This window comes from Deltaproteobacteria bacterium, from assembly GCA_022340465.1.
Classification (GTDB): Bacteria; Desulfobacterota; Desulfobacteria; order Desulfobacterales; family B30-G6; genus JAJDNW01.
In genome coordinates, this window is record JAJDNW010000024.1 from 1 (window position 1) to 57,671 (window position 57,671).

Sequence of the window (57,671 nt, forward strand, 5' to 3'; positions counted from 1 at the left end):
GGAATAACCGCCCAGCTCATACAAAACAGCGTTATTTTCAAAGGCGTTTTAAAGGATTTTTCAACGGATTCTTTTCACGTGAAAATTTCGCTTGAACCACCGCAGACATCCCAGTGGATCAATCCTGAGACAAATGTCGAAGTTATTTTATCGAACGAAAATGAGATTATGTATACGGGGAAATGTTCTATAAGGGAAAAGGCTGTTTTGGCGAAGGATATAATACTTTTACTAATGCCGGAAAGTAAGGCCGTCCAAAGATTTAGACAAAAGAAGTTTAGAAGTAAAAGAATTCACACCTTACCATCACCCAACATTATTTTTTACCATCCATTAACGGGGAAATTGTTTGACATTAAAGCAGCCGATGTTTCCGGGTTGGGGTTTGCAATAGAAGTTGAATCAAGCAAGGCTTCGTTTCTGCCAGGAATGATTTTTCCTGAAATGGAAATGAATTTTGCAAATAGCTTTCGTTTTCAATTTAAGGCTCAAGTTTTATATAAAACAGAAGGAGATGCTGAAAATATAAAGTCAAATGAAAAAGTTAGGTATGGATTAGCATTTCTTGATATTAGTAGTAAAGATCATCTAAAATTATTGGCACATCTCTACCAGTCGAATGAAAATAATGTATATATTAGTAATAAAGTAGATTTGAAATTACTTTGGAAATTTTTTTTCGACTCCAACTTTATTTATCCAGAGAAGTATAAATTTTTGCAATCTAATAAAAATGAAATCAAACAGACCTATGAAAAACTTTATTCTCAGGAATCTGAAATTGCGAGACACTTTACGTATCAGGAAAATGAAAATATTGCTAGCCATCTTGCAATGGTAAGATTTTATGAAAACACTTGGCTAATTCACCACCATGCGTCTAATAGAACAGTTCCATTTCGTGCAGGATTGTCGGTATTAAATCAAATAGGCCTTTATTCCAACGATTCGTACAATTTATATTCAAATCATATGAATTATTTGCTTTGTTACTTCAGGCCGGAAAATAAATTTCCAAATAGAGTTTTTGGAGGAGCTGCAAGATCGATTAACGATAATAAAAAATGTTGTTTAGAGCTTTTTGCATATTTTCATTTCAACAACTCTGATTATAAAAGCATGAATACACATTGGTCCTGGGGATTAACGGAAACAGATGGTGATGATCTTGAGGAATTAAATGCATTTTACACAAAAAAATCAACAGGGATGATGTTGAAAGCGTTTGATCTTGAAGATGCAACGAATGGAAAAGATATTTATAAGGCGTTTGAAAAATCTGGATTGAAGCGAAATAGGTTTCTATTTTCAGTGAAGATTGATCAGAAGCTAAAAGCGATATTAATGGTAAATGTTGCAAATGTTGGGCTAAATTTATCAGATCTTACAAATGCTACAACCATAATTGTTGTGGATGAAGAGGGTTTGTCTATCGATATAATAAAAACAGCATTATCATTGTTAACTGCAAAATTAAATTTAGTAAATATTCCAGTATTGATCTACCCCTCTATTTTTGCAGAAAATAGTTCAATTGACAAGGAAAGAGAATATTGTCTTTGGATATTGGATACTCAATATGGAGATAGCTATTTTAAGTATGTGAACCGATTAACTCGCTTAATATAGAAATATTTTTTTCAATGTATTGTCTATGCATAATCCATCAATAGATAACAACACGCCAATATATAACAGCAGGATAGTTAGTACTTATATAAGGCTTATTAGAAAGGATTATCCTTTTGTAGATATTCAGGAATTATTAGATTATGCTAATATGACAACCTATGAGGTTGCTGACGAGGGACATTGGTTTTCACAAAACCATGTCAACCGGTTTCATGATAAACTTTCTCAGCTAACAAACAATGAGAATATTGCTAGAGAGGCGGGGCGTTTTGCGGCATCGCCAGAATCAATTGGTTCAATGCGGCAATACATACTGGGAATGATCAGTCCTGCAAAAGCCTATGAGATAGCGGGGAAAGCTGCTGAAAGATTTACAAAGTCTACTAACTACGAGGCCAAAAAGCTATCCTCAAATAAAGTCGAGATCAATGTAACTCCCCGTAAAGGGGTACAAGAGCAACCATTTCAATGTGAAAATCGTATCGGCTTTTTTGATGCGATATCAGTAGGCTTTACAAACAAATTGCCAACAATAGAGCATCCCGAATGCGTCTTCAGGGGAGGATCGTCCTGTCGCTATATTATATCCTGGGAAAAAAATTTTTCAGATGTGTGGAAAAGAGCACGAAACTATGCCTTGCTGTTTTTCGTTTTGGTGTGCCTGGTTGCCATTTTTATTCATCCGACCTTCATGCTCTCAGTCATTCTACCGATATCGGTTTTAATTTTATTTTTATTGAGTTCCACCAGCGAACGTATAGAAAAAAATGAGTTGAAATCCAGCTTGAGCCACCTCAGGAACTCAAGCGACCAGCTGTTGGAAAAAATAGAAACAAACTATAACAATGCGTTGATGACCAACGAAATCGGTCTGGCCATCAGCAGACATACACGCATCGAAGATGTTTTGGACAACGTCATCAATGTGTCTGAAAAGAGGTTGGATTACGACCGGGGAGTGATTCTTCTGGCAAATGAGGACAGAACCAGACTGATTTTCAGGGCTGGTTTCGGATATACAGACAAGCAGTACGATATTATTAAAAACACAGCCTTCCATCTAGACAGACCTGAGTCGACAGGTGTCTTTATTTTGTCCTTTCATGAACAGAAACCCTTTTTGGTTAACGACATTAACGATATCGAGGGTACGCTCTCACCCCGGAGCGTCGAATTTGCCAACGTACTGGAAACCAAGTCTTTTGTTTGTTGTCCCATCGTTTGCGACAACGAGTCGCTCGGCATTCTGGCCGTCGACAATCTAACGTCCAAACGCCAATTGATTCAAAGCGACATCAGTTTACTTCTTGGCATCGCATCGGTTTTGGGGATAAGCATTCGAAATGCGGAGCTTTTAGAGGCAAGAGAACGACAATTCAACTCTTTGCTCCAGACCCTGGCCGCTAGTATCGATGCCAGAGACCCCCTCACTGCCGGCCACTCGATTAAGGTGACAGAGTTTGCTTTGGGCATCTGCGATGAGATGGAACTGAGTCATGAATATCGTGAAATGATACGCGTAGCCGCCTTGCTTCACGATTATGGAAAAATTGGGGTTCCGGACGCCATATTGCTGGCTCCCAGAAAATTGACGCCAGAAGAATACGAGGAAGTAAAAACACATTCTGAAAAAACAAAAGTGATTTTGGACCAGGTCAATTTTGAAGGGATTTTCAGCCAGGTTCCCATAATTGCCGGCGCTCATCATGAAAAAATGGATGGGAGCGGTTATCCAAACGGGCTTAAAGGCGATGAGATACCACTAGGGGCAAGAATAATTGCCGTTGCCGACTTCTTCGAGGCGATTACCGCCAAAAGACACTATCGCGACCCCATGCCGTTTGAAGAGGCTGAGGCGCTGTTGAAAAAACATACCGGAAACCATTTTGACGAAGAGATCGTTTCTTCTTTTATGAGTTATTATAAGAGGGAAAACAAAATTCCTTGAAGCGATGGTCTGCACTCTCAATCTGTTTTGATGGTGGTTAAATTTCAAAACACATATTGAATTTATTGTTTAATTTCAATCTTGATATCCTTGGGTAAAGCCAGTCCAGCAGCAACATACATGGCTTTGCAGACAGCCGTCGGCACGACACATGCTTCACAGGCACCCTTTTCCACAAGAACTTTCCGGGAGATATTGAGAATCTGGCTTTCACTTTTTGGGCCTATATCCTGGTAGGCATTGATCGGGCAAATTTCTTTGTATTGCGCAGCCAGGCCTTTGATGATTTCACACGGGCTGACAACTTTAAGGTCAACATTCATGCTGTCTTCCGAAGTTGCGGTAATAATGGTTTTAAAGCCGCAGATACCAGCATCGACCTTAACCTTTGCATCCATAATTAACCTCCATGCCTTTCGAGCCTTCTCTGTCTTTAAACGTCCAGATCGATATTTCGAGTGTAATCTATCATATGCCAGGTTCGAATTGGTTAAGCAAAGCATTTTTCGACCTGGCGCTTTTTACGGCCGCGAAAGTCACCGTCGACGGCGCTTAAGGTCGGTTATCACCCGACGGGCGGCATTGTACCCGGGTGCCCCGGACACGCCCCCACCGGGATGGGCGCCGGAGCCGCACAGGTAAAGCCCTTTTACCGGGGTCTCATACTGGGCAGCCTGTGGGTGAGGCCGCATTGAAAAAATTTGGTCCATGTCGTGACGCCCGTGGAAAATATCCGATTCCGTGAGGCCGTAGATCGTTTCCAGGTCCAGAGGGCTGATCATTTGACGTCCGATGACAAGCCCGGGCAGGTTGGGCATAACCCTTGCCATGTAGTCCACGATCCGGTCGGCAACGTCCTCCTTGATGTCGTCCCAGCTTCTTTCATCAGCCATTTTATAGGGATAGTATTTGGCCAGAATGCTCACAACGTGGTGGCCCGGCGGTGCCAGGCTGTCATCCAGCGTGGAGGGAATCGTGATTTCCAGACGCGGCTCGTCCGGCAACTGACCCGTGGCAGCGGCAAAATAGTTGGCCTCCATGGCCTCGTAGCCCGGGAACATCATGATGTCGGAACGGTGCCAAGGGCCCTCCCCTGCTGGAAAAAATTTGATGTCGGGGAGCCCCTTCAAAGCCAGGTTGAGACGGAGGGAACTGTGGCCCATACGGTACTGGCGGATATCGCGTACAAAATCTGAATCGAGCTGTTCCGGCTTGATGAGTTTCAAAAAGGTGCGCTTGGGGTCCGTGTTGGCCAGGACGCAGCGGCCGCCGATGACCTCACCATCGACGAGCCGCACACCGGTAGCTCCTCCACTTTGAGTCAGTATCCTTTCCACGGCGGCGTGGGTGCGGATTTGGACACCCTTGGACTGTGCAAATCCAGCCATGGCCCGGGTAAGTGCCCCCATGCCACCCTTGACCAGGCGCCAGGCGCCCCGTTCTCCTTCGATTTCACCGATTGCGCTGTGAAGGAACGGGATGGCCGAACCCGGCTGACGAAGGCTGGCAAAGTTGCCTGAAAAACAGGCCGAGGCATACATGTTCTTGATCATGGAACTGTGGAACCAGCGCTGAATGAAATCATCGGCACTGCCCAGGAGCATCTGGAACAGGCGATGCCTCAATTCCGGTGTCAGTTTTTTAATATCCCAGCCCATACCCGCAAGCGCCGTAAGACCTTTCAGATCAGACAAACCGACCCCAAGCTTGGGCGGTTCCCGCAGCATTTGATTGCGTATGACCGCACCGACATGCTGGATGACCGCTTCAAACCGCTGCATGGCATCATAGTCAAGATCTGAAAAACGGCCCACCTCCTTGCGGTCATGCTTTTCATCACCTGTTAGGAACAGATAGTCGTTATTGCAAATGGCCAGAGTGCCGTCCATTTTCAACATCTCGAATCCGTGCTTTTTCAATTCGAGATCCTCTATGATCTCCGGTCGCAGCAGGCTGACCACGTAGGAGACCGCGGAAATGCGGTGTCCCGGATAAATTTCCTCGGTGACCACGGCGCCGCCGACCTGAGACAGCCGCTCTAGAACTATCGTTTTAAAACCCGCTTTGCCCAGGTATCCTGCCGCTGTCAGTCCGTTGTGACCGCCCCCCACGATGATCGCATCAAAATGTTCAGTCATGCCTTAATCCTATGTGCAGCCGGAATGATGTATGCAACACGCTTTAAGCCAGCCATTTCCGACCGAGCCGATGACTGGACAAGTATGTTCAAATATGCCCCGATGCCTTGACGACATCGATCATGTACTTTTTTTTCAAAGCGCCGAAAAACGATCGCAATACCCTTGGCCCTGCATGGGGGATCTTGCGGTTGACAATAAAATGCGAGGTGAATTCGTTGGTTTCACCGGCCATCAAATCGGCGATAATTCTGCCGCCCGTCTGTGTGGCGGGAACACCCTCGTTGTATCCGACACCATAGTAGATGTTGCGATGCTCGCCCATCACACCGACGGATGGTCCAAAATCGCGGGTGCCTGCCGTTGGACCGCCCCAGGCATGCTCGATTTTGATCCCGGCAAGCGACGGAAAACTTTTGATAAGATCCTTGACAATTTTATGGGTGACGGATTTGTTGTTCCCGGGAGCGATGCTGTCATTGTGATAGTATTTGGAGTCCGACCCGCCAATAATAATCCGTCCATCAGCACTGGGAATCATGTAGTTGAACAACACCCGGTAATCGGAAAGACCCCTGCGATTTTGCCAGCCAATGCTTTCCCACTGTGACTCGCTCAGGGGTTCCGTGGCCACGATGTAGGTATATATGGGAAAAACACGGTCATTAAAAAAGCCGATCTTGTGGGAATAGGCATTGGTGGCCAGGACAACCACCGGGGTTTTCACTTCCCCGAGTTCAGTGTCCACATGATGAATCTTTCCGGGAACCACACGGGTAACCACGGTGCGCTCCCTGATCTCTACCCCCATGCCTTCCACAATTTTTTTCATGCCGCGGGCCAGTTTGGCAGGGTTGAGAATGGCGCCGTGCGATGTTACGAGCCCGGCCCTAAAGCGTGATGACTTAATCTCTTTTTCAAGCGCCTTTCCTTGCAGCATCTCCACATTCAGGCCCCACTTTTTGAGGATGTGGTACTCCGCCTGCATGACTTTGACCTGGGCGTCATTCAGGGCAACATCCAGCATCCCGTTTTCTTCAAAATCACAGTCCAAACCGTGGTCGGAAATGCAATTCTTGATCTGCTGAATACCGTAAAAGCTGACATCCAGGTTTTTTTTACAGGTTTCAGAATCTTTACACTTTGGATCCAGCAGTGATGTTGCGACACAAAACCCACCGTTGCGGCCACTGGCCCCATAACCGCAGCAGGCACCCTCGAGGAGCAGGATCTTTTTCCCGGGAAATTTTCGATGGATATTGTAGGCAGATGAAAGGCCGGTATAACCACCGCCGATGATGACGACATCCGCTTTGTGCTTTCCCCGCAACGGTTCATTGATGGCTTCATTTTCAAGTCCGGCAGTCTTGAACCAAAAATTGTCAAGGAAGTATTCATACAGGGCCGGTGGCTTCAGGCCCTGTCGCCGGGTGGCTAAAGGTGAAAAGTATTTCAAGCCGTTTTTCCTTTCAATACGTTGAATCTTAGAGCGCTTTAGATCAGTATGCGGGTCTAACCTTCAAGATGGTCATTTGATTTGAGAGCCTTATCCGCCTTGCGCTGGATGGCTTCCAACTTGCCCAGAATATCGTCGTCCAGCGCGTTTTTCAAGTGGCCTGCTAGAATCTGCTCCACCTTTTCCCGGGCCTTGCTGTAAAGATCCGGCCTTCCCAGCGTTTCCCAGTGCTCGTAAGTGTTGCGGTCACAAAGCGCCGGTCGGAAGAACTCCTTGTCACGGCAGTACCTCAGGGTCCCCGGTTGTGTTAAAAAGTGCCCGCCCGGCTGGGCCCCCTTCACATCTGCATAAAGATCCTTTTCATCGCACACATCGATGCCATCCTTGTAGCGCTGGCACATGAGGGCGATCTCGTGGTCCACGACGATCTGCTCCAGCACCAGAAGTTGACTGGTGTCCAGCTCGCCGATACCGTTGATCAGATCCACACCACTCAGGACAAGCGGCAGCGTACTCAGCGTTTTTTCCATGATGGCCTGGGCACCGGGCTGCTTGGCATCGCTCAAACACCCGGCCTGGGTATTGGGCAAACCGTAAAAACGCGCCATTTCACCCAAAGCGGCATTGATCAGGGTTGTTTCGGGTGCGCCCTCGAGAAAGGTGCCGATGCTGAAATTGGTGATACCGGCTGCATGGCCTAAAATGATGGGTGTACCCGGCTCGGCCATCTGGTATAGCACCAGGGTCGACAGACCCTCGGCATTGGCCACGGCGGTGTCGCTGTAAAGACTGGCCGGACCGGTTGAGCCGGCGGCTGGCATGGGGAAGGCCAGGATGGGTACGTGAAATTGAACCAAATCCAGATAGGTGTCGCACATTTCCCGGTCGTGCGTCAGCGGTGGTATAGTGCAGTAGCAGACCGAAAATATTTTCCTTTCCTTGACCCTGTCTTCACTGCCCAGGATGGCGGTCAACCCTTCGATTAGAAACGGCACCTCCTCAGGATGGTGCAGCTCGTTCTGGATGTGCTTGGAGGAATGGATAAAGGATGTGAAGGACGGTCGGATCTCATTGTAGTTGTCAGTCGTGTCGCTGCACAAGACATTGGGCCAGACCACCGTGGCCAGCGGCATCTCTTCGAATATGCGCAGGCTGGAGACCAGATCTTCAGTCATCGCGTTGCGACGTTCACCGGTCATAAAATCAATGGCAAAAGTAGCCGCCCCATCCAGGGTATAGCCCGTATCGGTAGACGGCAGGGCAAAGTCGAATTCGGGATTCCGGGCGCCCAATACAAAGGATTTCGGTGCCGTGTTCAAGGCCTGGTTCACCATTTCCTCCGGTATTTTGGCCACTCGGGTGTCCCTGTTTATGCTAGCTCCGTTTGCGTCCAGAACATCGAGAGCCTTGTCGCTCATGAATTTTACGCCAACCTCAGCCAGAATCTTCAGGCTGTCCGCGTGGATACGAACCTTTTCTTCTTCGGACAGGATGTTCAGGTGTAACTGCATTTAGGGTACCCCATGAACATAGCTATTGGGTTAAGGGTTTGCGAATGAACCGCCGGGACGCAAAGACCGCAAAGGATGATTTTAGTAAAGATCTTGGCGTTCTTTGGGCCTTGGCGATTCAGGCTTTACTGACATATAAAGGTTCTCATCAATTCTCAAATCGCGACCGAAACCGCTTCACCGAATTGATTTCAATCTCCAGCAGATCCGCCACCCGGCGCTTTGCCAGGATACCCTCGGGGCCGCCGGCCTCCGGGGTGACCGTGCCGATACCCAGCTCTTTTCTCAGGGGATACATGACATCCTCGTCCACCAGATCCATGACCGTCACGCCCAGTTTTGCAGCCACATACGCCTTGGCCTCTGCCAGCTTCATTCTGCGGGTCATCTGCATCCAGGCAACCAGATCTCCGGCTGTCCGAATCCCACCCATACCCGCAGCAACGATGTGTGTCACCGGCATGCCAAAAGGGTCTCCGGTGCCAACCTACAAGCCATCCGCCCTGCCGATAAGGGCAAGGGCCTTGGAAGCGCGGCTGACACAGTCGATGGGCACCTCCAGGAGCATGGGAATGCCGCAGACCCCCATGCCTACGTTGGGGTGAACCGGTATTTCGGCCCTTTTGACAGTCTCTTTTACCATGGTGAGCGACTTGGCCAGATTCCAGGGAAATGACTTGGATGTATCCACGTTGATGGCCGGGCCGAAAATGTCGGCCCCCACCGATTCAACCAGCTTCACCTGGTCGTGTGGGAACAACCCGGCCAACTGCTGTCCGTCGAATGCAATTTCCCCGTGCATGCCCAAGACGAATTCACTGGCCATGCCGATGATGACGGCCATGCCCGGTGCATCCCTTTTTAGCTGCCGGGCCGCTTTCAGGGTGGCGTAAAACTCGGCATCCCCTGTAGATCCGGCCGTGTCGAAATTGAAGCCTTCGCATCCCATGGCATTGAGCTCCCTGCCGATATAGACCATGTCGTCGCACAGTTGCGCGGCAGCATCCTCCTGAGCCTGCTGGGCTGCCTTGATCTTTCCGGCCGGCATCAAATCGGCCGGATTTGGAAAAGGTCCGTCGGGCTGAAAGTACTGCCCCATGTTGGGTTGTGAACCGTAGAACAGCGGGGCCGTGGTCAGCATGGAGATGTTGTGGTAGGACTGCAGCTCAACGTCCAGGATGGCCTTGACCGGCTTGAAGCTGTAATCGCTGTGCCCCAAAGAGCCGGTGTCTGCGGCCATTGCCCTTTCGTAGGACAGAACTGAGGCCTGCCTGCCGATGGAAACACCGCTGCCGCCGTCGGCCTCGGTACCGGCAAAGCACTCGGCGATGCCATCGTCGGTGACGATCAGTTCATGACCGTGGGGAACACTGACGACCCTCCCCGGTTCGGCGATGATGGCGAACAGTTCATCGGCTTCGTTTTCCGTCAATCCTGGGATGCGGGCCAATTCGGCAGCATTCTGAATCCCTTTGGCGATTTCCTCTCTGATCTCCGAAGGCGTCATGGCGATGCGTTCGCCATCACCCATCCGGGTTAAAATGGGTTCCGACATGGCTGGCTTTCCTCCTCTTTAGAATTGACGTTGATACATGGGCACATCACACAGCCATCGCACGGCCCTTAATTTACAAGTCCGAAATCTCCTTCTCATAGGACTTGATGATTTTTTCAGCCGCCTTGACAAGACCGTCATCCAGCGGCGGCACCACATGGTCGGCAAGGGTTTCCCTGACGACTTTGTTGGCCGCTTCGGCCATTTCCTTCTCATCGAGGGACAGCAGGTCAAGCTTGGCCTGATCCCACTGGGTCAGATCGCTTCTCAGGTAAGTTAAGGTGTGGTCGCTGGACAGGAAATCTCCGCCGTGACCCACGGCCCGGATCGCGTCAAGGCCCATCATCTCCTCGCTGATCTCCACCGATTTAAGAAAGTCTTTGAAAAAATCCCACATGTAGGCATCGATGACCAGCTGCTCGAAGGATACCCCCTTGGCATTGTCGATGCATCCCATGCCGGTGATGATGTCGGTGTAAGCTGTCGGGCCGATGAACTGGTTGGCGATGTACTGCACACCCTCCAATCCACCGCTTACATTATCCCCGAAACCCGTATCGGCCACCAGGCAGGGCAGATCATAATGGCGGGCCATCTGCCCCAGCCCGAAGCTGACCAGGGCTTTTTCCGGAGCGCCGTAGTTGATATTGCCGGTGAGCATGTCCATGGGAGCGGATTCGGAGGTGTAGACATGCGGTGCGCCCGGGGATGCCGCCTGGGTAATTACCAGGCTGGCCAGGTTTTCGGCATTGGCGTTCATCATCATGCCGGCTACGGTTACCGGGGCGGACAAACCGCCCAGGGACATGGACATTGAGCAGATGGGGATGCCCGCCCGGGCGAACTCGACCTGGGCTTCGATGGCGCCGGCTTCAAAGGAGAGCGGCGCCAGAGGGCAGCTGATCACCGACATCAGGGGGCGCGTCTTGAGAGCTTCGCGACCACCGGCGACGAGGGCGGCCAGTTCGATTTGGACCTGTGCGTCCCGGGCACTTTGCACGGTGACACCCTGGACATGCTTTAGCGTATTTTGCATGGTTTGCCAAAGCTCATGCGGCCCATGGGCCCTTTTGGGGACATCGTTGGCCGTTAGGGCGGTCCATAAAAAATCCGGGCTAAGCGCATCGCTGAGCCTAGAAAATTCGGCTATGTCGCGGCATGTGGAATGACGGTATTCACCGGTTTTATAATCGGTGACGAAAACAGCCAGACCACTGGTAGTGGCATAGGGATAGGGATGGGCCGGCAGGGTCAGGTCGTGCTTGGAATCTCGGGCACACAGCTTGAACGTCTTGGGGGCCATATTCAGCGCGTCTGTCACGACCGTTTCGGATAGTTTGGCCACACCGGTGTCGAAATCGACATGGGCCCCTTTGGCCGCCAACAGCTTCAGGGTCGGAATGCTGTGCACCTTGATGCCGATTTCTTCCAGGGCCCTGAGGCTTTGGGTGTGAATCAATGCTATCTCGGATTGACTTAGAAATGTCATTTTTGCGTTGGCCATAATGTCTTCTCCTCCGTAAATCAGCCGACCGCACCTGGTGACAAACCGTTTATGCGCCCGGTGTCCCCCAGTCATAACGCTCCCGGATGATCCGCCGGATCAACGCGGTTTCAATGTGCTTGATGCCTTTGATCGCTTCGATTTGAGTGAGCAGCTGGTGCATTTCGTCAATGGATTCCACGAAAGTTTCCAGCTCGATGGTGCGTTCCCCGATCATCTGGGCAATATAGGACAGGCGATCGAGTTTTTTCAGCTCCGTGATAATCTCTTCGATTCGATCGCTTTCGGTAGAAAGGCTGATATTGGCGGCTATGCCGAATCCCAGCTTGAAGGGGTTACCTACGGCCACGATTTGGATAAAGTCGCCATCGATCAATTTTTTCAGGCGGTAGCGGACCGTTGCTTCGGAAACGCCAGTTTGTTTTGCTATTTCAGAGCTGGGCATCCTGCCGTCCTTTTGAAGCAGGCCGATGATGTTAAGGTCTGTCCCGTCCAAACGTTCCCGCATAATATCTTCCCTTCACGTTTTGCATTGTAATTTATTGTAGCCTTATTATTTATTTTTCGTCAAGTAAAAAGATAATTATTTGCGGTATCAGTAAATATATTATTGACAATCGTTAATTTTTTCTTTAATATTTTTAAAAAATTAACTTGAGGAGAGGACCAAAATGAAAAAAGTGCTCATCATTGGCGCAGGGGCGCAGGGCAATGTCATCAGCGGTGTCCTGGCCAAGGCTGAAGAGGTCGGCGAGATTACCCTAGCGGATATCGATCTGGAACGAGCCAACGAGGTTGCCCAATATGTCGGTTCCAAAAAGATCAAGACTGCGACCGTTAATGCCGCAGACAAGAACGATGTCGAAACCCTCATGAAAAAGGGTGGCTATGACATGGTGGTCAACGCCACCCTGATGACCTTCAACCGGCAGATCCTGGAAGGGGCTCTTACTGCCGGCATCCACTACCTGGACATGGCCTCCAACGATTTTTTCACCCAGAAGGATGGTAAGGAGTACCTGGTGGAGCAACTGGAGTATGGCGAGGCCTTCGAGAAAGCCAGTTTGACAGGTAACATACTGGCCGGCGGCGATGCCGGGCTCGTCAATGTCATGGTCCGGGAGGCGGTCGATGAACTGGACGAAGTGGATTATATCGGCATCAAGGACTACGGTGTGACGGAGTGCGACGAGCCGGTGGCCATGTGGTCTTTCCAGACTTACCTGGAGGACTGTGCGGATGAGGCCGTTTACTGGGAAAACGGTGAATATAAATACGCCCCCCCGTTCAGCGGTGAAGAGGACTACTATTTTCCCCATCCCCTGAACCTCACCGGCAAGGTGTTTTATCACAACCACGAGGAACCGGTGACCCTGCCCAAGTTTCTGGGCAAGCCGGTGAAGTATGTTGACTTCAAGATGGGGGACCCGGACAGTGCCACCTGGCAGTTCCTTCTGGAGGGACTGAATCTGATGGACGATACGCCTCAAGATGTCAACGGTTGCCAGGTCAGCCCCAGGGACATCTTCTGCCGGCAGCTACCACCGACCCTGACACCAAAAAAGTGCATTGACTTGCTAAAGGAAAACCGGCTCAAGAGCCAGGCCGTGCTGGCCGTGGATGTCAAAGGCAGAAAAGACGGCAAAAACCTGCACTACAAGATGTGGACCGACAGCCCCAATGTCGCTCGTGCTAGCAGCATCATCCCAGGCACCAACGATGTTTCCTGGATTACCTCCGTCCCGGCCTCGGTGCTGGCCCTCATGATCCTGCGCGGCCAACTGAAGCGTACGGGCGTGTTTCCCTGCGAGGTTCTGAACAAGCAGCAAAGGGAACGCTTTTTCAAGGGCATCAAGGAATGGGAAGTTGTTATTCACAAACAGGTAACATCGGATGTGGTCTAGGTCTATTTTATCGGAACCGCTGAAGGACGACGACGAAATAGGGACAATAACGGGTTTCACGGATGAGACCCCAGTGTAATCATCTTCGAAGGCACATCCGCATTGCCCAGGCTAAACAAAGAATATAAAGGGGGTGTTTATGATTACACAGAGTCAGTTTTTATCTCCGGAAGAACAGCAGATCATTCACGATGACAGCTTAAAAATATTAGCTGAGGTAGGGGCGCTGTTTCACAGCGACCGTGCCCTGGATATCCTAGCCAAAAACGGTGCCAGGGTAGACAAAGCCGGCAAAATAGCCAGAATTCCGGAGGAGATGGTGTCACAGGCCTTGAAAACAGCGCCCAAATCCTTTGTTCTCGGCGCCAGGGTGCCGGAAAACGACTTTTCCCTGCCGTCCACCTACAGTGGTCATGTGCTGGACAACGGCGGAATTTTCACCCGTGACTTTATAACCGGTGAACGGCGTAATGCCAACTTCCAGGATCACAGGGATTTCCTGCGGGTCTTTGATGAGATGAAGCTGGCTGCGGTTGTCTGGGGCACCACGATTCACGAATTTCCCAACCACTCGGCCGGTATCCGTACAGACCTGACTTCTTTTATGTATTCTTCTCTCCACATCCAGAATGAATTGGGCGGTCCCGAAGAAGTGCCCTATCTCATCGAAGGACTGGAAGCCATCCTGGGGAGTGCCGATGCGGTCAAGGAGCGCAAGATCTATTCGGTGGTTTACTGTACCCTGGCGCCCCTGGTGCACGAGGGCCATATGTGTGACGCCTATTTGGACCTAATTCAGTACCACCAGCCCATTTGCCTGTTTCCCATGCCTTGTTCCGGCTCCACCGGGCCGGCCAGCCTGTACAGCAACATCGCCCAGGGCAATGCCGAAGCGCTTTCATCCCTGGTGCTCTTCCAGATGGCCGAACCAGGCTGTCCCATCATCTTCGGAGATGCGTCCGGCAGCACAGACTTTGCATCCGGGAATTTTGTGGAAGGCTCTCCCGAAATGGTGCTGCAGACGGCCGCCAGGGGTGAGATGGCCAGGTTTTACGGTCTGCCCAACGAGCAGGCGGGCTGTTTGACCGATGCCAAGGATCACGGTCCCCAGGCCATTCTAGAAAAAGTGGTCACCACCCTGCCCTTGGCCATGAGTGGAGCGGATCTTATTCAGGGTCCCGGCGCTCTGGAAACCAGCAATATGATGACCTTGGAGCAGATCGTAGTGGATGACGAGATCGCTTGTTTCTGCAAGCGCATTCGGGACGGCATAGACATATCGCCAGCCAAGGGTTATTTAGGAGATATAAGAGAAGTGGGGCCTAACGGGCATTTCCTGATGCAGCCTAACACTCTTTCCGCCTGCCGTAGCAGCGAATTTATGATACCGGCCCTGTGTGATCGCAACACCTTCGAGCAGTGGGTTGATTTAGGGCGACCGGATATCTATGACCGGGCCAGAGAGCGTGTGGAGGAGATTCTGGCATCCCCTCAGAAAAACCCACTGCCGGAGGACGTTGCCGGCAAATTGGAAGATATCATGCGCAAAGCAGATGAAGGATTGAAATAGCCGGTCATTTATCAGCAATTAGCAGCAGACTTTGGGCAGCAGGCTGTGGGGACCTATTGGTTTTTAAACGGTTTTATGGCTTTACAGAATAGATAAATGGTGGCAAAAACGGCATCTATATCCGGCTTTATTAATAATGCCGGTCGTAAAAGGTGACAACAGCTTCTATTTGGAGGGGTAATGACTCATTTTGCGAACATTAAAGTGACACCGTACTGGATGGACCCTCATCCAACAAAGAAACGGTATGCCGACCGGGAAATGCCGAACAAAACCGATGTCCTGGTTGTGGGCAGCGGCTATACCGGCGTGGTTACGGCGCTTCTGCTGAAGAAAGCGGGCGTGGACGTCACCTTGATAGATAAAGAAAGAATCGGCTCCGAAGCCAGTGCCAAGAACGGGGGCATGGTGCTCAGCGGCCTGAGCGTCAGTCTTTTTAAGGTTCTGAAAAAATTCGGGCAGGAAAAATTGGTGCGTTTTTTCAGGGAATCGCTTGAATCCATAGACTGCGTTGAAAGGCTGGTGGGCGAGGGAAACATCGATTGCCACTTTGCCAGAAACGGATTTCTGGAGGCAGCCTTCAAGCCCGCCCACTACGAGGGGCTGAAGGTCGAACAGGAATTTCTGGCCACAAAACTCAATCACACCACCTCGCTGGTCGGACCTGAGGATATGCGCGCCGAGATCGGATCGGACTTTTACCACGGCGGACTGGTCGAACCCATGAGTGCCGGCTTACACCCGGCCAAATATATTGCCGGTTTGATACGCATGGCCGATGAGGCCGGCGTAGACCTGCACGAAGGGGTAGAAGCCCACCAAATCGACAAGGTTGGGGGGAAAATGAAAGTGTTCACCAACCGGGGGACCGTTGCGGCGGACCACGTGGTTGTCGGCACAAACGGCTACACCACCAACGTAACTCCCTGGCAAATGCGCCGTGTCGTTCCGGTCGAAAGCTTTATGATTGCCACGCAGGAACTGCCGGCGGAAATCGCCAAGGGGCTTGTGCCCAAAGACAGGATGATTTTCGATACCAAACGGTTTTTGTATTACTTCCGCCTTTCCCCCGACGGCAAACGCATGCTCTTTGGCGGGCGCCCAAAACAGGCCTGGAAGACGGCCATTCACAAGGCAAAAGCCATGCGTAAAGAAATGCTCAAGGTGTATCCGCAGCTTGAAAAATATGTCATCGACTACTGCTGGTTTGGAAAGGTCTGTTTCACCGTGGACCGTTTTCCCATTATCGGTCAACGCGGCGGGATGGCTTATGCAATGGGATATTGCGGCCACGGTGTGGCCATGGCCACCTATTTGGGCTTTAAACTTTCGGAAATGATCTTAGGCAAGGGGCTGAACACCGTATTTGCCGACAAGAAATCCATTCCGATCCCTCTATACCGGGGCTATCCATGGTTTCTGCCAATGGCGCACAACTATTTCAGGTTCCTCGACCGGATCAAATAGCCTGTTGCAGAGGGGTAATGATGATGCAGATAAAAAAATTGAGCTGGGCGGTTAAGGTTCCATTTGAAAAAACTTGCGGTGCGGCTTCTTTTCGGCGGTCGGGCTAAAATTTCAACGGCCCCCATCGTCCATGCCGCTTTATTCAGGCAAACCCTGATTGCTTCCGGCCCTTCATTTATTTTATCGCCCTTAGCCAAAGCGGTATTTTACCCCGTAGCCGCCCATTGGATAGGACCATTGGATGGCGTCCCTGGGGCAGATGATGCGGCAGGCCCCGCATTCGAGGCAGCCTTCGTAATTGAATACCAGCTCTTCTCTTTTCCCATCCCATTGGTAATTCTCGGCACTGCAAACGACCAGGCAGGGACGGGTTGTGCACTCGCGGCACAGTTCCTTTTTTACAACGATGTGGGCGTCCTTGTGGGTTTTGATTTTTACAAAGGCCATTTTGTCATCGACAGACAACCTATTTTTTCCACTCATAATATCGGCTCCTCGTTTTTCTCTTAATCGCTTCGGCAAATCGTGCCGGGAAAAGGCATAGTTTAATAAAAAAAGTGACCGGCCAGCGCAGCCACACGGGCAATCTGAATTGTCCGATGCCTAAATAGAGTTCAATCGGCAGAGAAAAGAAAGGCTCGGAAAGATACTGTACATCCGTAAGCCACCACCGGTTGTAAAGATCAGCCGCTGTTTCCATCTCGCAAGTCGAAGCGGATCTGTTCGGGCCGGCATAGTAGTCGCTTTCCCTCCGGCTTCTGTGTATCATGCCAAGTAAGGCCGTAGTGTCTAGGTACCTGACATAATGTTTTAAGCTGCGTTTGCTGAAGTCTTGCTTTTTAACGGCATCTCCGATGGTTTCCGCCGCCATCATTCCGGACAGGATACAGGTAGGCACCCCCATACCGGTAGTGGTGGCTGTAATGCCGCCGGCCTCACCACAGAGAATCACCCCGTCTCCGTAAAGGTTCTCCGGCGGTATCCTGCCGCCGTCGGACAAAATGTGGGCCTGGTATTCCCGTAGCACAGCACCTTTGATAAGGTTGTTGACATAAGGGTGCTCTTTGAGTTTATCCAGCTGCTCATGCAGCCGGATATGCTTCTGTTGCAGTTCATCCAGGCGGGCAAAAACCGCCAGGGAAATGCTGTCCCTGTTGGTGTACATTGTTGCTGAAAATATATCCAATTCATTCAACCGGTAGCAGTAGATGCCCTGCTCGCAGGCGATGCCGTCTGTCAGCTGGAAGCGTTCGTTGATGACAGCGGCGGGAAGGTCGAGCACCTCCTTGACAGCCAGATAACACCGTTCAGGTTTCCAGGTCGTAACCAGTCCGGATTTTTCACCGACAACGGTGTGATAACCGTCCGCACCCACGACCACATCGGCATACAGTTCTTCTTCTCCCACTTTGACCCCGACCACCTGGTCGCCGTCTTTAATCAAGTCGCCCACCTTCATGCCGCTCATTAGCTGAACGCCGGCATCAACGGCCTTCTTTGCAAACCAGGCATCGAACTTTCTTCTGAAGGCGGTAAATGCTATCGGGTCATCGACCCAGCGGTAGTTGTGGCTTGTAAGCGCCTTGGAATCGTTTGGGCCCAGATACACCTGGTCCGTACGCACGACCATTCTTTCAAAAGGCAGATCCTTTCTGAAATCCGGAATCAAGCGTTTTAACTCAGCCGCATACAGTACAAAAGAAGACACATTCTTTTCACCCGGCACCCGTCCCCGCTCGAACAGAACGGTCTCGACCCCCTTGCGGGCCAGAGCAAGTGCACAGGCCGAACCGGCAGGGCCGGCACCGACCACGATGCAAGTTACTTTATCCATGCTTCATCCTTTTCCGTGTTGCCTGTCAGGGTGAATATACCGGTTTTGTTGCCGCATCCAACCACTCATGGTCCACTTGGATTTGGGTCCATTTTCTGGAAAAGAAGCCGGCGAACATGAACAGGCTGTGAAAAACCAGGTAAAGGGCAAAGGCGCTCCAGGCTCCGTAGATTCCGAAATCGAACACCCGCGTGAACAAAAGGGTGCAGCCAATGATACACACAACATTGGTGGCAATTTCGGATATGAGTACATAGCGCCCCCAACCGTTGTGGGTAAAAATAACCTCAAAAGGAAACCCGACCGCCTCAATGAGTAAAAACGGGGCAAAAAACCGCAGGGCCTTTGACCCGGCTTCCACCAGAGCGGCATCCGCATTGAAGACACGCACGATGTGATCTGGGAAAAAGAAGATCAGCCCAAACATTACGACACCGATCAGGATGGCGATGACTTCCGAAGCATAGGCATAGCGAACGGCTTCCCTTTTCTTTTCTTCTCCCAGGGCATTACCCACCAGGATGGAACCGCCTTCGGCAAAGCCGCCCACCATGGTCCTTTTCAGGACGAATATGGTAAATACGATGTGCGTTGCAGCCAGATACAGGATGTCGAGGTTGGCGATCATGGATTCATAATAGAGGAATATGAAAAGGGCCGAACCCAATTGGGCGATAATGGGGCTTGCTGAACGCAGAATGCCGTTGATGATATCCCCACGCAGATTTGTAAACGTCAGGCAATGATAGGGCCTTACATCTGTTGCCAACAGGGCATATCCGACCAGAAAGACCGTGCCCAGGCTTTGGGCGATGACCGTTCCCAATGCCGCGCCCATAATACCTAAAGCCGGGAACCCGAATTTACCAAAAATAAACATGTAGTTGAACACGACGTTCACCAGGTTCAGACCGATCGTCGCCACCATGATGATCTTGGTTTGGTTGACCGCTGCCAGAAAGCCATAGATGGCATAAAAAACGCAAGCAAGCGGCATGGCCCATTTGAGGGTGGCGATATAGGCATAGGCCAGCGGTATCAAGTCCTTGTCGTCTAAGAGCATGTTTAATATGGGTTTTGCAAACAGGCCAACGGCAATGGCGCCGCACCCGACCACGACAGACACGATGAGGGCGTTGTCCAGGGTCTCGCCGGTGCGCTTTTTCAAGGCTTTCAGGGTGGCTGGATTCCGGTCAGCTTCTTTCTTTTGTCGGCCGAACCGTCGAGAGGCAATGGACTGGGTTCCCGGCGCCAGGGGCCAAACGATCACCCACAGCAGTTCACCGAAGATGGTGGCGATGCCGATGGCTGCCAGGTAATCGGTTCCCAGCCTCCCCACCATGACAGAGTCGGCAAGGACCATTAGAAATTCCGACACGAGTCCGGCTAAAAGGGGCGCTCCCAGAATAAGTATTTTTTTTAAATGGCTGTGATTCATATGTTTTCGAATCGGCCTATCGAAATTAACACGAAGTTGTGTATATTTCGTTAAATATATGGGTTGATAGTTGCGATTGTCAAGAATATATTAGCGAAATACGAAAATTTAAAAAACAGCTGTGGCGTGTCCGGCGGCGTGGCGAATAGAGGGAACTACACTTGGGAGGGAGCGTCCGCCTGTTTGAAGCGGGCGTCAGTCGGCGGTTACAACCTTGGGCAGCGGTTTGATGAAGTTTTGTCTCAGGCTGTAGGTGTAGGCCCCCTGGTTGGGAACCATCAGGATGTCACCTGTCTCGATGGCCGTGCCAAAGTAGAAGTAGCCCCATACATCGTGGGGTGTGCATAGGGAACCCAGGATGTGACATGGGGTTTCCGTCAGCGAAGGGCGGGTCAGGTTTAGCAATGGAAAGTAGTCGCTTTCAAAGCGCTCCCAGCCAATGGCGTTGGTTCCGGCATCGGTGATCACCAGGTCCGGCGCTTTTTTGTCTGCCACGGTGACCAAAAGGTGCATGGCTTCATGACTGAGCCAACGGCCGGGTTCAATACAGATGCGGCCAGGCAATATGGAAAAAAGATGTTCATGGATGGCTGCGCCCAGCTGTTCGGCGACGCTTTCTATGGGAACGGCCGGGAGACAGTGGTGGGATGCGGGGCACTCCGGTGCATACCCCAATGCCTGTCTTGCGCGTCCGGGCGGGGTGGCATCGGGGTGCAGCCATTCACCTTCTTCGGGCCAATAACCGCCGCCGATATCGATAAATTCAATGGCCTTCCTATGGGCGGGTGACAGTCTTCCGATGGTCTTGCCGAGCTTTTGGATAAAGGCGATCTGGGGGCGGGGGGACAGGTTCCAGCTGGTATGAAATTGCAGCCCGCTCAAGCGGATGTATGGGCAGCGGTTCGCCGTCCGGAAGAAATCCTCGATCGCGTCCACGGAGATACCGAATTTGCGCCAAAGTCCACTGGGATTCACGGTCAGGCGCACGCCGCAGTTCACCGTCTGCTTCAGCCTGGATGCCACCGCTGCCAAGCGCTCCATCTCACCCGGACTGTCCATCAGGATGGTCACCCTGTCGGCATGCCTTGCTGCCAGAAGCAGTTCATGGCCAACTTTTCCCGGACCGCTGAAGACGATCTCCCTGGCATCCAGCTCAAGGGCCATTTTGAGCTCAAGCCCGCTGGAGACATCCAGGCCAAAGCCGCGCGCCAGCAGGCATCTGGCCACATCGGGGTGGTTGTTGCTCTTTACGGCATAGTAAAAGCCCACTGGTGAAAAGACATTTTCAAAGGCGGCTTTGAGTCGATCGGCTCTGGCCTTCAGCACGGCGGTGTCCAGCAGGTAGAGGGGGGAGCCGTGGGTTCGGACAGCTTCCAGGAAGCGCCCGCGCTGTTCAAAATAAGGGGCGACAAAGGCCTTAAGCTTATCTGCCGACAATTCAGGCACAGGATGGGATAAGAGATGGCTCAGGGAGCGCTGCAAATCTTCGTTGGACGGGCCCATATCAGGCCACCTCCACCGGGATGCGGTCTAAAAGTTGGTTGCACTGGGCGTGAATATCCGCGCTGTCATCCGGAGCAAAGATCATGTGTCCCAGAAGCCATGATTCATAATCCGCGGGTGGCAAGGTGATCCGGTGGCCAGGCTGTTGAATCACATGTATTTCCATTACGCGCGGGTCGCTTGCGACGGTGTCGACGTCGACACTTCTGAGCGTACCGCTGCGCCTGGCCAGCACCCTTACCCCCACCAGGCGTTTTGCCGAGGAAAGCGGTGGCGGCGGCTCGATTTGCTGCCGGGAAAAATCGATCTGCAACTTGAGTATGTCCAGACCGTATCCGCAGCGCAGTAAAAAGGGCAAACAGTCCCCTCCCGGTCGAGGAGCCAGTTCCAGCAGAACGATGGTATCCCCACTGATAATAAAATCGAGCATACACACGGCACGTTCGAGCCCCAGGGCCGCTGCACATTGATATAAAAGTCGGTTAAAACGCTTTTCACTCACCCATACAGGCAGTTGTGCGGGCAGTAAATAACCCAAAATTGTACCGAACGGTTCGGTCGGCGATTTTATTTTTCGGGCCAGACGGATAACCCGGGCTCGTCCATCCTGCAAAATAAAGTCACAGCTATACTCATGCCCTTCTATAAACCCTTCGGCCATGATCAAAGGACCGACAGCCGGTATCAAGGATCTGTAGAGTCTGTGTTTGCAGCGTTCCTGCAAGCCTTTATGAATTTGATCATAACGATCCGCGCAGGCTTGCGCATCGGTGCATTCGAAGACCAATTCACTGCCGCTGCCGTTGGTTGGTTTGAGCACCACAGGACCGCCGACCGTTCTGAAAAAATCGATGGCCTCGTCTGCCGATCCAACGATGGCAGCAGGCGCCGTGCTTAATCCGTGTTTCAGCCAAAGATGTTTGGCCGTTAATTTGTCGCGGCAGTTGCGTACGGCCTTCACCGACGGATAGGGCAATGAAAAGTGCTCCGCCAACACTGCCGTCAGTTCCATGGATTCGCAGTCAAAGCAGGCAATTCCCTCTAGGGCCAGGCCGTGTATTCTGAGGTGTTTTTCAAGCAGTCCGAGCGCCCCACGGTAATCGGTCAGGTCGCAGCACAGCTCGTCGGAAGGCTCCGGAGATCCTTCGGTGGCCGCGCGGCGAACCTTTGCGTCGGTGAAAAAGAGAGCCTGTCGCGGGCAGGAATGCTGGATCCACTCGATATAGTCCGGCGTGGTGCCGACCACCAGGATCCTGAGATCAGGCTGCGAAACTGGGCTGCCTGAACCAAAACTGTGATTCATGCCGGATCTCCATGGTATGCGGCCGTTGTATCTGGAAAAGTGGTCGGGGGGTAAGGTGAAAGCGCTGCTTCCAGTTAAAATCACCGCAAAGAAAATCTACCAGGGCGATCTTCCGGTCGCAGGCCCACTCAAGGTGGTGCAGATTGATCATTTTTGCCACCCCTGGAAAATCTGCGTGGGTTCCTCCGGCAAGCACGGAGTAGGTGTTGTTCCAGACGGCTCCCATGTCAACCGCTGCCACACGGCCTCCTATCAAAACGGTGGTGACCCGCAACATGTCGTTGGCCAGAAGCCATGCGGCCAAGCTCTCGAAGGCACCTAAAAAACGAGTGTCGTAAAAGTAAGATTTGTCTTTATAGTACTCCAGGTTCAGGCGAAACATCCATTCCAGATCAGGCGCGTGGTTGTGCCGAAATGAGATGCCGCTGCTTTTAAGATGGTTGATCTCACTGTTCAGTTTTTTCCGCGATTTGCCGGTAAACGTGTTCCAGTAGCCCTGCATTGCAAACTGGTATTGACCGGGAAAGAAGAGATAGCCGACCTCGTCCTCGGTCGTTCGGCGTGCCATTTCCAGCCGGTGGTTCGGGCATAGATAACGGATCTGCGTACCCTGGGGCATCTGGTCCAGAAGCGCTCTGGCAGACGCGGAATCGGCAGCAACGATTTTGTTTTGTTCAAGCCACGTTTGTCCGTGCCACACCTCGCCGGGAAAGTGGCCGAAACAGTCTTCTTCGTCGATCCAGCTCAATGCAAGCAGGCCACATACCCGATGCCCCCGGGTGGCGACTAGAAAGTGGGGCTGATGGTGATAGTGCCGCTGAAAACACTCCCGGACCGGCCAAAGGTCGAAGATGCACTGCCGGGGCCATTGCCGCTTCCACAGTGATTCGGCCCTGTCGAGATCATTACACACGTGAATTTTGGGAATCATGGACCGCCCTTTCTTTTAAGGCTTTCCCGCAGGAGCGGTAAGCACTATTTTGGATTGGATCTTTTTAGAATGAGTTTCAGCAAATTGTGTGCCAACCGCGGATATTTTTCTAACCATTCGTTTTATCTATTATTTTAATATAGAGACTGCTTTTGAGGCTTCAATTAGTGGTATTTAGATACTTAAATATAAAATATCGGTATTAGATTACCATTAAATTCAGTTAGGTTTCTTTTTTCTCTTATCACGGATTCAAGCCATCGGAAAAATGATCTATTGCCAATCATATAAAATAGATATGTTGTATTAAAAATCCGTTAAGGCGCATCGTGGATTATTTGGTTGCATTAACGTACCGGTTGTCATATCTTTCACAAACGGCCAGAAAACGGTAACTAATTGCCGATAAAAGGAGTCGGTGGTGATAATAAGGGTTGCACTGGCGATTGAGGACAATCGGTTGCTCGGCTATCTGGAGCGCAAGCTTTCAGCTTCGGACGTACGCATCGAAGCCATTGGGGGGCATCAAGCTGTGTGGGAAAAGCTGATGCGAAGCGCCTGTGATGTTATCATTATCAACGAAGCGCTGATCCCTGGAGCGACTGAAGACGGCATAATAATGCTCAACGACTTGCCGGAAAATCCTACCACCATTGTGATTCTGGACAGAGATGTGGCCGAGGACCACGCACAGCTGACAGCCGCCGGTGCCGATTTGGTCCTCTATGGCGGCATATCCAAAAAAAGCATGTCTGAAGCGATTGAAACCGCGTTGGATTCCAGGCGCCAATATATCCAGGGCCGGCGATTTGACCGCCGCGGAGCATCGGAGCCCAAGCTTGCCGATTTTGTGTCGGAGAGCCGTGCGATGCAGCTGTTCATGGAAGATGTACAGCAGGTCATTGCCAACGATACGCCCATTTTGCTTTTGGGTGAAACAGGGGTAGGCAAAGAGCATCTGGCCAAAGCGATCCATGCTCAAAGCCCTCGATCCGCAGGACCCTTCATAACCGTCAATATGGCGGCCATGCCCGATCAGCTACTGGAAAGCGAGTTGTTCGGCCATGAGCAGGGCGCGTTTACCGGCGCCATACGCTATCGCCGGGGCGCATTTGAATTGGCCCACGGCGGCACCATTTTTTTAGATGAGATTGGAGAGATGCCCCTGCATCTGCAAACCAAGTTGCTGGGTGTTTTACAAAACTATGAAGTCAAACCGGTGGGGGGGGAGACGACTATCGGCCTGGACGTGCGTGTCATTGCCGCCACCAATCAAAATCTGGAAGAGCGGATCAATAATGGCAGCTTCCGGCAGGATCTCTATTATCGTCTCAGCGTGCTGACGCTCGATATTCCCCCGTTGCGACATCGCAGGGAAGATATTCCAGCCATGGTGAGGCGCTTTGTGGCATATTACCGCTATAAAATAGGCCGGGAAATCAACACGGTCCAGGATCGGGCCCTCAAGGCCCTGTGTGAATACGACTGGCCGGGAAACGTCCGGGAATTGATGAATGTGGTCGAACGCGCTATCCTGCTCAGCAAGACCGACGAAATCGGCATGGCCGAACTGCCCCAAGCCTTTCATGGGGATACCACCGATGACCTGAACCTCTTTTCAGGGCCGTCTATCGATTGGCAGGCATTGTTTGAGAAAACCCTTCCCGAAGTTCAGCAAATTGCCTTGGAGATGGTGGAGCGGCGCTATTTGAGGTCGGTGCTGCAAAAAACCCAGGGTAAAATCAATGTAACCGCTAAAATTGCCGGGATTCATCCCCGCGGCCTGTATAACAAAATGAAACGGTATGGATTGAACAAGGAAGATTTCAAGTGACAGGGCATTCAGGTCACTGTCGCCCGGAAGCCAACGATTGTCCGCCCACGGGTGAGAAATTTGTTCGCGAGCATTAGGATGTAAAAAATGATGGAAAAACGAATCGACGCCACAGACATGAGAATCATCCGCCTGCTGCAGCAGAACGGGCGCATGTCCAACACGGACATCGCCAAAAAAGCGGGTATTTCCGAAACCACCGTTCGCTACCGCCTGCAAAGGCTCACCAAGGAAGAATTCATCCAAATCGTGGCCATGGTCAACCCCTTGAAGCTGGGGTTCGGTATCGAAGGCAGCATTCGCATCAAGGCAGACATCAAAGCCATCCACAAGATCGCCGAAAAGCTCAAAGCCATCGATTCCCTCTACTTTGTCGCCCGCAGCATGGGCGTGTATGACTTCGAAACCGAATACTACGTCAAATCGTCGACCGAATTGAAGACGTTGATCGACACCATCAACGCCATCGAAGGCGTCTTGGACACCGAGGTTTCCACCGTCCTGGACTATGTCAAGGAGCGTTATGACTTCGGGGAGATAGGTGAGGGATAGCGCCTCGGAGCAAATCGTCACGGCACGAATTTATCGCTTCTGGCACGGTGCGGTAAAAATTTTCCAGCTTGGCTTTCAGTCGATATGCATCGCAGCGCTGTTATTGCAGGCGCTCTTCCACGATCCGATCCACGGTAATATCCAGCTTAGCCGCCTCCCTGAGGTAGTAAGCGCGCTGTTGGTCGTCAAGCACTTCGGGCGGGAACAACCCTTTCTGATGGATTTTGTCGTTCACGAACATCTTGGTGAACAGCGCTCCGCACTGGCCGGTCAGATAGGTTTCGGCTGTTAAACCCGCCTTTTCGAAAGCTTCGGCCACCCCGGGCGCATTGACGTAATTGTCTATCCGCACCGGCTTGCCATCTTTGGCTCCGTCTACTCGAATCAGGAAGGCGCCTTCTTCGGCCTCCAAGCCTTCGTCAAGAATGGCTTTGATCTCTTCGGGATATTTGGGTGCCGGGGGCGTCAGCGCAAGGGCCAGATCCATGGGCACGATGGTCGTGCCCTTGACATCCACCGGCTTGCTGGAGAGCAGCCCCATGCGGTAAAGGGGTTCGGCAAAATCGACGCCAAAGCCGCCATACTTGAAGTAGATGTTCCGGGCGCCCTTGAGGTATTTGTCGGCCAACAGCCCCATGGTGACCGGTTCGTCGTGGGCGTGTTCCACCATGCGGATTTGTCGGTCGATGCCTCTGAATTTCATCCACATTTCATGGCTGAAGGGTTCCGTCTCCTTGATCCGCCCGTCCTCGTAGCAGTAGGCCGGGCAGCTCATATCGCCTAAGGCAACTTCAGGGGACCACCAGAAAGGCAAGAAGCGCTTGGCCCAGACCCCTTCGTATACATGGATCTGGATGGTGTCGCAGGTGTCCATTTTTTCCACGGTTTCCCGTGTGATGACATTGGCCAGACCCGGAGCTGATCCGGTACTCATCAGGGCCGACAATCCCCTGGCCTCGAATTTGTCACTCCACTCGGTGAGCAGCAGTTCGATGCCTTTGTCAAAAGCAAGGTTCTCGAATTCGGCCGCGGCAAAATCCTGGTAGCTTACCTCAGCTTCCAGAGCGGCCTGCAACGCATTGGGCGACAGGACGATGGGCAGGGCGTTAACGATCAGGTCAACGCCCCGTGCTGCCCGGACGATGTTTTCAACCCTGGTGGCATCCAGCTCGAGCGCCGTGGCCTTTTGCAAGGTGCGCTCCATTTCCTTCACAGCCGCCACGTCGTAGTCCGCGCAGACAATCTCAGCCACATTGGGCTCTTCGTTCATCCGCTTGGCTACGGTGCTGCCCTGTGCGCCGGCCCCGAGCAATAACAATTTTTTCATTTTTGGTTCCTTATGCAATATGACCCAACCGCTTCAGCGGGAAAGCAATCTCTGACAAGATTGAATCACCCCGCTGTCCACCAGCAGGCATGGACGGCGGGGGTGAATTCAAACGTATAAATTTTGATGTGCTGGCGACAACGTCGCGTTTTATAAACTTGTGGAACACGACGTCATTCCTCGTCCCAGCTTTCTTTGGTATAACCCAGGGCAGTTGCCGCTGCCTGTTCCTCCGGTGTCAATGCGTTCCAGTATTTGTCCTCCGAAGCGGGCTGTTTGGCTTCGCCTTCCCAGCTGGCTTCATTCCATCCCAATACTTTCCACAGATCTTGCTCCGCAGGTGTCATGTCCGTCCAAGCGCAATCTTCCCAAAATTGGAGATCGTCCGTACGCACCATGTTCGGGTCCAGTTTTCCCGAGCTCGCACAACCAAAGAGCAGGGCGACACTCATCAACACAACCATTACAAAAGCAACTCTTGTTTTCATTTTCGTCCTCCTTGTTTTTGGTTATATCAGCCGTCATGGTCTTGCTGCGCTGCAGCATCATGACTTCCGACAGTAATATCGGTGCAAAGCGGTGGAGTTGGCCTGTTCGATGACAACCGTCATCTAATGTTGCGTTCCTATCGTTTTGCAGGCCATGCGCCACTGTCACGCCCTTCAATCAAGGAGCATGAGGCAAAATGGCCGTCACCTACCTGCACCATTTTCGGTTGGCCGGTTCGGCACAACTTGCTGCGTTCCAAACAGCGGGGTTCGAAGCTGCAGCAGCCGATGGTGTCCTCCGGCATGATAGGCACATACCCACGGATGGGAAGCTCGCGTGTCTTGGCCGTCGGGTCGGGCACGGGGACCGCCGAGATCAGAGCCCTTGTATACGGATGACACGGGTGGTTGATGATCGTCTCCGTGGGCCCGACTTCCAGGATTTTTCCCAGATACATGATGGCAATCCTGTCACAAACATAGCGTGCCGTGATCAAATCGTGGGTAATATAGATAAAGGAAATGCCATATTTGTCCCGCATTTTCAGAATAAGATCCAGAATGCCGATTCTGACCGACACATCCAGCATGGATACGGACTCGTCGGCAATCACCAGCTTGGGCTGCAGGATCAGCACCCGTCCGATGCTCACACGCTGCAGCTGTCCACCACTTAAAAGCGCCGGATACTTGTCCCAGTACTCGTCCACCGGATGAAGGCCCACTTCCGCAAGAGTCCGGGTAATGAGCTCGTCTTCGGCGGCCTTGCCGTTTGCCAGACTGTGAATCCGGATGGTCTGCCGCAGGGTTTCCGAAACGGTTCGCCGGGGATTCAGGGAACCGAAAGGGTCCTGAAAAATCATCTGCATTTTTCGGCGATACGGTTTAAAGCTGCTTTTTCCCAGAGCATCCACCCGGGTGTCGTCGAAATATATTTTTCCCCCAGTGGGTTCGACAAGCTTCAGAATCGTGCGGCTCATGGTGGACTTGCCGCAACCGCTCTCCCCCACGAAACCCAGGATCTCGCCCCGGCCCACGTGAAAGCTGATATTGTCCACCGCCCTGATATATGAACCCTCCCTGCCGGCCAGCCTGGACAGCAATCCGCTTCTCAGGGAAAAATACTTTTTCAGGTTTTCTATTCTTAAAATATGATTGGTAGCCATTGTGTCTCTTTATATGTCCTATACGGGATAAAAGGCGCAAACCAGCGACCGCCGGCTGAGCCGGTGGCTTATTAAGGGAGTTATCTGCTGTTAGATCCTGGCCCTCATTTGACCATCTACATATGCCGACAGCTGAGGAAAACCCCTTGAGCCCTTGGGCCCTGGGCCCCTCGAATCCTGTTATTCTATCAAATGACACGCCACGCGCCGGCCCGCCATCTCCCTTGCTTCAGGTTCGGCTTCACTGCACACGTCCATGGCATGGTTGCAGCGCGGTGCAAAACGGCATCCGTCCGGCGGGTCGATCAACCGGGGAGGCGCGCCGGGAATGCTTTTCAACCGCTTCTTTTCACCCTTCAAACTGGGATAAGCGCCGATCAGCGCCTGGCTGTAGGGGTGCATGGGCCGCTGGTACAACTCAACGGTGTCGGCCTCTTCCATAAGTTTGCCGGCATACATGACCGCAACCCTGTCACAGGTTTCCGCCACCACGGAAAGGTCGTGGGAGATAAACACCGATGTCAGGTGCAACTCCTGTTTGAGGTTATTGAGCATACTCAATATTTGCCGCTGCACGATTACATCCAGACCGGTGGTGGGCTCGTCCAATATCAACAGTTTGGGATTGCAGGCCGTTGCAATGGCCACCATGGCCCGTTGTTTCATGCCGCCGCTGAATTCATGGGGATAGCTGTCGACCCTTTTTTCATTGATGCCCACCAGGTTAAGCTGGTTCCGGGCTCTTGCCAGAGCCGCTTTCTTCGTGACCGGCTCATGTTCCACGATCAGCTCCGTAATCTGCCGGCCGATGGTCATCACCGGATTCAGGGCGTTTTGGGCTTCCTGCCTGACAATGGCGATGTGTTTTCCGCGAAGCCGCCGGATCTTTTCGTCGTTCATGCTGACGATATCAGACCCGTTGAAAAGGATTTTTCCTCCAACAATGCGCCCGGGCGGTTTGACAAAACGCATGATGGCCATAGCCATGGTTGTCTTGCCGCAGCCGGACTCTCCGATGAGACCCAGGGTTTGGTTCTTTTCGATCTGTAGACTGACCCCGTCAACCGCTTTGGCCGGCCCGCGGAACGTTAAAAACTGGATTTTTAAATCCTGTACATCGATTAACGCCATTGAATTTTAGAATCCTTTTTTCTCTTTATAGCCGGGCTCCAGGACATCGCTGACCGCTGTTCCGAGAAGACTGAAGCTCACGATAAGGGCCACGATGCTGACGATGGGCGGCAGCACCCACCACATGGAACGGGCAATTACGCCGGATTCGAAGGCATAGTGCAGCATCATGCCCCAACTGATGCTGGTGGGGTCGCCCAGACCGAGGAAGCTCAAAACCGCTTCGGCGTATATGGCTTCGGTGATCATGATCACCGCCTGGGCAAACATCAGGGGAACCACATTGGGCAGAATCTCACCAAACATCAGACGCATGCTGCCGGCCCCGATGCACCGAGATGCCTCCACAAAGGGCCTCTCCTTGAGCGAAAGGACCTGGGATCGAACGACACGTGCCGTGGTAGGCCAGCTCACCAAGCTTACAACCAGGATGATATTCCACATGCTGGGTCCCAGAACAGCCGCCAGAACGATCATCAGGGGCAGCTCCGGCAGCATCATGAAAAAATCCACGATGCGCATGAGCACTTCTTCCAGTATCCTGCCATAAAATCCGGCAATCAGACCCACCAGCGTACCGGACACCACCGTGATAAGGGCGGCCACAAACCCGACGGTCAGTGAAATCCTGGAGCCGAAAATGGTCTGGCTCCAGATATCCCTAGCCAGATCGTCGGTCCCGAACCAAAAATTCGGGGAGGGCGACTGAAGAATGTCTTCGACAGCACCGGTTCGCGCGGGGTCGACCGTTCCCAGAAAAGACGCAAAGACCGCCATGAACAAAAATATCGAAATAACGACAAATCCTGCCAGTCCCATCCTGTGGCTGAAAAGGAGTTTGAAAAATATTCTCAGTTTTTCAAGTTTAATAGTCAACTGATTCATGGCCGCTCCTATCCGCTCACCTTGATCCGGGGGTCGATGTATCCGTAAATCAGATCGATCACCAGATTGGCCAGAACCACGGAAAAGGCAAACAGCAGGAATACGCCCTGCAGCAATGGATAATCGCGATGCGATACGGCGTCATACACCAGCCGCCCCACACCCGGCCAAGAGAAAACTGTCTCGGCCTCGATGACACCGGCCACGGCAAACCCCAGGTTGACACCTGTGATGGTCACCACCGGCAGCAAGGCATTTCGCAGCGCATGATTTTTCAGAATTCTGAATTTTTTGAGTCCCTTGGAGTAGGCCGTGGTAATGTACTCCTGGCCCATGACTTCGATCATCGAGCTTCGGGTGAGCAATACGTATTCTCCCACATACCAGATCACGATGGAAAGGGCCGGCAGGAACAAATGCCATAGAACGTCCCACACCAGCTCGGCGCCTTCATACAGCGACGCCGGTGTAGCGATACCGCCCAGCGGGAAGATGGCGATGTGATAAGCAAACACCAGCAGCAGTATGATTCCCAATGCAAAGGTAGGGATCGAATACATGGTCAGCGACGCTGTCAGGATAAACGTGTCCAGTCTCGTCCCGCTTTTCCAACCGGACAACGCCCCTAGAGCCACACCCAGAAAAACAGCGATTATCAGGGCTGTGACCACCAACAGCAGGGTGGCCGGAATTTTGGCGGCGATCACCTCCAATACGGGCCGCCGGTGTGAAAATGACTGCCCCAGATCCCCCCGGGCCATCCCCTTGACGTAGGCCACGAACTGGCCGCTCAACGGTTTGTCCAAACCGAAGGTCTGCTTCATCTCCTCCAGCTTTTCAGCGCTGACCCGGGGGTCCCGGAACATTATTCGCACCGGGTCTCCGGGGGCCATTCTGAAGATGACGAAGTTGACGCACACGATGGCGACGATGGTCAGGCAGGCCGCCACGACTTTGCGGAGAATGAATCCTTTTAACCCCAATATGAATACCCCTATGATAAGAGACCTCAAAGGCACAAGGAGCACGCAGTGATTTTTCCTGGATTGCCCCCTGCGGCCTTGTGGTCGAAAACACGGTCTACTTTTTCGGTCGGATCTTGAAATAGGTCCAGGCGTTGATCCACGACGAAAAGCCGCCCATGCAGGCCACATGGCCTTCGAACTTGTCTGTGCGGTAAGGATCGATCATGTCCGCTCTAATCAGCAAGGCATAGGGAAGGTCCTCGGCGACGATTTCCTGAAGCTTGAAGGTCAGCGCCTTCCGCTTTTGCGGATCGACCTCCGAATTCATGGCGTCGAGGGTCTTGTCGAACTCGGGATTGTCGTAATAGGACTGATTCCACCCCGAGCCCCCATGGTTGTAGCCCCTGACGAACTCCCAGATCCAGGAACCGTTGGGGCCGGGCTCTTCGCTGGACACGGATATGTCGAACTGGTCGTCGGTGGGGGTGTAGATGAACTGGTAATAGGTATCCAGATCGACTACCTTCAGTTTGATTTCGATACCGATGTCCTTGAGCTGCTCCTTGACCACCTTGGCCAGCTTGACCTCGTCCGGCCAGGCAGATGGAACCAAAAAGTCGAAAGACATGGTTTTTCCGGTCTTTTTATCCGTACGGTAACCGTCGCCGTCGGCATCCACATAGCCGGCCTGTTCCAACATCTGGCGGGCCTTGTCGGCGTTGTGTGTATACTTGGGAAGGTCGGGATTATAGGTGTCCATTTCAGGATAAATGAAGCTGTAAGCCGGCTTGGCATGCCCCAGGTACACCATCTGGATCATGCGGTCGCGGTCGATGGCGTACATGATTGCCTGCCGCACCAGTTTGTCCTGGATAGCGTTTTCCTTGTGAAGATTAAAGGAAAACCACAGCAGGGCAATGCCCGGGGATATTTTCACATCGATATTATCGGCCTTTTTATAATCTTCATAGGATACCGAAGGCGCACCATTGTAGCCGATAAATTCGATATCACCTTTTTTCATGGCCATGCTGATGGCATCCTGACTGCCGTAGCTTTTGAAAACCACTTCATCCACAGCCGGGACGTGCCCCCAGTACTTTTCGTTCTTGACCATCCATATGTACTCACCGCCCTTGAATTTTTTCAGCTTGAAAGGCCCGGAACCGATGCATTTTTTGTTTTCGAATTTGCCCAGTTTTCTCTTGTGGGATTTCCAGATGTGTTCCGGCAGCACCGGCATCCACGAAGCCGGTGGGTACTTGCCGGGCCACTTGGCCGCAAGGGTGAACTCAAGCGTGTAGTCATCGATGATCTTAATCGACGTTTTATCTTCGATATCATTGTCCGGGTAATCCCAGGCCGGGTTGGATTTTGGCAGGTACCACAAAGTAAAAGCCACGTCCCTGGCGGTCACCGGTTTACCGTCATGAAATTTGGCATTCTTCACCAGGTAGAATCGCCAGGTCTGATAGTCATCCGTCTCCCAGCGTTCGACGATCATGGGCAGGGGATCATAATCGGGTGCCGGCCCCATGATCCAGAGCTGGTCGTAAACCAGCGGCCAGAAAACGGCTCCCATCTCGGTGTACTGCATGGCTTCGCCCATCTGAAGGTTCTCAAGCGCTTCTTCAGCCGTAAAACCTACGCTGAGCCGGTATTTTTTTGCATGCACATTTGAAGAAAAGGCGAACAGCAATAAACAGATGCCGATTAGACATACTGCCGCCCACGATCCATTCCGCAGTCTTTCCACCATGTTCGGCCTCCTTTGATTGTGACGTTGAATAAAACATTCTTTCTAATATTGCTGACCATGTCAAACCGGACCGCAATGTCGATTGGCCCGTCTATGGTTAGTCCCAGGCCGTGCCGTAATCGTTTTTTTCTTTTATCAGGTCCACCATTAGGGACGTTTCCGTGGACAACACCCCGTCGATTTTGCTTATCTTGTGAAAAATCAGATCCTGCAGCTCCTTCATGGAGCGCACAGCAAAATCCACATCGATATCGGCTCCGCCCGTGGTCAATGCGATCCAGATCAGTTCGTCGATCTTTGCCAACTCGCCGGTAACGTGATCGGTTTTTTTCAGATCGATGCGGATTTTCAGATTGCCGCAAACCTCGAATCCCAAGTTAATGGGGTTGCCCACCGCCACGACCCGGATAATGCCGCTGTCCAAAATGCGTTTGAGACGCGTTCTCACGGTAGCTTCCGAGGTGCCCAATTTCTGTGCGATGGCAGTGTTGGACATGCGTCCGTCCTTCTGGAGAAGCCGTACCAGCTTGCAGTCCAGACGATCAAGCCGGCCATTGTTTTTGTCGGTTTTTCCCATAGTCAATTATATGGATGGAAAACGATAATAATTTTCTGTATATTTCCGAAATTCGTTGTTATTTAATTTTATATTTGCACCATTCGATGGATTTGTCAAATAATTTCTTGACAAAAAATAGGGCCTGGGATACCCAAATATCATCGGTTGCCGTGCGATTGTTTGGGTGCGCATGGTAACGCCTGAAGGAATACAATGAAAAACCAGTTTAACGACATCGGCAAGTCCACGGCGCACAGGGCATTTATCAATGGTCGTATCTACACGCTCGACCGGAAACAACCCTGGGCGGAATCCGTTGCGGTGAGGGATGGAAGGATTACCTTTGTCGGCAGTTCCTCGGCGTTGGAAGAGACCGTCGGACCTGAAACCGAGGTAGTCGACCTGGACGGGAAGATGATGTTGCCGGGGTTTATCGACAGCCATGCGCATGTCTCCTGGACCACCAACGAGGCCGCCAGTCTGGAGATGTTTCACCTGGATTCATTGGAAGCCTATCTCGAGGCCGTCGGAAATTTTGCCGCCGACCATCCGGAGCACGACGTCATCTACGGCGCTGGATGGCACAACAACCTTTTTCCGCCGTCCGGACCCGTCAAGGAGGACCTGGACACCATTGTTCCGGACCGACCGGTTTGTCTGACGTCCGAAGACGGCCATTTTTCCTGGGTAAATTCCAAGACCATTGCCCGGGCGGGGATTACCCGCGAAACCCCCAACCCCGCCGGCGGTGTCATCGAAAGGGATCCCGGGACCGGAGAACCCAGCGGCACCTTTCGTGAGACCGCCAGGGATCTCGTCCAGAACGTACTGCCGCCGTTTACGGTCGATCAACTCAAGGGCAGTATCCGCAATTTCATGCAGGAAGCCGCCAGGGTCGGCATCACGAGCGTGCACGACCCCCTGTTGATTCTGCCTGAGGCCGCCGGCCAGTTGAACGGATTCGGCGCCGTGCGCAACAACATCCAGGCCTACGCGGAGTTGGCGCGTGACGGAGAACTGACCTTGCGGGTCCGGGGAACGGTGCTGACCGACCCCACCCTCGACGCCGGCCAGGTGCGGGCCATCACGTCCGCCTGCAACCGGAATGCCGACCCCCTGTTTCAGGTTGCCGGGATCAAGGTGTTTGTCGACGGGGTGGTGGAAGGCGGAACCGCCTATCTTCTGGAACCCTATGCGCATATGCCGGAGTCCCGCGGCGAGCCCCTGTGGACGCAGGAAGGCCTGAATCTTTTGTTTGAGGAAGCGGATCGCGACAGGCTGCAAATTCATATCCACGCCATCGGAGACGCGGCTATCCGCATGTCTCTGGATGCACTGGAATATGCGCGTAAAAAAAACGGGAGCCTCCATTCCCGGCACCTGATCACACACCTTCAACTTCTGGATCGGGCCGACATTGCCCGCATGGCGGCCCTGAAGGTGATCGGCGTTCCCCAGCCTTTCTGGCATGTCAAGGGAAGCTATTTTTACGACCTGGAAGTCGCCTATCTGGGTGAGGGCCGCGCCCTGAGGGAATACCCCATGAAGAGCCTGTCCGATGCCGGCATTCTTTTAGCCGGCGCCAGCGACTATCCCGTGCAAGTGCCCAGCCCGCCGCTGCTGGGCATCGCCCTGGGGGTGACACGGTGTGAGCCCGGGGAAACCGACCCCGAGGAAATCCTGGGTCCGGAGGAACGCATGAGCGTCGAGGAGATGATCGCCTGCTTCACCATCAACGGTGCCCGTGCCAACTTCATGGAAAACGAGACCGGTTCCATCGAAGTCGGCAAAAAGGCCGATATGGTTGTGCTGGAAAACAACCTGTTCGATATTCCAGCTGGCACCATCCCTGAGACCAGGGTGCTGATGACGGTTTTTGAAGGCCGGACCGTGCACCGCGCTGCCTCGATATAAAGGATGCGCGTTTAGAAAAAATGTATAAGAACCAAAAAAAAGGAGGAATCCATGACCGCATATAAAAACGAGGTTATAAAAGAAGCGACCAGAATTTTGGATTACATTCTCAAGGAGGAATTGGCGGAAGAAGAAAAGGACCGCATCACTGCCGACTCCATCGAGAACTTCAACGAGCACGTCAACCCGGGTTGGCTGGAATACCGCAAGTCCGTTTCCACGGATGCCGCCTTCGTGGAATGGACGGATTCCCAGGAAACCTTTATGGACACCCATGGAAACGAATTTATCGACTGCCTGGGCGGCTTCGGCGTCTATACCGCCGGACACCGCAATCCTGAAATCCTCAAGGCGGTTCAGGCACAGCTCAGCCGCTACGCCCTGCACAGCCAGGAACTTGTCGATCCGTTACGGGGATATCTGGCCAAGCTTGTCGCCATGTGCACACCGGGAGACCTGCAATACGCCTTTTTCTGCAACGGCGGGGCCGAAGCCGTGGAAATGGCCCTGAAACTGGCACGGCTGGCATCCGGCAAGCACTACTACATTTCCACGGTCAACGGTTTCCACGGCAAATCACTGGGGGCCGTCTCCGCCACCGGGAAGGGCACCTACCGGAAACCGTATATGCCCATCATCCAGGGGGTTCAGCATGTGGAATTCGGCAATGCCGATGCGGCTGAAGCGGCCATCAAGAATCTGATTGCCGTCGGGGAAACCGTGGCCGGTATGATCGTCGAGCCGATTCAGGGTGAGGCCGGCATTGTCCTGCCGCCGGAGGGTTATCTTAAACGGCTCCGGGAAATCTGCGACCAGTACGGCGTGTTTCTGATATTCGACGAGATTCAGACCGGTATGGGGCGCACCGGCACCCTGTGGGCCTGTGAGGGCTATGACGTGGTGCCGGACATCATGACCTTCGGCAAGGCCTTCGGGGGTGGGATCATGCCCATTACCGGCATCATAGCCCGCCCGCACCTGTGGACGGATGAGCTCAAGGAAAACCCCTGGATACTGGGGTCGCCCACATTCGGCGGGAACCCCCTGGCCTGTGCCGCAGCTATTGCCGCCATTAAATTTACGGTTGAAAACGACCTTCCCGCACAGATCAAGGAAAAGGGCGACTATTTCATGGAAAAACTTGTCGCTCTGCAGAAAAAGCACGCCATTCTGGTGGATGTCCGCGGCAAGGGCTTTCTGATCGGCCTCGAATACCCGACCCCGGAGATGGGTTGGGCCGTTTCCAAGGGGCTGTTCAAGAGGGGCGTAATGACCGGCGGAACCCTGAACAACGCCAAGGTCAATCGCATCGAACCCCCCGGAATCTTGAGCTACGAAACCATCGATACGATCATCGAAAAACTGGATGAAACCCTGGCTGAGGTGACCGAAGCATTCAAATAATAATTCTTCCATACGAACAATGTCAGGAAGGATGAAATAAGATTGTTTATTCGCTTTTTAACTGTTCATTAATGGTGAAGGATGGAAGAATTATGAAAAAAACAGTGATCGTCATGGGGACCGGTGCACAGGGCGGCACGATCGCCATGCGCTTGAATGAAGAGCCGAACGTGGAAAAAATTATCTGCGCCGACTATGATCTGGATGCGGCCAAGCGTTATGAAAAGATGCTCGACAAGGCGGTCGCCGTCAAGGTCGACGCCAGCAATCCGAAAGAGATCGTGGCGGCCTCGGAGGGCGCAGAACTCATCGTCAACGGTTTGCCCCCGGACTTCAACGCAGCGGTCATGGAGGCCGCTTTGGCCAGGGGCATGCACTATCAGGATATGGCATCCGGTCCCGTGGCCGATATCGATTTTGTAGGCGCCGTAAAGCGTCAGCTGGCCCTGGATGATAAATTCAAGGCGGCCGGTCTGAGCGCCCTGATCAATACAGGGTCGGCGCCCGGACTGGTGAATGTGATCGCCAGAAACGCCGCCGACAAGCTGGACCAACCCGAAACCATCGACATATACATCTATGACGGTATCTGGACGAACAGGTTTATCCCCTTCTGGTGGTCGCCGGAAACGGCCTTCGGCGATATGGCAGCCGAGCCGATAAGATACGAGAACGGCGAATACAAGAAGGTGCCGCCTTTCAACAACCCGGAAATGATCGACTTCAAAGGTTTGGGCCCCCGCAGGATGGTGGATCACGAGCATGAAGAGCCGGTGACCTTCGGTCTGTTTTTCAAAGGGTTGAAAAGGGCCAATTTCAAATATGGCGGACCTGCCTGCAATATGGCGGAATCCTTTTATAAAATGGGCCTCTTGGGGACGGAACCCGTTGAGGTGAACGGCAGCAAAATTGTTCCCCTAGACCTGGTGTGCCGCCTGACGCCACCGGCGCCCTCGGACCCGGACACCATCCGGGAGGCGCTTTCCGAGGGTATGGCTCTGGAAGAGGGTGCCAGCCTGGTGCGTGTCAAGGGCCAGAAAAACGGACAACCGGTCTGTCTGGACAACTATATCAATGCGCCGGGCTTGACGGAAGCATTCGAAAAATATGGCATAACCCATGAATCCTTTGTAACGGGACAGTCGGCATTTCTTTTCACCAAGCTTTTCGTGAACGCCAAAATAGACATTCGGGGGGTGTTTCCGCCGGAAGTGCTTGAGGTGGATGCCAGGGAATATTATCTGAAAGAGGCTGCCGCCTTGGGTATCACCGTGGATGAGATCGTGGAGACCCGGCTTTACTGATGCCGCACCCCTCGGCCGGCTGGCTTTTACCTTGTTATTGGTTATAGGTCCGAAGATCTATTCTCAAGGAAAGATTGACAGTGATCGGGGCCGGTGGTATATTGATTTGGTATAGTTAGTATTAATAAAATAATTTAAGCGGGTTATTGCGAGATACCCGGTTGCTGCGGTTCAAGAAAAAAGATCTGCGGTGGCGGGGGTTCCGCACAGGAGGTTTGAATGTTTGGAATAGGTATGCCCGAACTGATTATCATCCTTGTCATCATTCTCATCATTTTCGGTGCAGGAAAACTGCCGGAGATCGGCGGTGGAATGGGAAAAGCCATAAAGAATTTCAAAAGCGCTACCACTGAAGCCGAGAGAAAAGAAGCAGAAAAAATCGAAGAGGAAAAAAAAGAAGCCTAATCCCCCATTGCCAAAGCTCTATATAGAAGAATATACAAAAACCCTTGCAGGCAAGTCTGTTTGTATTGCCTGCAGGGAAGGCATCCTCAGAGATCATTTCCAAGACATCATAGCGGATATAAAATTTCTAAACCGGCAGGGGGTCCATACGATCCTCTTCCACAACATGCCCAACCGTTTTTCCAACCAGAAGCATTTTCGAGAACTGTCATCCCGGTTGCCGGAAACCAGAATCGTAAAAGTCCTGCCGGATATCGATTTCTATAACTTTGTTCTCGATTTCGAACCGCATGTGCACAAGCTTATCTTCCTGGAAAGAAAATTTCTGATGGACCATCAGGGCGTTAAAATCAACGCCATCAACACCGGCAGATTCATGGAGGCGTTCGGCGGTTATACCGACTTCATTGCCAACGTCAATTTCAGGGACGCATTGGAAAAGATCTGCCGCAAGATAGACAGCGGCCAATGCGAACGTGCGCACATCCTGCCAGCTGGAAAGCATAGTATCAAACACGAACTGTTCACCATCGAGGGATCCGGAACCCTGATCGCCAACAATTTCGAGGAATCTTTCAGCGTTGTCGCCACTCGGCGCGAAGTCGAGATTATATTCGGCATCCTGAACATGTACAAGCACGAGTCGTATCTAAAACCGCGCAGCCTCGAATATATCCAGGAAAAAAGGGATGCATTCTATGTAACCAAGATCGACGGTATCATCGTGGGGTGTGTCGAAAAAAAGGTCATCGATGACGAAACCGTAGAACTGGGGGCTGTCGCCATTTCTACAAAATTCATCAATCAACGGGTGGGTGTATTCACAATCAACGCATTTATAGATAAAATGGCCGTAGAAGGATACCGGTGTTTTATCTCCCTGACCAGCAATCCCCAGCTGGGAAGATTGTACAAACGAATGGGCTTCAGCAGGGGGCTTTTCCCGCGATACGCTGCAAGGCAGGACCAGTCCCCGGGCGTTACCATGTACGTTAAGGAGATTGGATGAAAGTCGTCAACCGGCTGGACAACAGCGAATTGAAACCAGATCAGATTCTTAGTGTTTATACCGGGCAGGCGTTCGGGCTGGCGGATGATAGCGCATATGAAACCGATCGCTTTGAAGCGTCTGTTCCGGACAGGATCATGCCCCGGGAACTGGTTCTGCACGAGCTCAATCTGCTGCAGATCGGGTTTACATTCTGGGTAAAAATCGACACCGCAACAGGGGGTGGGGCAAAGTGGGTTCCCGCCAGAATCGACGCCTGAAGAAACGGGTTGATTAAAAAAAGATGGCGCATTTTACAGTATAGAATGATGCCGATCTGTCATGGGCAACCCATAGCAGACATCCTGTGATCCGCGCCCTACGGTTTCTTTCTCCACCCCTTCCGGCGCATGCACTCTTTAATCATGCGCTGTTCCTCGGTGTGGTTGTGGAAGGAAAAATCCCGGCCGATGTCATCCCCGTAAATATCGGGGTCCTCCCTTATAATGGCCCTGACCTGCCTTTCGCAATCCCTGTGGTCACTGCCCCATTCAGAGCGCGGTTTGGTGGGGTGGTAGGTCGCGGTAGCGCATGCGGTAACCACGACGGCAAGCGCGAAAATGAGTACAGTTATTTTTTTCATAACCCCTCTCCGGTAATACGACGAGGTTTGGAGATTTCCATTTTACCATTTGGTGCCGGTATAATCCACCTTACTCGTGCGAGAATATTTTTTCAAGAATCACTTTGGTAATCATGTAGGTCGGCTTGACCCCTTCCCTTCCCATGGCACCTGCGGCAAGGGTGTTTCCAGTGGCCAGAGGATTGTCGGAGGCATAGTAGGCGTATCTCAATTTGACTTTGTTGGCGATGTTGCCCTTGATGATCGCGGCGCTGATTGCACGTTGATAATGGCCGCCCTCCATTTCCAGCCCGACCGTCTTCCAGTCCGATTGGAAACGCTCCAGAACGTCCCGGTTCTGGAGTGAGGTTCCCAGGACCGTAACCATCGGACCGATGAAGACATTCACATCCTTGCTGAAGTCCGACCGGGTAAGTTCGTTCTCAAAAATGTAGTTGTCGGAGGTGCCTTCGAACACGTGGGCTGTCGCCAGCATGATGTCGCCTTTTTCTCCTGCCAGGATGCCGGCTTTGCCCATGACGGAAATGGATCTGACATTCATATAGCGGGTTGTGTTGTCGTAGGTGAAAGGGCGCAGGATATTTTCCATTATTTCAAATGCCTGGGCTCCAAAGGCATAGTCCATAACTAGAAGAACAGGTTTTTCCCCGGGCAGTTCAGAGGGATCGAAACCCAATTCCGGGTGCCATTCCAGGCCTTCGAGCATCGCTGTGTCTATCAACTGGCAGTCGACGTGAGTGCCGGAATGATCGGTAAGCTCATACAGGCCGTGGGCTTTGCCTTTGTTGACAACCGCCTGCCGCATATCGCGGATGTGGTAGCAAAAATCATACAGAGGCGTTTCTGCCATATCTGATCGATTTTGTGCCTTGAAGGCGGCATATCCGTATAACAAATTGACCACACTGTGCAGGTTGGCACTGATTATGTGCAGCGGGCGGCCCAAAAGGTTGAGACGCTGCATTTGGGTCTTGATGTCTCCGGCCCACTGAATGCCGTATTTCTGGCGGCCGATGATGTTGATCAGCGAGGGGGTCAGGTAAACAACGACGGCATCGTCCAGGGAAGCGTTTTCTTCATCGATGCGTTTGCCCAGCTGGTATATGGTGGAGAAAAGGCCGTTGTTGCTGCTGTGCTCCTTTTTCACTTTTTCCAGGTAGTCGTATGTTTCGCGTGTTTCCTGATAAGGACGTCCGAGGATGAGGCTGAGGTTCCACAGGGCCTGGTCCCGCCGGTTGCCATCCAACGCTTCGATGACCTCCATGGTTTTCTCCAGCGACCGCCACTCGATGGTCTGCACGTTCGTTTCCGTTTTCATGCGGGTGAAAATTTTTTTTGCTTCGCTGTACAAAAAGGTAAGGTGCGTGAGAATGTCGTAGATCTCACTCAGCCCTCTGGAAATGACGATACAGATTTCGTTGGTGCTGACCCGATAGGCTGTCCTCCGCCTTTTGAAGGGTTCGATCCTTTCGGCTTCGGAATTTTCAAAAGGGTCTTCTTCTGTCAGGATGATCCGGTTGCATTCCTCAATGCCTCTGGGCAGCCGGTCCAGCACGTACTCCAGTCCCTTGAGTTCCACGATCCTGGGATCGTTCATCGATCCGTAAATCTCGGGGCTGAGATTTTTCAAACAGGATTCGAGCTCCCGGCCCAGCTTTCCGGACAAGCGGTAGAATCCGCGCAACGCCAAGGCATCGGTGATGGTCTTGAACTCCCTTATAGCGTGCCGAGCCCTCTGGGAATCGGTCAATTCTTCCATGGCGTGTCTCCCTGTATGATCTGCGTTGGAAGGGTCATCTTTTTTCCATCGTTCCTTTTCAGCTTTTCCAAGGGTAGGGTGCGTGTCAACAGGGACATATCCACCTCGCCTTTCTATCTGGCGGCGTGTGAAAGGGCAGCCCACAACAATTCACCCTCATGGTTGCATAAACAACATGGCAACGTGTATATAATGTTGAGGCTTCTTCAAGGCTTTTGCAATGTTGCGGTCAATATAGGTGATCATTCTGATGAAATCAACCACGGGGTTGACCCTGTGGGGTTTATTGCCTATGTTCTCCTCAACCTTAGGATTCCGTATTGAATTTTTCCGGCGCCAAGCCGCCAGCGGTCCATTCGGATGCAAGCAATGAGGCACCGACAATCGACGTGGCGACAGGAAGGGTCAGCCGGGAGTCAACGAAAGGATGCTGTATGCCGGACACACTCTTTTTGCAGTTTTACAACCAGATCAAGGAGTCTTATTACGATCTTTGCAACGGTTATTCCGATACCTATGACCTCTGCCTGAGCAAGGGTGATTTTTACTGGACCCAACACGAAACGGACCGCAGCAAATGGTATGACGATGCCACTTACGTTGACCGGAAGCTGCCCATCGACAAGGGCAGGATATATATCAGCGCGATTTACAGCAATCACCTCTACCAGGCCTATATTTGGGCCAAGGCATATCCTGAGATTGATTTTGTCGTCGGCGGACCGGTGGCTGCCGAGAGAACGATGGTCAAGGGGGAATGGAACCCGGTGTACGTAGCGGTTGACAAGAATGTCGTCCTTCCTGAAAACCTGACGATTACCGGAAAAAGTCTGGAGGACTGGTTCGGGGTACCGAATTTCAGCGGTAAATGGAAATTGGCCCTGCCGGACGATATCTCATCGAACAGTAGGATCTACTTTTCCTATACCCTGGACAACCGCTGCTATTGGAAAAAATGCATCTACTGCAACATTGCCCTGCACGCCGATGAGGTTTTCCGGGAACGAAAGCGCATCGACTGCGAATTCGCCGACGTCGACCACGCAGGCGTGAAGATCGTTCGTTTGAACACAGGCTCGATTACCCCCAAGTTTTTAAGAGAGGTGCTTCCTGTGCTTCCCAACCGTGACGACCTCGACTACCGCATGTTCATTCGGTCGGGAAGCGTGGAAACCCGTGCCCTGGAATATGCACTGAAACAGCTGGACGGCAACATCCCCAATTTGGTGTTGGGGTTCGGTATGGAGTTCCCCTCCAATCGGATGCTGAAGTATGCCGGCAAAGGCTTCACCACAGGCGAGCTGTTGGAATTTTTACACCTGTCCAAGGCGTATGGCCTGAGAATAAACGCCAACTTCATGCTGGGCTGGAACAACCTGGTCGAAGACGATCTGATCGAGTTGGAAGCCTTCATGGCGGCCATGCCGGAAGATGCCGTAACCACGGCCCAGATCCGGTGGCTGCTGGCCCATCCGTTTGCCCAGGTTCACGATACCTACGAGGGGGAGCCCATCTGGATGGGGCCGTTTTATGAAGGTTTCCGGGTGTCGGTCGACGATGGTCAGAAAGCCCTGAACCGTCAGGCCCTGGAGATCGTTAAAAAGTACAGCCGGGTAAAAAATTTCGAGGTGCAGGGTCTGGTTTCCATCCGGGAGTACATGCAATAATGCAAATTTCAAGGTCGAGGTAGATGCATCCCGTTCTGCGGGCAGCGGAGAATTACAATAAAAAGAAGACCCTGGCGTACAAGTTGAGGCCGATGTAGCTGAAAATAACGTTGCCACGCAGGTCGTTTTCCGGAAAAAGAAGATCGTCGTTTATTTGCGGTTGATTTCGAAGGCGGATCTGATTCCGATTATAATGTAGGTGTATTGTTCGACCTGTGTCAAACACTCCGCTCTTTTTTTTGAGCGACGTCGGCCAGGTGGCGTTTTTGGGCGGGGAGAATGGCCTTGCGCATCCGCAGCGATTTAGGGGTAACTTCCACCAGCTCGTCTTCACGAATGAAACTGATGGCCTGCTCCAGGGTAACCGGTCTGATGGGTGACAAAATGACGTTTTCATCCTTGCCCGCGGCGCGCATGTTGGTCAGTTTCTTTTCCTTGCAGGGATTCACGTTGATGTCCTGGCCGCGGTTGTGCTCTCCGATGATCATGCCCTCGTAGGTTGGGTTGCCGGGCTCCACAAAGAGCCTGCCGCGGGGTTCCAGATTGAACAGGGCATACGGCACGGCATGGCCCTGGCGGTCCGCAACGATGGAGCCGGTAAATCGGCTGGGGCATTCGCCCCTGTGGTCGCCGTAGCCGTCGAACAGTGCGTTCATGATGCCCGTACCGCGCGTGTCCGTCAGGAATTCGTCCCGGTAGCCGATCAGCGCCCTGGCCGGTACGGAAAATTCGATCAGCACGCGGCCGTTGCCGTTGTTGGTCAGGTTGGTCATCTTGCCCTTGCGCAGGGAAAGCTTTTCCGTCACGACGCCGAGGAACTGTTCTTCGCAGTCGACGAATAGTTTTTCCAAAGGTTCCAGCTTGCGTCCGTTTTCATATTTGAAAATGACTTCCGGGCGGCCCACACAAAATTCGTAACCTTCGCGCCGCATGGTTTCGATGAGGATGGCCAACTGAAATTCCCCCCGGCCCTTGACCAGGAGGCTGTCTCTGTCCCCGCCCGCTTCCACCTGGACGGCGACATTCAGAAGCGACTCCTTGTGCAGGCGTTTTCTAAGGCGACTGGACTGGACATATTTTCCCTCTCTACCGCCAAAGGGGGAGTTGTTGATGGTGAACTTCATGGACACCGTGGGTTCGTCCACACTGATCCGGGGGAGCGCTTCGGGTCGTTCACGGTTGCAAATGGTGTCTCCTATGGTGACATTTTCGATGCCTGCGAGCACGACGATATCGCCCGGCTGCACCTCCTCGATGTCCACCAGGCTCATGCCGTTGTATACCTGGAGCTTCGACACCTTCAACGGGGTTACCAGGTCCTTTTCGCCGATGCACACGAGGCTGTCACGGGAACGCGCCTTGCCGTTGAAGACTTTTCCGACAGCCAGACGCCCCACGTAGTCGGAATATCCCAGATCGGATACCCGCATCTGGAAGGGGGCCCCGGGATCGTAGGTCGGTCCCGGTATTTCTTCAATAATGGTGTCGAAGAGCGGGTGGAGATTTTTTCCGCCTTCGATGGGGTCTCGCATGGCGATGCCATCCCGTCCCACCGCGTAAAGCAGGGGAAAGTCGATCTGTTCGTCGGCAGCGTCCAGGTCGATAAGCAGATCGTATATTTCGTCCAGGACTTCTGACGGCCGTGCGTCCTGCCGGTCGATCTTGTTGACGACCACGATAATCTTAAGCCCGGCCTCCAGGGCCTTTTTCAGCACGAAACGCGTCTGGGGAAGGGGTCCCTCGGAGGCGTCCACCAGCAGAATGGCGCCATCCGCCATGGAAAGGGCCCGCTCGACTTCTCCGCCGAAATCGGCATGCCCGGGTGTGTCGATAATGTTGATGCGCACCCCGTTCCAGAAGACGGAGCAATTTTTAGCCGCGATGGTAATACCGCGTTCCCGTTCCAGGTCGAGGGTATCCATGAGCCGTTCTTCCAGGTCCTGGTTTTCCCTGAACATACCACTCTGGCGGAACATGGCATCCACCAGCGTGGTTTTGCCGTGGTCGACGTGGGCGATGATGGCTATATTGCGGAGTCCATTATTTGTAGATCTACTTGGAGTCATTATTCAACCGTGAGGATGTTTCCTTTAACAAGAGGTTTTTGCATGTATTATCTTGTGATGTGCACTCATACACCTTTTGCGACAGTTCGATGAAGGCTTCCAGCAATTCCTCCCTGGTCAAGGTGTCGATGGGTCTTCCATGATAACCGATATCCGCACTGGTTAGTTTTCGCATATTCTTATTCTGCATTATTTTATACTGTTTATTCCATGTTGATGTTTATCTGAGCCGTATGAACCGCATCGTTGTGCAACCGAATTTATCCTCAGGCGCGTTTTTGAAACGGTGAGGTTAAGTTAAGCACGACCGCGGCGAGGTCAAATCGGAACAGCCCCAGACATCAAGACCTGAACCAATGGCTCAGGCCTTTGCTTTGACTCCTGACAGGGGGGGTTAGGCGTTGATTGTTGTCTCCCGTTCTTACACTTGCGCAGAAATCAAGTCCCCATGTTCCAGGAGGCCAGGTATTTTTTCTGCTCCGGCGTGAGGCGGTCGATTTTAGTGCCCACGGCGGCCAGTTTTTCATTGGCGATGGCGGTATCTATCTTTTGCGGCACCGCGTGCACGTCGAGGGGCAGTTGCCCATTCGTTTTAACCATGTGTTCGATGCTCAGCGCCTGGTTGGCGAAACTCATATCCATGACACTGGAGGGATGGCCTTCTGCGGCGGCCAGGTTGATGAGGCGCCCTTCGCCGAGAATATTGATGCGCCGGCCGTCTTCCAGTTGATATTCTTCAACGAATTCCCGTATCATGCGTCTCTTTTTGGCCAGGGTGTCCAAGCCTTCCAGGTCGAGTTCCACGTTGAAATGGCCCGAATTGGAAACGATGGCGCCGTCTTTCATTACCTTGAAGTGCTCTTTGCGGATCACGTTGATGTTGCCTGTGACCGTACAGAAAAAATCTCCCTCTTTGGCGGCTTTTTTGATGGGCATGACAGTGAAGCCGTCCATAACGGCTTCCAGAGCCGCCAGGGAATCCACCTCGGTGACGATTATTTTTGCCCCCATGCCCCTGGCACGCATGGCCAGGCCCCGTCCGCACCAGCCATAGCCGCAAACCACGAAAGTGGATCCGGCGATGAGCCTGTTTGTGGACCGGATGATGCCATCAATGGTGCTTTGGCCGGTCCCGTAACGATTGTCGAAAAAGTGTTTGGTCTGGGCGTCGTTGACCGCAATAATCGGGTATCGCAGGACGCCGTCCGCAGCCATGCTCTTCAAGCGGATGACGCCCGTGGTCGTTTCCTCGGTACCGCCTTCAACAAAGTCGAGCATCTCCGAGCGTTCCGAGTGCAGCGTGGAAACAAGGTCGGCGCCATCGTCCATGGTGAAGTTGGGCTTCTGGTCGATGACGGCATTGATGTGCTTGTAGTAGGTTTTGTTGTTTTCTCCCTTGATGGCAAAAGTGGGAATCTTGTCATTTTTAACCAGGGATGCCGCCACGTCATCCTGGGTGCTCAAGGGGTTGGAGGCGCACAGAAAAACCTGCGCACCGCCGGCTTTCAGTGTCTGCATCAGGGAGGCCGTTTCGGTGGTGACGTGCAGGCACGCTGCCAGCCGTTTGCCCTTTAAAGGTTTCTCTTCGGCAAACCTGGTCTTGATCCGGTTCAGCACCGGCATATTTTGGTTGGCCCATTCGATGCGCAATGCACCCTCTTTGGCGAGTTTTATATCTTTTATATCGTAGTTCATGTTGTTTTTCTCCCGTTTTGATTTTAGCGGTCGTCGGCATGCAGCAGGTTTTCAATAACAGGCCGGCATCCTCTAATGCGTTCAAATGCCGGCTTTCTCCCGCAACGTTTCCGCCATGTTGGTCCGCTCCCATGAAAACTCGGGCTCTGATCTTCCGAAGTGCCCATAAGCGGAGGTTTTGGCATAGATGGGGCGCAGAAGATCAAGGTATTCTATGATGGCCGCAGGGCGCAGATCGAACACCTCCTTGACGATCTCCTTAACGCGGCGTTGGGGCAGTGCACCGGTTCCCATGAGATCCACCATGATGGAAACCGGTTCGGCCACGCCGATGGCGTAGGCAATCTGAATCTCACATTTTTTGGCCAGCCCGGCGGCGACGATATTCTTGGCGATGTGGCGTCCCATGTAAGAGGCGCTCCTGTCGACCTTGGAGGGGTCCTTGCCTGAAAAGCAACCGCCCCCGTGGCTTCCTTGACCGCCATAGGTATCGACAATTATTTTTCGTCCCGTGAGCCCGCAATCGCCCATGGGGCCTCCAACCACGAATTTTCCGGTGGGATTGATGAAATACTTTGTGTCGCCGTCGGTCATTTCCCTGGGAATCGTCTTCTTGATGACCTCTTCGATGACAGCTTCCCTGAGGTCTTCGTAAGAGATGTCCGGTTTGTGCTGGGTGGAGACGATCACCGCGTCGACCCGTTGGGGGGTTCCATTCAGATACTCTATGGTTACCTGGGATTTGCCGTCGGGCCTCAGGAAATCCAGGGCGCCGTTTTTGCGAACGGCGGTCAGCCGCTTGCAGAGTTTGTGGGCGTACATGATCGGCATGGGCATGAGTTCCGGCGTTTCATCGGAGGCGAATCCGAACATGAGGCCCTGGTCGCCGGCCCCCTGATCTTTGTAAAGCCCTTCCCCCACATTGACCCCCTGGGCGATGTCGGGCGACTGGCGGTCGATACTGGTGATCACGGCGCAGGTTTGATAGTCAAAGCCCATCCGCGACGAGCTGTAGCCGATACTTTGTATGGTTTCCCGCACGATCTGGGGGATGTCCACATAGCATTCCGTTGTGATTTCACCGGCGATAAACGCCATGCCGGTGGTGACCATGGTTTCACAGGCAACCCGGCACCGTTTATCCTGAGCCATGATGGCATCCAGAACGGAATCGGAAATGGCATCCGCCACTTTGTCCGGATGCCCTTCGGTAACGGACTCGGACGTGAAGAAATAGCTCTCTTTTTCCATAAGTACTCTCCTTGCCGCTGGTTGTTCAGCCCCGGGAGGCAGAATTTTCTGCCGTACCATCCAGCAGAACAAAAAAAAATAGTTAAAGAATAAGGGATTGTCAATGATAATAAAAAATATGGGCCTATCTACCATATTGAGGCACGGGCATTGGCCGGCGAATACAGCGAACCTTTTTTTGGTAGATAGTATCGAAAAAATATGCTGGGCCGGGGTGTGGACGCGGGGCAGGCTGGACGCGAACCACGGCCGGAAGGCGGGCGCTTCTCGTTTTCAGACGGACTCCCGTGCAGCCGGCGGCGTAAACCTCAGTTGTTTACGAGGTCACAGATCATTTTGCAGGCTTGCTCCAGGGTGAAGCGGTTCATGTTGAGAACCAGGTGATAAAGCGCCGGGTTGTCGTAGTCTTTTTTCCCGAGCCTGCTGTAGAGGCTGAAACGGCGTTTTTCCTCATTGTTGACAACCCTGGCAGCCTGTTTCTCGGATACGTCATAATGGTCGACGATGAACTTGATGCGGTGCTGGAGTTCATCGATCAACAATACATGGTAGGCATCGGGGTGGTCGTTCAAAATGTACTGACTCCCCCTTCCGAGCAAAACCACATCGCCCTCATCGGCCATTTTAGCGATGATCAAAACCAGGTAATCGAGATAGATTCGTTCATCCAGATACCCGCGTTCATCCTTCAGGATGCGGTCAATCCACCGTTGGGACACCATGCTGGAAATGACGCGGGAAAGTTTCGTACCGGCTTCTTTTTCGAACGATTCGACCCACTGGGGGGACACGTTGGCTTCCTGGGCGATTTGCTGAATGATATCGCTGTCAGCAAAGGTGTAATCCAATTCGTTGGCAATCATTTTACCAAGGGTTTTTCCCCCTGCCCCGAATTGCCTGGATATGGTAATTACGGCCATGGCTGTCTCCTTGTCACTTCACTTTCCGGATTTGGATTAAACCTCAAATCTGAGGTAAACACGCTATTCAACCCTCTGCAGGGAATACGGATGCTGTCGCGGCCCATCACTTGCCCGGCGGAACCAGCAGGGTCGGAAAGGCCGAGTTTTCAGCCAGCTTCCGGGGGGTGCTGCCGACAAACCGTTCCCTCCAGGAGTCTTTGGAGGAAGTCCCCGCTATGATCATGGTTGCGTTGAATTCCCTGGCTGCATTTTCAATCTCTTGAACCGGGCTCCCAACGTACACACTGGGCGCGGCATCGATTCCATGAGAGATCAGCACGTCACAGATCTCCTCGAGTTTCTTGCGGCTCTCCTTACGCGTTCGTTGAATGGCCATGGCCGACGGCTCCTTGAGCAGCTTTGGTTCGGCCACATTGATAACGTTGACTTTTTCAACAACCTTGCCCAATTTTTTAAGGTATTCGACGGCTTGGTTGGACGTTTGGGAAAAAGAGGTGGCTAAAAGCGGCCTTTCGAAGGGCTTCTCGGCGCCGGCCTCCGGGCTTGCTTTGTATTTGTACACGAGTACCGGTGTGTCGGACCTTCTGATGATTTCAATGATGTCTGAAGGCGCGTAAAACTGTTCAAATCTCCCCTTTTTCAGATTGCCGATAACCACGAGATCGATGCCTTCGTTTTCGATGGCCATGATCACCTTCTGCACCAGCCCGCCCACAACGATGTAGGCACCGACCTCTATTCCCTGTTCGAAAAGGTTTTCCGCCCAGTTGATGAAGCGGATATTGGCCATTTCCCTCAAGCGGATCTCTTCCTTTTTCTCGTAGCCCTTGCCGCGGCGCATGGCCACTTTATCGCGCTGAATGACGTTGAGAAAAACGACATGGTTCATGGAGGCCTTTCGCAGGTCCATCAACGATTCCAGTGCATCGAACCACAGATCTTCGAATTTTGTAACGAACAGGACTTTTTCAATATTCATTGGGTTGCAACCCTTTTACGTATGTCTTGGGCGATTGAAAAAATCACAGGCCGCCTGACGGCATTTTACGAATTCAGCCTGACGTCGGGCCACAAACATCAATCGAGAAATTTTTTTATGGCGGCTGTCAACACTTCCGGTTCGACCGGTTTTTCCAGGTAGACTTCCGGTTCCGGAACGACGTCTCCGCCGAATTCGGTCAGGGCTTTCTGAGACCGCAAAAAAGTTTTCTGGGCGATGCCTGAAAGTATAATGACGTTGATATCCTTGAAGGCCGCGTCGGTTTTGAGTTCACGGTAAAACCGAATGCCACTTTGCCTGGGCATCAGCACATCGAGAATGACCAGGTCGGGCTTTTCTTCCTTCAGTCTTTTCAGTCCTTCCTCACCATTGGCCGCTTCAATGGGAATAAAGCCGTTTTCTTCCACAACGGTGGTGTTGAACAGTCTCACATCGGGGTCGTCGTCGACGACAAGCACTTTTTTCTGGCTCATTGAACGTCCTCCTAAGGGCGGCCTAAACTGAGCGTTTCAACTGACGGCCTCAATTTAGGTACTGGCGTGATGTCCCGGGGCGAGAGGCATCATTTTTGTGTCGGTTCATTCCCTTGCGTCAGCGATTCGTTGCCTTTTCGTCAACCAAAAAGGGCAGCCTGATGGTGAAAGTGGTACCCTCCCCTACGGTTGACCTGACGTCTATTTCACCTTGATTCTCTTCGATAAGCTTATGGGTCACGAGCAGCCCCAAACCGGTGCCCTTGGCTCCCTTGGTGCTGAAAAATGAAGAAAACAGTTTTTCCTTGACCTCTTCGTCCATGCCGCAACCGTTGTCTTCCACTTCAAGGACGACGAAGCGTTCCTCAAGTCTAGTGCGGACATGAACCGTATGTTTTTTATCGATGCTATCGTCGAAAATACAGGCGTCGATCGCATTCCCGACTAGGTTCAGCAAGGCCCGGTGCACGGTGGTCGGATCTAAAATTACCTCACCGATCTGATCGGAAAAGTTTTTTACGATCTCGATTTCATAATCCTGGGCGTTTCCCCGGACAAGTTCGCAGACATCGTCGGCGATCTCACTGGGATTGCACGGTTTATATTCAGGCTCTCTTTCCTTGGAATATGAAAGCAGGTCCATGACCAGCTCCGAGGTCTGATCTATGTTGCGCTTTATCATATCCCATCCATTTTTTAACTTATCGACGTTATTTTTGTCAATGCCGATGTCTACGAGGTAGCGCCCACCCTTGAAGCCGTTCAGTATATTTTTTATGCCGTGGGCCATGCCGGCAACCGTCTGGCCCACCGCCGCCAGGCGTTCGGCATTGAGCAGCTCCCTCTGCAGATTTTTGATTTCCCGAATGTCCTGGAAAAAAGCCACGCTGCCCATCATCCGGCCTTTTTCGAACAGCGGCGCACAGGAGAAGTTGACCGGGATCATTTCTCCTTTTTTCGATTGTATCAGCGCCTCCTTCCAAGTGGTAAGTTCTGCCAGCCGCCTGTTTTCCACCTTTTCCTGGATGGACGTGATGAATGCTTCCGGAAGGAGGTCCCGGGCATCCATGGCGCCGACAACATCGTCAGCCGCAAAGCCAAACAGCCTTTGGGCTTCGGGGTTGTACATCACGATATTCCAGTCGGCATCCGTGGCGACAATACCATTGTTGGAGCTGTGGATCAGCTTGGCCTGGAAATTGGCCCTGCGTTTGATCTCTTCCTGAAGCGTGGCGTTCTCCATGGCCACGCCAATACGGTTGCCGGTCAGTTCGAGGATCTGTTTTTCACCCGTGTGGAACTGGCTGGAATTCCTGCTGCCGGCCCGAATGACGCCGATGGCCTTGTTTTCTTTGCCCACTAGCGGGATGTAAACCAGAGAATTCAGACCAGCCGCTTTCAAGTGCTCGATTTCGGCGTCCGTCTGGTCGTCCAGATTTTCAAAAAGTGCCAGTTTCCCGGAGCGCCCTACCTGAGAAATGCAGCTGATGCCGCTTTCCCCGTTTTCCAGATCGTCAATGCTGCAGACGGCATCCGGGGAGCCGAAACTGTACTTCAGCTGATAGGTGCCGTCCGCTTCCAGGGAAAAAACACAAATGACATCGAAGGCGAAAATGTTGGTTATCTCCTTCAGGGCTTCTTCAATTCTTCCCTGGAGGTCCAGGGGGGCGCTGAGGGTCGAATAAATGGAGCAGAGGGTGGCGAGTTCCTGGGTGTGCCGGGCCTGCTCCTGTTCGGCATGCTTCTCCTCGGTTTTGTCCCAAAGCGTTTCGATGGCACCCACCACGGTGCCGTCCGGATCGGTCAGAGGCGCGGCCGTGAAGAACAGCCACTTGCCTTCATCGCCCATGTGTTCGAAAAACTCCTCGGCTTCATAGGCACCCCGGATCAGGTCCGATTTTTTCCAACGGGTGCTGTAGTAGCGCCAGACCTCTTCTTCATTGACGCCATCGAGAACCAGGTCCGCCATGACAGGCCTTTCCTGAAGCCGGAAGGGCTTCCACTGCTTCCTGGTTCCCACCATCTCTTCAGCGGAAAACCCGGTCAGCTTTTCGCATGCCCGGTTCCAGTGGGTCACCTTGTGGTCTCTATCGATGACGAAGGTAGGGATGGTGCTGCCCTGGATGATCTGGGCCATGGCTTCTTTACTGGCCAGAAGCGCTTTGGTCTGCTGGGACAATTCCCGGTTGTGGCGGTCCAGCTCGAACTGCGCATTTTTTTCCTCGCTTTTGTCCCAGAGCGTTTCGATGGCACCGATGATTTCCCCTTCAGGGGAGCGGATCGGTGCGGCCGTAAAAAAACACCACCTGCCGTTTTCCCCCAGGTGGGGAAAGAAGATTTCGGCCTCATAGGCACCGTCGATCAGGGCCGACTTTCGCCATTTCGAACCGTACAGGTTTTTTATCTCACGTTCATCGGTCTGGTCCAAGATGACGTCGGCCATTGCCGGCCGTTCGCTGTCCCAGAACGGCATCCACTGCTTATTGGTTCCCACCATCTCCTCGCCGCGGCACCCGGTCAGGTTTTCCAGGGCTTTGTTCCAGTGAATGATGGTGTGTGTTTTGTCGATGACGAAGGTAGGGATGGTGCTGCCCTGGATGATCTGGGCCATGATTTCATGGCTGGCGGCCAGTTCCCTGGCTTTTTCCTTCAGTTCGATGTTGTGGCGCTCGCGTTCTTCCTGGGCGCGTTTTTCTGCGGTCTTATCCCATAGGGTTTCGATGGCGCCGATCACCAGTCCTTCTGCATTCTTTATGGGCGCTGCCGTAAAGAAAAGCCACTTGCCGTTCTCCCCCAGGTGGTCGAAGTACTCTTCCGCTTCGAATGCGCCTTGAATCAGTTCCGACCGATTCCATTTGGCCCCGTAATACCGCCACACCTCTTCTTCGCTGACGCCGTCGAGAATGAGATCGGCCATGATGGGCCGCTTTTCCGGCCTGAACGGTTTCCAGTGCTGTCGGGTACCGATAATTTCGGTGGCCGGATAGCCGGTGAGTTTTTCGCAGGCGCGGTTCCAGTGCGTCACGGTGTGCGATTTGTTGATGACGAAGGTGGGAATGGTACTTCCCTGCACGATCTGCGCAAGGGCTCTTTCGCCGGCCAGAATTTCCTTGCGGTTGATCAGCGTGTAGGTGTCCTTGCGCCTGGAGGTTTCGACGATGAAGGTGTAGAATTCGTCGAAGAGCGCTTCTATTTTTGAAAAGTCATCCCTGTGCTGTTGCAGTTTTTCGAAAATGTCCCGCTTTTTATTCTTGACGTGCAGGCGGTCGAGCAGTGCGCGGGCCTCGAAAAAGTCAATGAATTGGACACTGGCCGGTTTGCTGCGTTTTATTTCCTCGCCAACGGCAATGTCTTTGGTCAGTTCGACGATCAGGCGAAGGCCTTCCAACCGGTACAGCTCCTTGTAGTCGCTGGTGGTGAAAATGCCGTTTTTCTTTGCATAGAGCCGTCCCACGGCATATGGATTGGGGTCGGCGACGCCAAGTACCTGGGTTCCATTGCCGCCATTTTCGCTGTCGAAAAGTGCTTCTAAAAGGGCCTTGCAGAATCTTCCCCCGCCGACAATGGCGATATTGATATTTTTCAAGATGGAAGTCATGTTGCCCTTTTTACCATAAAAAGAAAACAAGTGTTACCAATATAAAAGAGGGTATCAGAAAAACCAATGAATATTTCAGGATGTAGCCGAAAAAGCTGGGCATGGGGGTGCCGGCTTCTTCCGCGATGGATCGAACCATGAAGTTGGGTGCATTGCCGATGTAGCTGCAGGCACCGAAGAAAACGGACCCGGCTGAAATTGCCTGTAGATATATGGCCTTATCGGTCATAAGCAGGGGCACGGCCTGGGCTTCGGTCAATTCCGAGTAGAAGCTTCCCAGGGCGGTATTGAAAAAGGTAAGGTATGTGGGCGCATTGTCCAGGAAGCTGGAAAGCGCACCGGTTACCCAGAAATAGTGCCAGGGCTTTTCAACCGCACCGATCAGAAACCCGAGGGCGCCGTGGGAGCCCGCCTTGAGAATCAGCAGGCAGGGTATCATGGTGATGAAAATGCCGATGAAAAGGTAGGCGACTTCAACAATGGGAAACCAGGTAAAGTCGTTGTCGTCGCGGAGCCGGGAGGGGGTGGCCAAGAGCGAAGCGATTCCCAGAAAAACCAGCAGGCCGTCTCGAACCCAATCCTGAATCGCCCTGTGGATTCCCAGGGTGGAGATTTCCCCCCAGTCCACCATACCGCTCATGAGTACGGATCCGACAACGCCTGCCAGCAGGATGAAGTTGTATACCCCTTCCAGTTTGAGCGGTTGCTTTTCCCCCGTTTCATCGGGATGAGGAGCGCCTTCTTTGCGGTAGAAATAGGTGTCGAGCAGGAAATAGATTATCAGTAACAGTACCGTCACCAGCAGCATGTGGGGCAGGATTTTGAAGGTCCAGAAAAAGGTAACGCCATGGAGGAAGCCCAGAAATAGCGGGGGATCCCCCAAGGGTGTCAGCGATCCACCGATGTTTGCTATCAGAAAAATGAAAAAAACCACCATGAAGGTACGGCTTTTGCGGTAGCTGTTGGCCCTTAAGAACGGGCGAATCATCAGCATGGCGGCCCCGGTGGTGCCCATCCAGGAAGCCAGCAGCGTTCCCAAGAGGAGCATGGCCGTGTTGACGACCGGCTTTCCGCGTAGTGTGCCTTTCAGAAGAATTCCGCCCGAAACCGTGTAGAGGGACCACAGCAGTATGATAAAGGGAACGTAATCGGCGAGGACAATGTGCAGAATTTCATAAGCCGCCCCGCCCCTGAAGGCGATCAGAAAGGGGATGCCCATGGAAGCCGCCCAGAATGCGGATATCTTGCCGAAATGATGATGCCAGAAATTGGGCAGAAGCAGAGGCATCAGGGCGATGGAGAGCAGCATGCAGGCGAAGGGGATACAGCTCCACAAGGGAAGGCGTTCCCCCAGGTTGGCATGCCCTTCTTTTTCGTGGCCGCTACCGGAGGGCGTGAGTCCGGCAGGGTCCTGGCTGTGCGTATCTGTTGATGCTTCCGACGAGTGCCCTTGCGCGTGGGAGCGTGTTGCTGAACCGAGAACCAGAAATGAGATCAGGGATAAACAGATGGTTGCAAACGCCGCACACCGTATCAGAGGTCTCATGAGCGAGTTTCCTTTTACCTGCGCTATTAATGGGAAATACACCTCCAAAAAAGCATATTCGCTTTGAAGTTTCAATAATTATATGAATATTGGTCATTAAAAGATTTGTTATTAATTTATGAACATACGTTGCGACCGCTGTTTTTGATTGCAGGGGGTCTTCGCAAACCGGGCGTTGCGGGTGATTTCGCGTGTCGGTCCTGGCCGCGGGAAAATTTACTGGCATCACCGAATTAACCGTTGCAATATTCTTCTGATGTGTTATCAGGGAAAACTGTTCAAAATCCGGTAAAGCTAATATCGTAAATCCGGCAAGATCTCATGTTCTTCAACTATAAAAAGAACAGGGTATGGGCCGAAAACCTGTCCATCGTCATGCAGATCGGGCTGACCATGGCAGGGTGTATCTGTTTTTGCTTTTTTATCGGTCTCTATCTCGATCGCTGGCTGGGCACCCGGGGTATCCTGACGGTTGTGTTCATTTTGCTCGGAGTGGCGGGGGGCGCCAATGTCGTCTACCGGCAAATTATACATGTTACGAAAGACAGGGAATAGATGACGGCGGGAATCAGAAATACCCAGAAACGTTATGGGACGGTATCCATGATGGCGGCCGTCTTCGTGGGAATGGTCTTTATCGTTTTGGGCTATAAGCCGTTGGCCAAGGGCGTGGTC

The 57,671-nt window shown here is 52.5% G+C and carries 47 protein-coding genes and 1 pseudogene (1 of these 48 running past the window's edge); 16 read left to right on the forward strand and 32 right to left on the reverse strand.

Annotated elements, in window-relative coordinates:
* Window positions 1–1,629, forward strand: a 1,629-nt coding sequence (locus LJE94_04255) for a PilZ domain-containing protein (GenBank protein ID MCG6909320.1), incomplete at its 5' end; no start/stop codon positions are given.
* A 25-nt stretch (window positions 1,630–1,654) separates the two neighbouring features.
* Window positions 1,655–3,580: an HD domain-containing protein gene (locus tag LJE94_04260; protein ID MCG6909321.1), complete on the forward strand. Its 1,926-nt coding sequence runs from the start codon at window positions 1,655–1,657 to the stop codon at window positions 3,578–3,580.
* 62 nt (window positions 3,581–3,642) lie between these two features.
* Here the strand turns inward: LJE94_04260 and LJE94_04265 are convergent, their stop codons facing one another.
* The 7 genes and pseudogenes from LJE94_04265 to LJE94_04295 form a co-directional block, all read right to left on the reverse strand.
* Window positions 3,643–3,978 (reverse strand): hypothetical protein, encoded by a 336-nt coding sequence (locus LJE94_04265; protein ID MCG6909322.1) that lies wholly within the window; start codon window positions 3,976–3,978, stop codon window positions 3,643–3,645.
* A 138-nt stretch (window positions 3,979–4,116) separates the two neighbouring features.
* Complete coding sequence (locus LJE94_04270; protein ID MCG6909323.1) at window positions 4,117–5,718, reverse strand: NAD(P)/FAD-dependent oxidoreductase; 1,602 nt, start codon at window positions 5,716–5,718, stop codon at window positions 4,117–4,119.
* Between the two features lie 88 nt (window positions 5,719–5,806).
* Window positions 5,807–7,174 (reverse strand): FAD-binding oxidoreductase, encoded by a 1,368-nt coding sequence (locus LJE94_04275; GenBank protein MCG6909324.1) that lies wholly within the window; start codon window positions 7,172–7,174, stop codon window positions 5,807–5,809.
* A gap of 56 nt (window positions 7,175–7,230) precedes the next feature.
* Window positions 7,231–8,685 (reverse strand): trimethylamine methyltransferase family protein, encoded by a 1,455-nt coding sequence (locus LJE94_04280; protein MCG6909325.1) that lies wholly within the window; start codon window positions 8,683–8,685, stop codon window positions 7,231–7,233.
* Between the two features lie 148 nt (window positions 8,686–8,833).
* Window positions 8,834–10,240 (reverse strand): annotated as a pseudogene (mtbB, locus tag LJE94_04285) ([dimethylamine--corrinoid protein] Co-methyltransferase).
* Window positions 10,241–10,313: 73 nt separating this feature from the next.
* Window positions 10,314–11,744 (reverse strand): trimethylamine methyltransferase family protein, encoded by a 1,431-nt coding sequence (locus tag LJE94_04290; protein MCG6909326.1) that lies wholly within the window; start codon window positions 11,742–11,744, stop codon window positions 10,314–10,316.
* A gap of 49 nt (window positions 11,745–11,793) precedes the next feature.
* Window positions 11,794–12,252, reverse strand: coding sequence for an Lrp/AsnC family transcriptional regulator (locus LJE94_04295; GenBank protein ID MCG6909327.1), 459 nt, complete (start codon window positions 12,250–12,252; stop codon window positions 11,794–11,796).
* A 163-nt stretch (window positions 12,253–12,415) separates the two neighbouring features.
* Here LJE94_04295 and LJE94_04300 point away from each other — a divergent pair, with 163 nt between their 5' ends.
* The 3 genes from LJE94_04300 (at window position 12,416) to LJE94_04310 (ending at window position 16,685) form a co-directional block, all read left to right on the forward strand.
* A complete protein-coding gene (locus tag LJE94_04300) occupies window positions 12,416–13,648 on the forward strand; it encodes a saccharopine dehydrogenase NADP-binding domain-containing protein (GenBank protein ID MCG6909328.1) in 1,233 nt (410 codons plus the stop codon).
* A 139-nt stretch (window positions 13,649–13,787) separates the two neighbouring features.
* Entirely contained in the window at window positions 13,788–15,218 is a 1,431-nt protein-coding gene (locus LJE94_04305; GenBank protein ID MCG6909329.1) for a trimethylamine methyltransferase family protein, read from the forward strand.
* A 180-nt stretch (window positions 15,219–15,398) separates the two neighbouring features.
* Complete coding sequence (locus tag LJE94_04310) at window positions 15,399–16,685, forward strand: FAD-binding oxidoreductase (GenBank protein MCG6909330.1); 1,287 nt, start codon at window positions 15,399–15,401, stop codon at window positions 16,683–16,685.
* Window positions 16,686–16,874: 189 nt separating this feature from the next.
* On the opposite strand, the gene LJE94_04315 is transcribed toward LJE94_04310, so the two are convergent.
* The 6 genes from LJE94_04315 to LJE94_04340 all read right to left on the reverse strand — a co-directional run bounded on the left by LJE94_04315 (window position 16,875) and on the right by LJE94_04340 (window position 23,694).
* Window positions 16,875–17,168, reverse strand: a complete 294-nt coding sequence (locus tag LJE94_04315) for a 4Fe-4S dicluster domain-containing protein (protein MCG6909331.1) — start codon at window positions 17,166–17,168, stop codon at window positions 16,875–16,877.
* Window positions 17,152–18,519, reverse strand: coding sequence for an FAD-dependent oxidoreductase (locus LJE94_04320; protein MCG6909332.1), 1,368 nt, complete (start codon window positions 18,517–18,519; stop codon window positions 17,152–17,154). Before LJE94_04320 ends, LJE94_04315 begins: the two co-directional genes overlap by 17 nt.
* 25 nt (window positions 18,520–18,544) lie before the next feature.
* Window positions 18,545–19,957, reverse strand: a complete 1,413-nt coding sequence (locus LJE94_04325; protein ID MCG6909333.1) for an MATE family efflux transporter — start codon at window positions 19,955–19,957, stop codon at window positions 18,545–18,547.
* 195 nt (window positions 19,958–20,152) lie between these two features.
* The gene (locus LJE94_04330) at window positions 20,153–21,460 is read right to left on the reverse strand and encodes an alanine racemase (GenBank protein ID MCG6909334.1); all 1,308 of its coding nucleotides are present in this window, start codon (window positions 21,458–21,460) and stop codon (window positions 20,153–20,155) included.
* Between the two features lies 1 nt (window position 21,461).
* Entirely contained in the window at window positions 21,462–22,763 is a 1,302-nt protein-coding gene (locus LJE94_04335; protein MCG6909335.1) for an ATP-grasp domain-containing protein, read from the reverse strand.
* Window positions 22,720–23,694, reverse strand: a complete 975-nt coding sequence (locus tag LJE94_04340) for a GNAT family N-acetyltransferase (protein ID MCG6909336.1) — start codon at window positions 23,692–23,694, stop codon at window positions 22,720–22,722. The genes LJE94_04335 and LJE94_04340 overlap by 44 nt, the downstream gene beginning before the upstream one ends.
* 421 nt (window positions 23,695–24,115) lie before the next feature.
* Between LJE94_04340 and LJE94_04345 the strand changes: the two genes are divergently transcribed.
* Both LJE94_04345 and LJE94_04350 read left to right on the forward strand, forming a co-directional pair.
* Window positions 24,116–25,528, forward strand: coding sequence for a sigma-54 dependent transcriptional regulator (locus LJE94_04345; protein ID MCG6909337.1), 1,413 nt, complete (start codon window positions 24,116–24,118; stop codon window positions 25,526–25,528).
* 87 nt (window positions 25,529–25,615) lie between these two features.
* On the forward strand, window positions 25,616–26,080 hold the full coding sequence (locus LJE94_04350) for an Lrp/AsnC family transcriptional regulator (protein ID MCG6909338.1): 465 nt from the start codon (window positions 25,616–25,618) through the stop codon (window positions 26,078–26,080).
* 100 nt (window positions 26,081–26,180) lie between these two features.
* On the opposite strand, the gene LJE94_04355 is transcribed toward LJE94_04350, so the two are convergent.
* The 8 genes from LJE94_04355 to LJE94_04390 form a co-directional block, all read right to left on the reverse strand.
* The gene (locus LJE94_04355; protein ID MCG6909339.1) at window positions 26,181–27,407 is read right to left on the reverse strand and encodes a saccharopine dehydrogenase NADP-binding domain-containing protein; all 1,227 of its coding nucleotides are present in this window, start codon (window positions 27,405–27,407) and stop codon (window positions 26,181–26,183) included.
* 173 nt (window positions 27,408–27,580) lie between these two features.
* A complete protein-coding gene (locus tag LJE94_04360; GenBank protein ID MCG6909340.1) occupies window positions 27,581–27,895 on the reverse strand; it encodes a hypothetical protein in 315 nt (104 codons plus the stop codon).
* 137 nt (window positions 27,896–28,032) lie between these two features.
* A complete protein-coding gene (locus tag LJE94_04365; GenBank protein MCG6909341.1) occupies window positions 28,033–29,061 on the reverse strand; it encodes an ATP-binding cassette domain-containing protein in 1,029 nt (342 codons plus the stop codon).
* Window positions 29,062–29,241: 180 nt separating this feature from the next.
* On the reverse strand, window positions 29,242–30,192 hold the full coding sequence (locus tag LJE94_04370; protein MCG6909342.1) for an ABC transporter ATP-binding protein: 951 nt from the start codon (window positions 30,190–30,192) through the stop codon (window positions 29,242–29,244).
* A 6-nt stretch (window positions 30,193–30,198) separates the two neighbouring features.
* Window positions 30,199–31,077 carry an ABC transporter permease gene (locus tag LJE94_04375; protein MCG6909343.1) on the reverse strand — a complete coding sequence of 293 codons (879 nt, stop codon included), beginning with the start codon at window positions 31,075–31,077 and terminating at the stop codon, window positions 30,199–30,201.
* A gap of 8 nt (window positions 31,078–31,085) precedes the next feature.
* Window positions 31,086–32,060, reverse strand: a complete 975-nt coding sequence (locus tag LJE94_04380; protein ID MCG6909344.1) for an ABC transporter permease — start codon at window positions 32,058–32,060, stop codon at window positions 31,086–31,088.
* A 97-nt stretch (window positions 32,061–32,157) separates the two neighbouring features.
* The gene (locus LJE94_04385) at window positions 32,158–33,801 is read right to left on the reverse strand and encodes a peptide ABC transporter substrate-binding protein (GenBank protein MCG6909345.1); all 1,644 of its coding nucleotides are present in this window, start codon (window positions 33,799–33,801) and stop codon (window positions 32,158–32,160) included.
* Window positions 33,802–33,898: 97 nt separating this feature from the next.
* Window positions 33,899–34,378: an Lrp/AsnC family transcriptional regulator gene (locus LJE94_04390; protein ID MCG6909346.1), complete on the reverse strand. Its 480-nt coding sequence runs from the start codon at window positions 34,376–34,378 to the stop codon at window positions 33,899–33,901.
* Between the two features lie 195 nt (window positions 34,379–34,573).
* Between LJE94_04390 and LJE94_04395 the strand changes: the two genes are divergently transcribed.
* The 6 genes from LJE94_04395 (at window position 34,574) to LJE94_04420 (ending at window position 40,656) form a co-directional block, all read left to right on the forward strand.
* Window positions 34,574–36,274 carry an amidohydrolase gene (locus LJE94_04395; protein MCG6909347.1) on the forward strand — a complete coding sequence of 567 codons (1,701 nt, stop codon included), beginning with the start codon at window positions 34,574–34,576 and terminating at the stop codon, window positions 36,272–36,274.
* A 51-nt stretch (window positions 36,275–36,325) separates the two neighbouring features.
* Window positions 36,326–37,678, forward strand: a complete 1,353-nt coding sequence (locus tag LJE94_04400) for a putrescine aminotransferase (protein MCG6909348.1) — start codon at window positions 36,326–36,328, stop codon at window positions 37,676–37,678.
* A 92-nt stretch (window positions 37,679–37,770) separates the two neighbouring features.
* Window positions 37,771–38,982: a saccharopine dehydrogenase NADP-binding domain-containing protein gene (locus LJE94_04405; GenBank protein ID MCG6909349.1), complete on the forward strand. Its 1,212-nt coding sequence runs from the start codon at window positions 37,771–37,773 to the stop codon at window positions 38,980–38,982.
* 219 nt (window positions 38,983–39,201) lie between these two features.
* Window positions 39,202–39,387 (forward strand): twin-arginine translocase TatA/TatE family subunit, encoded by a 186-nt coding sequence (gene tatA / locus LJE94_04410; protein ID MCG6909350.1) that lies wholly within the window; start codon window positions 39,202–39,204, stop codon window positions 39,385–39,387.
* Between the two features lie 7 nt (window positions 39,388–39,394).
* Window positions 39,395–40,396, forward strand: a complete 1,002-nt coding sequence (locus LJE94_04415) for a hypothetical protein (GenBank protein ID MCG6909351.1) — start codon at window positions 39,395–39,397, stop codon at window positions 40,394–40,396.
* The gene (locus tag LJE94_04420) at window positions 40,393–40,656 is read left to right on the forward strand and encodes a hypothetical protein (GenBank protein MCG6909352.1); all 264 of its coding nucleotides are present in this window, start codon (window positions 40,393–40,395) and stop codon (window positions 40,654–40,656) included. The genes LJE94_04415 and LJE94_04420 overlap by 4 nt, the downstream gene beginning before the upstream one ends.
* A gap of 98 nt (window positions 40,657–40,754) precedes the next feature.
* On the opposite strand, the gene LJE94_04425 is transcribed toward LJE94_04420, so the two are convergent.
* Both LJE94_04425 and LJE94_04430 read right to left on the reverse strand, forming a co-directional pair.
* Window positions 40,755–41,018 (reverse strand): hypothetical protein, encoded by a 264-nt coding sequence (locus tag LJE94_04425; protein MCG6909353.1) that lies wholly within the window; start codon window positions 41,016–41,018, stop codon window positions 40,755–40,757.
* 70 nt (window positions 41,019–41,088) lie between these two features.
* Complete coding sequence (locus LJE94_04430) at window positions 41,089–42,777, reverse strand: hypothetical protein (protein ID MCG6909354.1); 1,689 nt, start codon at window positions 42,775–42,777, stop codon at window positions 41,089–41,091.
* 434 nt (window positions 42,778–43,211) lie between these two features.
* Between LJE94_04430 and LJE94_04435 the strand changes: the two genes are divergently transcribed.
* Window positions 43,212–44,444, forward strand: a complete 1,233-nt coding sequence (locus LJE94_04435) for a hypothetical protein (GenBank protein ID MCG6909355.1) — start codon at window positions 43,212–43,214, stop codon at window positions 44,442–44,444.
* 218 nt (window positions 44,445–44,662) lie between these two features.
* Here the strand turns inward: LJE94_04435 and typA are convergent, their stop codons facing one another.
* The 9 genes from typA to LJE94_04480 all read right to left on the reverse strand — a co-directional run bounded on the left by typA (window position 44,663) and on the right by LJE94_04480 (window position 56,996).
* Window positions 44,663–46,510: a translational GTPase TypA gene (gene typA, locus LJE94_04440; protein MCG6909356.1), complete on the reverse strand. Its 1,848-nt coding sequence runs from the start codon at window positions 46,508–46,510 to the stop codon at window positions 44,663–44,665.
* Complete coding sequence (locus LJE94_04445) at window positions 46,497–46,685, reverse strand: hypothetical protein (protein ID MCG6909357.1); 189 nt, start codon at window positions 46,683–46,685, stop codon at window positions 46,497–46,499. Before LJE94_04445 ends, typA begins: the two co-directional genes overlap by 14 nt.
* Window positions 46,686–46,948: 263 nt before the next feature.
* Window positions 46,949–48,205 carry an adenosylhomocysteinase gene (gene ahcY / locus LJE94_04450; protein MCG6909358.1) on the reverse strand — a complete coding sequence of 419 codons (1,257 nt, stop codon included), beginning with the start codon at window positions 48,203–48,205 and terminating at the stop codon, window positions 46,949–46,951.
* Window positions 48,206–48,286: 81 nt separating this feature from the next.
* Window positions 48,287–49,456, reverse strand: a complete 1,170-nt coding sequence (metK, locus tag LJE94_04455; protein ID MCG6909359.1) for a methionine adenosyltransferase — start codon at window positions 49,454–49,456, stop codon at window positions 48,287–48,289.
* A 308-nt stretch (window positions 49,457–49,764) separates the two neighbouring features.
* Window positions 49,765–50,376: a cytidylate kinase-like family protein gene (locus LJE94_04460; GenBank protein ID MCG6909360.1), complete on the reverse strand. Its 612-nt coding sequence runs from the start codon at window positions 50,374–50,376 to the stop codon at window positions 49,765–49,767.
* Between the two features lie 106 nt (window positions 50,377–50,482).
* Window positions 50,483–51,358, reverse strand: a complete 876-nt coding sequence (locus LJE94_04465; GenBank protein MCG6909361.1) for a universal stress protein — start codon at window positions 51,356–51,358, stop codon at window positions 50,483–50,485.
* Window positions 51,359–51,456: 98 nt separating this feature from the next.
* Complete coding sequence (locus tag LJE94_04470; GenBank protein ID MCG6909362.1) at window positions 51,457–51,852, reverse strand: response regulator; 396 nt, start codon at window positions 51,850–51,852, stop codon at window positions 51,457–51,459.
* 118 nt (window positions 51,853–51,970) lie between these two features.
* Window positions 51,971–55,450 (reverse strand): PAS domain S-box protein, encoded by a 3,480-nt coding sequence (locus LJE94_04475; GenBank protein MCG6909363.1) that lies wholly within the window; start codon window positions 55,448–55,450, stop codon window positions 51,971–51,973.
* Window positions 55,451–55,460: 10 nt separating this feature from the next.
* Window positions 55,461–56,996 carry a sodium:proton antiporter gene (locus LJE94_04480; GenBank protein ID MCG6909364.1) on the reverse strand — a complete coding sequence of 512 codons (1,536 nt, stop codon included), beginning with the start codon at window positions 56,994–56,996 and terminating at the stop codon, window positions 55,461–55,463.
* Between the two features lie 321 nt (window positions 56,997–57,317).
* On the opposite strand from LJE94_04480, the gene LJE94_04485 reads away from it, so the two are divergent.
* Together LJE94_04485 and LJE94_04490 are read left to right on the forward strand one after the other, a co-directional pair.
* Window positions 57,318–57,551, forward strand: a complete 234-nt coding sequence (locus tag LJE94_04485; protein ID MCG6909365.1) for an AtpZ/AtpI family protein — start codon at window positions 57,318–57,320, stop codon at window positions 57,549–57,551.
* A protein-coding gene (locus tag LJE94_04490) for an ATP synthase subunit I (protein MCG6909366.1) crosses the window boundary here: on the forward strand, window positions 57,552–57,671 show its beginning. 276 nt of this gene lie beyond the right edge of the window; only the first 120 of its 396 coding nucleotides appear in the window; the start codon lies at window positions 57,552–57,554; its stop codon lies beyond the right edge, outside the window.

Coding starts and splice junctions, on each gene's coding strand:
- LJE94_04260 (MCG6909321.1), top strand. CDS start 1,655: ATGCATAATCCATCAATAGATAACAACACGCCAATATATAACAGCAGG.
- LJE94_04265 (MCG6909322.1), bottom strand. CDS start 3,978: ATGGATGCAAAGGTTAAGGTCGATGCTGGTATCTGCGGCTTTAAAACC.
- LJE94_04270 (MCG6909323.1), bottom strand. CDS start 5,718: ATGACTGAACATTTTGATGCGATCATCGTGGGGGGCGGTCACAACGGA.
- LJE94_04280 (MCG6909325.1), bottom strand. CDS start 8,685: ATGCAGTTACACCTGAACATCCTGTCCGAAGAAGAAAAGGTTCGTATC.
- LJE94_04290 (MCG6909326.1), bottom strand. CDS start 11,744: ATGGCCAACGCAAAAATGACATTTCTAAGTCAATCCGAGATAGCATTG.
- LJE94_04295 (MCG6909327.1), bottom strand. CDS start 12,252: ATGCGGGAACGTTTGGACGGGACAGACCTTAACATCATCGGCCTGCTT.
- LJE94_04300 (MCG6909328.1), top strand. CDS start 12,416: ATGAAAAAAGTGCTCATCATTGGCGCAGGGGCGCAGGGCAATGTCATC.
- LJE94_04305 (MCG6909329.1), top strand. CDS start 13,788: ATGATTACACAGAGTCAGTTTTTATCTCCGGAAGAACAGCAGATCATT.
- LJE94_04310 (MCG6909330.1), top strand. CDS start 15,399: ATGACTCATTTTGCGAACATTAAAGTGACACCGTACTGGATGGACCCT.
- LJE94_04315 (MCG6909331.1), bottom strand. CDS start 17,168: ATGAGTGGAAAAAATAGGTTGTCTGTCGATGACAAAATGGCCTTTGTA.
- LJE94_04320 (MCG6909332.1), bottom strand. CDS start 18,519: ATGGATAAAGTAACTTGCATCGTGGTCGGTGCCGGCCCTGCCGGTTCG.
- LJE94_04325 (MCG6909333.1), bottom strand. CDS start 19,957: ATGAATCACAGCCATTTAAAAAAAATACTTATTCTGGGAGCGCCCCTT.
- LJE94_04330 (MCG6909334.1), bottom strand. CDS start 21,460: ATGGGCCCGTCCAACGAAGATTTGCAGCGCTCCCTGAGCCATCTCTTA.
- LJE94_04335 (MCG6909335.1), bottom strand. CDS start 22,763: ATGAATCACAGTTTTGGTTCAGGCAGCCCAGTTTCGCAGCCTGATCTC.
- LJE94_04340 (MCG6909336.1), bottom strand. CDS start 23,694: ATGATTCCCAAAATTCACGTGTGTAATGATCTCGACAGGGCCGAATCA.
- LJE94_04350 (MCG6909338.1), top strand. CDS start 25,616: ATGATGGAAAAACGAATCGACGCCACAGACATGAGAATCATCCGCCTG.
- LJE94_04355 (MCG6909339.1), bottom strand. CDS start 27,407: ATGAAAAAATTGTTATTGCTCGGGGCCGGCGCACAGGGCAGCACCGTA.
- LJE94_04360 (MCG6909340.1), bottom strand. CDS start 27,895: ATGAAAACAAGAGTTGCTTTTGTAATGGTTGTGTTGATGAGTGTCGCC.
- LJE94_04365 (MCG6909341.1), bottom strand. CDS start 29,061: ATGGCTACCAATCATATTTTAAGAATAGAAAACCTGAAAAAGTATTTT.
- LJE94_04370 (MCG6909342.1), bottom strand. CDS start 30,192: ATGGCGTTAATCGATGTACAGGATTTAAAAATCCAGTTTTTAACGTTC.
- LJE94_04375 (MCG6909343.1), bottom strand. CDS start 31,077: ATGAATCAGTTGACTATTAAACTTGAAAAACTGAGAATATTTTTCAAA.
- LJE94_04385 (MCG6909345.1), bottom strand. CDS start 33,801: ATGGTGGAAAGACTGCGGAATGGATCGTGGGCGGCAGTATGTCTAATC.
- LJE94_04390 (MCG6909346.1), bottom strand. CDS start 34,378: ATGGGAAAAACCGACAAAAACAATGGCCGGCTTGATCGTCTGGACTGC.
- LJE94_04395 (MCG6909347.1), top strand. CDS start 34,574: ATGAAAAACCAGTTTAACGACATCGGCAAGTCCACGGCGCACAGGGCA.
- LJE94_04400 (MCG6909348.1), top strand. CDS start 36,326: ATGACCGCATATAAAAACGAGGTTATAAAAGAAGCGACCAGAATTTTG.
- LJE94_04405 (MCG6909349.1), top strand. CDS start 37,771: ATGAAAAAAACAGTGATCGTCATGGGGACCGGTGCACAGGGCGGCACG.
- tatA (MCG6909350.1), top strand. CDS start 39,202: ATGTTTGGAATAGGTATGCCCGAACTGATTATCATCCTTGTCATCATT.
- LJE94_04420 (MCG6909352.1), top strand. CDS start 40,393: ATGAAAGTCGTCAACCGGCTGGACAACAGCGAATTGAAACCAGATCAG.
- LJE94_04425 (MCG6909353.1), bottom strand. CDS start 41,018: ATGAAAAAAATAACTGTACTCATTTTCGCGCTTGCCGTCGTGGTTACC.
- LJE94_04430 (MCG6909354.1), bottom strand. CDS start 42,777: ATGGAAGAATTGACCGATTCCCAGAGGGCTCGGCACGCTATAAGGGAG.
- LJE94_04435 (MCG6909355.1), top strand. CDS start 43,212: ATGCCGGACACACTCTTTTTGCAGTTTTACAACCAGATCAAGGAGTCT.
- typA (MCG6909356.1), bottom strand. CDS start 46,510: ATGACTCCAAGTAGATCTACAAATAATGGACTCCGCAATATAGCCATC.
- LJE94_04445 (MCG6909357.1), bottom strand. CDS start 46,685: ATGCGAAAACTAACCAGTGCGGATATCGGTTATCATGGAAGACCCATC.
- ahcY (MCG6909358.1), bottom strand. CDS start 48,205: ATGAACTACGATATAAAAGATATAAAACTCGCCAAAGAGGGTGCATTG.
- metK (MCG6909359.1), bottom strand. CDS start 49,456: ATGGAAAAAGAGAGCTATTTCTTCACGTCCGAGTCCGTTACCGAAGGG.
- LJE94_04460 (MCG6909360.1), bottom strand. CDS start 50,376: ATGGCCGTAATTACCATATCCAGGCAATTCGGGGCAGGGGGAAAAACC.
- LJE94_04465 (MCG6909361.1), bottom strand. CDS start 51,358: ATGAATATTGAAAAAGTCCTGTTCGTTACAAAATTCGAAGATCTGTGG.
- LJE94_04470 (MCG6909362.1), bottom strand. CDS start 51,852: ATGAGCCAGAAAAAAGTGCTTGTCGTCGACGACGACCCCGATGTGAGA.
- LJE94_04475 (MCG6909363.1), bottom strand. CDS start 55,450: ATGACTTCCATCTTGAAAAATATCAATATCGCCATTGTCGGCGGGGGA.
- LJE94_04480 (MCG6909364.1), bottom strand. CDS start 56,996: ATGAGACCTCTGATACGGTGTGCGGCGTTTGCAACCATCTGTTTATCC.
- LJE94_04485 (MCG6909365.1), top strand. CDS start 57,318: ATGTTCTTCAACTATAAAAAGAACAGGGTATGGGCCGAAAACCTGTCC.